51 protein-coding genes, 1 other RNA gene and 1 riboswitch are annotated in these 57,671 nt (G+C 37.2%); of the genes, 23 read left to right on the forward strand and 29 right to left on the reverse strand.

Annotated features, from left to right (window positions below; all coding sequences use genetic code 11):
* Positions 1 to 110: 110 nt before the first annotated feature.
* Positions 111 to 1,136 (forward strand): DNA polymerase III subunit delta, encoded by a 1,026-nt coding sequence (gene holA / locus AM305_RS06420; protein WP_005824255.1) that lies wholly within the window; start codon positions 111 to 113, stop codon positions 1,134 to 1,136.
* Positions 1,137 to 1,196: 60 nt separating this feature from the next.
* Here holA and msbA read toward each other — a convergent pair whose 3' ends face one another.
* Entirely contained in the window at positions 1,197 to 2,942 is a 1,746-nt protein-coding gene (gene msbA / locus AM305_RS06425) for a lipid A ABC transporter ATP-binding protein/permease MsbA (RefSeq protein ID WP_005824257.1), read from the reverse strand.
* A 211-nt stretch (positions 2,943 to 3,153) separates the two neighbouring features.
* On the opposite strand from msbA, the gene AM305_RS06430 reads away from it, so the two are divergent.
* Positions 3,154 to 4,671: a hypothetical protein gene (locus AM305_RS06430; protein WP_005824259.1), complete on the forward strand. Its 1,518-nt coding sequence runs from the start codon at positions 3,154 to 3,156 to the stop codon at positions 4,669 to 4,671.
* A 31-nt stretch (positions 4,672 to 4,702) separates the two neighbouring features.
* On the opposite strand, the gene AM305_RS06435 is transcribed toward AM305_RS06430, so the two are convergent.
* Both AM305_RS06435 and AM305_RS06440 read right to left on the reverse strand, forming a co-directional pair.
* Complete coding sequence (locus AM305_RS06435) at positions 4,703 to 5,098, reverse strand: hypothetical protein (RefSeq protein ID WP_005824261.1); 396 nt, start codon at positions 5,096 to 5,098, stop codon at positions 4,703 to 4,705.
* 186 nt (positions 5,099 to 5,284) lie between these two features.
* Positions 5,285 to 5,626, reverse strand: a complete 342-nt coding sequence (locus AM305_RS06440; protein ID WP_005824262.1) for a hypothetical protein — start codon at positions 5,624 to 5,626, stop codon at positions 5,285 to 5,287.
* A 525-nt stretch (positions 5,627 to 6,151) separates the two neighbouring features.
* On the opposite strand from AM305_RS06440, the gene AM305_RS11835 reads away from it, so the two are divergent.
* The gene (locus AM305_RS11835; RefSeq protein WP_005824266.1) at positions 6,152 to 7,336 is read left to right on the forward strand and encodes a transposase; all 1,185 of its coding nucleotides are present in this window, start codon (positions 6,152 to 6,154) and stop codon (positions 7,334 to 7,336) included.
* A gap of 83 nt (positions 7,337 to 7,419) precedes the next feature.
* Here AM305_RS11835 and AM305_RS06455 read toward each other — a convergent pair whose 3' ends face one another.
* The 4 genes from AM305_RS06455 to djlA form a co-directional block, all read right to left on the reverse strand.
* Entirely contained in the window at positions 7,420 to 9,903 is a 2,484-nt protein-coding gene (locus AM305_RS06455; RefSeq protein WP_005824268.1) for a TonB-dependent hemoglobin/transferrin/lactoferrin family receptor, read from the reverse strand.
* Positions 9,904 to 10,215: 312 nt separating this feature from the next.
* Complete coding sequence (locus tag AM305_RS06460) at positions 10,216 to 11,268, reverse strand: TIGR01620 family protein (protein WP_005824270.1); 1,053 nt, start codon at positions 11,266 to 11,268, stop codon at positions 10,216 to 10,218.
* A gap of 1 nt (position 11,269) precedes the next feature.
* Positions 11,270 to 12,229, reverse strand: coding sequence for a tRNA dihydrouridine(16) synthase DusC (gene dusC / locus AM305_RS06465; protein ID WP_005824272.1), 960 nt, complete (start codon positions 12,227 to 12,229; stop codon positions 11,270 to 11,272).
* A 43-nt stretch (positions 12,230 to 12,272) separates the two neighbouring features.
* Complete coding sequence (gene djlA, locus AM305_RS06470; protein ID WP_005824274.1) at positions 12,273 to 13,142, reverse strand: co-chaperone DjlA; 870 nt, start codon at positions 13,140 to 13,142, stop codon at positions 12,273 to 12,275.
* 247 nt (positions 13,143 to 13,389) lie between these two features.
* On the opposite strand from djlA, the gene metK reads away from it, so the two are divergent.
* Entirely contained in the window at positions 13,390 to 14,544 is a 1,155-nt protein-coding gene (metK, locus tag AM305_RS06475) for a methionine adenosyltransferase (RefSeq protein WP_005818524.1), read from the forward strand.
* 47 nt (positions 14,545 to 14,591) lie between these two features.
* On the opposite strand, the gene AM305_RS06480 is transcribed toward metK, so the two are convergent.
* Positions 14,592 to 15,590 (reverse strand): TrmH family RNA methyltransferase, encoded by a 999-nt coding sequence (locus AM305_RS06480; RefSeq protein WP_005824276.1) that lies wholly within the window; start codon positions 15,588 to 15,590, stop codon positions 14,592 to 14,594.
* A gap of 242 nt (positions 15,591 to 15,832) precedes the next feature.
* On the opposite strand from AM305_RS06480, the gene rpoE reads away from it, so the two are divergent.
* From rpoE to upp, 6 genes are all read left to right on the forward strand, one after another.
* Entirely contained in the window at positions 15,833 to 16,408 is a 576-nt protein-coding gene (gene rpoE, locus AM305_RS06485) for an RNA polymerase sigma factor RpoE (protein ID WP_005824278.1), read from the forward strand.
* 78 nt (positions 16,409 to 16,486) lie between these two features.
* Positions 16,487 to 17,071: a sigma-E factor negative regulatory protein gene (locus tag AM305_RS06490; protein WP_005824280.1), complete on the forward strand. Its 585-nt coding sequence runs from the start codon at positions 16,487 to 16,489 to the stop codon at positions 17,069 to 17,071.
* Between the two features lie 184 nt (positions 17,072 to 17,255).
* A complete protein-coding gene (locus AM305_RS06495; RefSeq protein ID WP_005824281.1) occupies positions 17,256 to 18,212 on the forward strand; it encodes a MucB/RseB C-terminal domain-containing protein in 957 nt (318 codons plus the stop codon).
* 8 nt (positions 18,213 to 18,220) lie between these two features.
* Positions 18,221 to 18,670, forward strand: a complete 450-nt coding sequence (locus AM305_RS06500) for a SoxR reducing system RseC family protein (RefSeq protein WP_005824282.1) — start codon at positions 18,221 to 18,223, stop codon at positions 18,668 to 18,670.
* Position 18,671: 1 nt separating this feature from the next.
* Positions 18,672 to 20,357, forward strand: coding sequence for a long-chain-fatty-acid--CoA ligase FadD (fadD, locus tag AM305_RS06505; protein WP_005824283.1), 1,686 nt, complete (start codon positions 18,672 to 18,674; stop codon positions 20,355 to 20,357).
* 21 nt (positions 20,358 to 20,378) lie between these two features.
* Positions 20,379 to 21,005, forward strand: a complete 627-nt coding sequence (gene upp, locus AM305_RS06510) for a uracil phosphoribosyltransferase (protein ID WP_005818509.1) — start codon at positions 20,379 to 20,381, stop codon at positions 21,003 to 21,005.
* Between the two features lie 115 nt (positions 21,006 to 21,120).
* Here the strand turns inward: upp and AM305_RS06515 are convergent, their stop codons facing one another.
* The 3 genes from AM305_RS06515 to sstT form a co-directional block, all read right to left on the reverse strand.
* On the reverse strand, positions 21,121 to 22,080 hold the full coding sequence (locus tag AM305_RS06515; RefSeq protein ID WP_005824284.1) for an ABC transporter substrate-binding protein: 960 nt from the start codon (positions 22,078 to 22,080) through the stop codon (positions 21,121 to 21,123).
* Positions 22,081 to 22,201: 121 nt separating this feature from the next.
* The gene (gene mnmC, locus AM305_RS06520) at positions 22,202 to 24,205 is read right to left on the reverse strand and encodes a bifunctional tRNA (5-methylaminomethyl-2-thiouridine)(34)-methyltransferase MnmC2/FAD-dependent 5-carboxymethylaminomethyl-2-thiouridine(34) oxidoreductase MnmC1 (protein WP_005824285.1); all 2,004 of its coding nucleotides are present in this window, start codon (positions 24,203 to 24,205) and stop codon (positions 22,202 to 22,204) included.
* A 254-nt stretch (positions 24,206 to 24,459) separates the two neighbouring features.
* Positions 24,460 to 25,674 (reverse strand): serine/threonine transporter SstT, encoded by a 1,215-nt coding sequence (sstT, locus tag AM305_RS06525; RefSeq protein WP_005824286.1) that lies wholly within the window; start codon positions 25,672 to 25,674, stop codon positions 24,460 to 24,462.
* A gap of 246 nt (positions 25,675 to 25,920) precedes the next feature.
* On the opposite strand from sstT, the gene AM305_RS06530 reads away from it, so the two are divergent.
* The gene (locus AM305_RS06530; RefSeq protein WP_005824287.1) at positions 25,921 to 26,289 is read left to right on the forward strand and encodes a diacylglycerol kinase; all 369 of its coding nucleotides are present in this window, start codon (positions 25,921 to 25,923) and stop codon (positions 26,287 to 26,289) included.
* A 45-nt stretch (positions 26,290 to 26,334) separates the two neighbouring features.
* Entirely contained in the window at positions 26,335 to 27,978 is a 1,644-nt protein-coding gene (gene ushA / locus AM305_RS06535) for a bifunctional UDP-sugar hydrolase/5'-nucleotidase UshA (RefSeq protein ID WP_005824288.1), read from the forward strand.
* Positions 27,979 to 28,052: 74 nt separating this feature from the next.
* Here the strand turns inward: ushA and queF are convergent, their stop codons facing one another.
* The 5 genes from queF to AM305_RS06560 all read right to left on the reverse strand — a co-directional run bounded on the left by queF (position 28,053) and on the right by AM305_RS06560 (position 32,357).
* Positions 28,053 to 28,892 (reverse strand): NADPH-dependent 7-cyano-7-deazaguanine reductase QueF, encoded by an 840-nt coding sequence (queF, locus tag AM305_RS06540; RefSeq protein ID WP_005824289.1) that lies wholly within the window; start codon positions 28,890 to 28,892, stop codon positions 28,053 to 28,055.
* An 8-nt stretch (positions 28,893 to 28,900) separates the two neighbouring features.
* Positions 28,901 to 29,449 (reverse strand): D-glycero-beta-D-manno-heptose 1,7-bisphosphate 7-phosphatase, encoded by a 549-nt coding sequence (gene gmhB / locus AM305_RS06545; RefSeq protein ID WP_005824290.1) that lies wholly within the window; start codon positions 29,447 to 29,449, stop codon positions 28,901 to 28,903.
* Positions 29,449 to 29,919, reverse strand: coding sequence for a thioredoxin-dependent thiol peroxidase (gene bcp, locus AM305_RS06550; RefSeq protein ID WP_005824291.1), 471 nt, complete (start codon positions 29,917 to 29,919; stop codon positions 29,449 to 29,451). Before bcp ends, gmhB begins: the two co-directional genes overlap by 1 nt.
* Positions 29,920 to 29,993: 74 nt before the next feature.
* Complete coding sequence (gene hemW, locus AM305_RS06555) at positions 29,994 to 31,151, reverse strand: radical SAM family heme chaperone HemW (protein ID WP_005824292.1); 1,158 nt, start codon at positions 31,149 to 31,151, stop codon at positions 29,994 to 29,996.
* Positions 31,152 to 31,211: 60 nt separating this feature from the next.
* Positions 31,212 to 32,357 (reverse strand): 5-methyltetrahydropteroyltriglutamate--homocysteine S-methyltransferase, encoded by a 1,146-nt coding sequence (locus tag AM305_RS06560; protein ID WP_005824293.1) that lies wholly within the window; start codon positions 32,355 to 32,357, stop codon positions 31,212 to 31,214.
* 321 nt (positions 32,358 to 32,678) lie between these two features.
* Between AM305_RS06560 and AM305_RS06565 the strand changes: the two genes are divergently transcribed.
* From AM305_RS06565 to AM305_RS06580, 4 genes are all read left to right on the forward strand, one after another.
* Positions 32,679 to 34,277, forward strand: coding sequence for a lactate permease LctP family transporter (locus tag AM305_RS06565; protein ID WP_005824294.1), 1,599 nt, complete (start codon positions 32,679 to 32,681; stop codon positions 34,275 to 34,277).
* A 152-nt stretch (positions 34,278 to 34,429) separates the two neighbouring features.
* On the forward strand, positions 34,430 to 35,167 hold the full coding sequence (locus tag AM305_RS06570; protein ID WP_005824295.1) for a (Fe-S)-binding protein: 738 nt from the start codon (positions 34,430 to 34,432) through the stop codon (positions 35,165 to 35,167).
* Between the two features lies 1 nt (position 35,168).
* Positions 35,169 to 36,578: a LutB/LldF family L-lactate oxidation iron-sulfur protein gene (locus AM305_RS06575; RefSeq protein ID WP_005824296.1), complete on the forward strand. Its 1,410-nt coding sequence runs from the start codon at positions 35,169 to 35,171 to the stop codon at positions 36,576 to 36,578.
* Positions 36,579 to 36,627: 49 nt separating this feature from the next.
* Positions 36,628 to 37,326, forward strand: a complete 699-nt coding sequence (locus AM305_RS06580; protein WP_005824297.1) for a LutC/YkgG family protein — start codon at positions 36,628 to 36,630, stop codon at positions 37,324 to 37,326.
* A 441-nt stretch (positions 37,327 to 37,767) separates the two neighbouring features.
* Here AM305_RS06580 and dxs read toward each other — a convergent pair whose 3' ends face one another.
* From dxs to pckA, 4 genes are all read right to left on the reverse strand, one after another.
* Positions 37,768 to 39,621, reverse strand: a complete 1,854-nt coding sequence (gene dxs, locus AM305_RS06585) for a 1-deoxy-D-xylulose-5-phosphate synthase (protein WP_005824298.1) — start codon at positions 39,619 to 39,621, stop codon at positions 37,768 to 37,770.
* 86 nt (positions 39,622 to 39,707) lie between these two features.
* Complete coding sequence (suhB, locus tag AM305_RS06590) at positions 39,708 to 40,520, reverse strand: inositol-1-monophosphatase (protein ID WP_005824299.1); 813 nt, start codon at positions 40,518 to 40,520, stop codon at positions 39,708 to 39,710.
* A 145-nt stretch (positions 40,521 to 40,665) separates the two neighbouring features.
* Positions 40,666 to 41,553 (reverse strand): 4-hydroxy-tetrahydrodipicolinate synthase, encoded by an 888-nt coding sequence (gene dapA, locus AM305_RS06595; protein WP_005824300.1) that lies wholly within the window; start codon positions 41,551 to 41,553, stop codon positions 40,666 to 40,668.
* A gap of 214 nt (positions 41,554 to 41,767) precedes the next feature.
* Positions 41,768 to 43,378, reverse strand: coding sequence for a phosphoenolpyruvate carboxykinase (ATP) (pckA, locus tag AM305_RS06600; RefSeq protein ID WP_005824301.1), 1,611 nt, complete (start codon positions 43,376 to 43,378; stop codon positions 41,768 to 41,770).
* Positions 43,379 to 43,606: 228 nt separating this feature from the next.
* On the opposite strand from pckA, the gene ftsB reads away from it, so the two are divergent.
* From ftsB to ffs, 4 genes are all read left to right on the forward strand, one after another.
* The gene (gene ftsB, locus AM305_RS06605; protein WP_005824302.1) at positions 43,607 to 43,888 is read left to right on the forward strand and encodes a cell division protein FtsB; all 282 of its coding nucleotides are present in this window, start codon (positions 43,607 to 43,609) and stop codon (positions 43,886 to 43,888) included.
* A 9-nt stretch (positions 43,889 to 43,897) separates the two neighbouring features.
* The gene (ispD, locus tag AM305_RS06610; protein ID WP_005824303.1) at positions 43,898 to 44,575 is read left to right on the forward strand and encodes a 2-C-methyl-D-erythritol 4-phosphate cytidylyltransferase; all 678 of its coding nucleotides are present in this window, start codon (positions 43,898 to 43,900) and stop codon (positions 44,573 to 44,575) included.
* Between the two features lie 12 nt (positions 44,576 to 44,587).
* Entirely contained in the window at positions 44,588 to 45,064 is a 477-nt protein-coding gene (gene ispF, locus AM305_RS06615; RefSeq protein WP_005824304.1) for a 2-C-methyl-D-erythritol 2,4-cyclodiphosphate synthase, read from the forward strand.
* A 107-nt stretch (positions 45,065 to 45,171) separates the two neighbouring features.
* Positions 45,172 to 45,269, forward strand: an RNA gene (gene ffs / locus AM305_RS12020) — signal recognition particle sRNA small type.
* Between the two features lie 27 nt (positions 45,270 to 45,296).
* Here ffs and sodC read toward each other — a convergent pair.
* The 7 genes from sodC to AM305_RS06650 form a co-directional block, all read right to left on the reverse strand.
* Positions 45,297 to 45,836 (reverse strand): superoxide dismutase family protein, encoded by a 540-nt coding sequence (gene sodC / locus AM305_RS06620; protein ID WP_005824305.1) that lies wholly within the window; start codon positions 45,834 to 45,836, stop codon positions 45,297 to 45,299.
* A gap of 94 nt (positions 45,837 to 45,930) precedes the next feature.
* Positions 45,931 to 46,569, reverse strand: coding sequence for a cation diffusion facilitator family transporter (locus AM305_RS06625; protein WP_005824306.1), 639 nt, complete (start codon positions 46,567 to 46,569; stop codon positions 45,931 to 45,933).
* A gap of 102 nt (positions 46,570 to 46,671) precedes the next feature.
* A complete protein-coding gene (locus AM305_RS06630; protein WP_005824307.1) occupies positions 46,672 to 47,706 on the reverse strand; it encodes a peptide ABC transporter ATP-binding protein in 1,035 nt (344 codons plus the stop codon).
* 17 nt (positions 47,707 to 47,723) lie between these two features.
* Positions 47,724 to 48,623, reverse strand: a complete 900-nt coding sequence (locus AM305_RS06635; RefSeq protein WP_005824308.1) for an ABC transporter permease subunit — start codon at positions 48,621 to 48,623, stop codon at positions 47,724 to 47,726.
* The gene (locus AM305_RS06640; RefSeq protein ID WP_005824309.1) at positions 48,613 to 49,575 is read right to left on the reverse strand and encodes an ABC transporter permease; all 963 of its coding nucleotides are present in this window, start codon (positions 49,573 to 49,575) and stop codon (positions 48,613 to 48,615) included. The genes AM305_RS06635 and AM305_RS06640 overlap by 11 nt, the downstream gene beginning before the upstream one ends.
* Positions 49,576 to 49,582: 7 nt before the next feature.
* Entirely contained in the window at positions 49,583 to 51,265 is a 1,683-nt protein-coding gene (locus tag AM305_RS06645) for an ABC transporter substrate-binding protein (protein WP_005824310.1), read from the reverse strand.
* Between the two features lie 12 nt (positions 51,266 to 51,277).
* A complete protein-coding gene (locus tag AM305_RS06650) occupies positions 51,278 to 52,240 on the reverse strand; it encodes a sigma 54-interacting transcriptional regulator (RefSeq protein ID WP_005824311.1) in 963 nt (320 codons plus the stop codon).
* A 196-nt stretch (positions 52,241 to 52,436) separates the two neighbouring features.
* Between AM305_RS06650 and lpcA the strand changes: the two genes are divergently transcribed.
* Entirely contained in the window at positions 52,437 to 53,021 is a 585-nt protein-coding gene (gene lpcA, locus AM305_RS06655; protein WP_005824312.1) for a D-sedoheptulose 7-phosphate isomerase, read from the forward strand.
* 45 nt (positions 53,022 to 53,066) lie between these two features.
* Here lpcA and AM305_RS06660 read toward each other — a convergent pair whose 3' ends face one another.
* Both AM305_RS06660 and AM305_RS06665 read right to left on the reverse strand, forming a co-directional pair.
* Positions 53,067 to 54,038 carry a substrate-binding domain-containing protein gene (locus AM305_RS06660; RefSeq protein ID WP_005824313.1) on the reverse strand — a complete coding sequence of 324 codons (972 nt, stop codon included), beginning with the start codon at positions 54,036 to 54,038 and terminating at the stop codon, positions 53,067 to 53,069.
* Between the two features lie 172 nt (positions 54,039 to 54,210).
* Positions 54,211 to 55,746 (reverse strand): Na+/H+ antiporter NhaC family protein, encoded by a 1,536-nt coding sequence (locus tag AM305_RS06665; RefSeq protein ID WP_005824314.1) that lies wholly within the window; start codon positions 55,744 to 55,746, stop codon positions 54,211 to 54,213.
* Between the two features lie 127 nt (positions 55,747 to 55,873).
* Positions 55,874 to 56,069, reverse strand: a riboswitch (Lysine riboswitch).
* 193 nt (positions 56,070 to 56,262) lie between these two features.
* Between AM305_RS06665 and AM305_RS06670 the strand changes: the two genes are divergently transcribed.
* Positions 56,263 to 56,655: an H-NS family histone-like protein gene (locus AM305_RS06670; protein WP_005824315.1), complete on the forward strand. Its 393-nt coding sequence runs from the start codon at positions 56,263 to 56,265 to the stop codon at positions 56,653 to 56,655.
* A 64-nt stretch (positions 56,656 to 56,719) separates the two neighbouring features.
* Positions 56,720 to 57,556 (forward strand): formyltetrahydrofolate deformylase, encoded by an 837-nt coding sequence (purU, locus tag AM305_RS06675; RefSeq protein ID WP_005824316.1) that lies wholly within the window; start codon positions 56,720 to 56,722, stop codon positions 57,554 to 57,556.
* The last annotated feature ends 115 nt before the right edge of the window (positions 57,557 to 57,671 follow it).

The following is a 57,671-nucleotide window of genomic DNA, read 5'->3' on the forward strand; positions in this document are numbered from 1 at the left end:
TTATTTGGGGGTTGTCATCAGTCTAAGATAGAATCTATTTCTATCTCTTTTATATTCGTAAAATAAACTCGAAAATAGACCGCTTACTTCAAATAACTCGATAATCATTCATGCAAAAGATTTTCCCAGAAGCACTCACAAATTCACTAAATCAAACCCTCTCGCCTTTTTATCTCTTAACAGGCACAGATCTTCTTTTACTTGAAGAAAGCAAAGACCAAATCTTACAGGCAGCTCGTCTAAAAGAATTTGATGAAAAGACCGAGATTACCATTACGAATGAAACAAATTGGGATACCTTATTTGAAGCTGCTCAATCTATGGGGCTCTTTTTTAGTAAGCAAATGATGCTCCTTAATTTACCGGAAAGCCTCAACGCTAACCAAGTAAAACAATTAGCCACATTATGCCGGCTAAGCCATTCTGATCTTTTACTTGTTTTCTGCCTCCCTAAGTTCACAAAAGCGGTGGAAAAACAAGAATGGTTTACACAAATTGAAACTCAACTCATACAAGTCAATTGCCAAACACCAGATGTTGCAAAACTCCCTAATTGGCTTGCGCACCGAGCCAAACTCATGGGGCTTCAAATTGAACCTGAAGCAGCACAATTACTTTGTTACAGCTACGAAGGTAATCTGCTGGCATTAAAGCAGGCGCTCCAATTTCTACAACTTCGTTTTACTGACGGAAAAATTACCCTCACACGAGCGAAAGAGATAGTCGAACAATCCGCGCAATTTACACCTTTTCAGTGGGTTGATGCTCTGTTAGAAGGGAAAATTGGGCGAGCAGAACGCATCTTAAATTACCTAAAAAATGAGGATGTTCAACCGGTTGTTTTACTGCGTATTATTCAAAAAGAGCTATTTATTTTATTAGAAATAAGCCGCTTACCTACCCCACTTTATCATTATGATCAACCACTTCTGACGAACCAAATTCGAGCAGAATTTGACCGCTTAAAAATTTGGCAAAATAAACGCCCTTTTTACGTACAAGCGTGCCAGCGTTTAACTTATCAGAAATTATTTATCCTCATTCAGCAATTAGCTGTCTTAGAAAAACAACTCAAGCAAGAATTTAGCGAACAAATTTGGCTTGAACTGGGACGTTATTCCACTTTATTTAAGTAAAGTAGATTTGAAATAAATAAGCCTCACGGCTGAATTTCTGTGAGGCTTATTTATTATGCATTAACTAAATTGCAAACTATGAAGTTGCTTATAAGCACCATTTAGAGCAAGTAATTCATGATGAGTACCTCGTTCGATAATCTGCCCATGATCAACCACCAGAATTTCATCCGCTTTTTCAATGGTCGATAAACGGTGTGCAATCACAAGAACGGTTTTATCCTTCTGCAATTCGGCTAATGCCGCTTGAATCGCTCTTTCTGATTCCGTATCTAAAGCAGAGGTTGCCTCATCAAGCACCAATACAGGCGAGTTACGCAGTAATGCCCTTGCTATGGCTAAACGCTGTCGTTGTCCGCCGGATAAACTCGCACCATTTTCACCAATGACCGTGTCTAGCCCATCTTCTAGCTTATCAATAAACTCCATCGCATGCGCTGCTTTTGCTGCTGCAATAATTTGTTCACGGCTATATTTATCTGTTGCAGCATAAGCGATATTATTCGCAATCGTATCGTTAAAAAGATGGACTTGTTGTGAAACAATAGAACACTGCTCACGCAAATTCGCCAGCTGATAATCTTGAATATTGATGCCATCTAGCGTAATCCGTCCTTCGTCAATATCATAAAAACGTGTCAATAAATTGGCAATAGTCGATTTTCCTGAGCCAGAACGACCTACTAACGCCACCGTTTTACCTTGAGGAAGGCTAAAAGAGATATGATTAAGTGCTTTTTCCTCTTTGCCGTCATAGCTAAAAGACACATCATCAAAGCAAATTTCGCCTTTTGCTCTTTCGACTTTTACCGTCCCATTATCTTTCTCAATCGGTAAATCTAAAAATTCAAACAGCGTTTGGCAAGCTGCCATACCACGTTGGAATTGTGAATTCACATTCGTTAAAGATTTAAGTGGACGAAGCATCGCCATCATCGATGAGAAAACAACGGTAAACGAACCCGCGGTAAGATCTTCAATCTGTAAACCTTCCACCGTAGCTAAATAAAGGACGACAGATAAGGCAAAAGAGGCAATTAATTGCACTAAACCATCTGAAATCCCATCAGCAGAAACAATTTTCATCCCTTTACGGCGCATATCATTACTTACGCGATCAAAACGCTCTTTTTCAATTTGTTGCCCGCCAAACGATAAAACGACTTTATGCCCTTTTAACATTTGTTCTGTCGTCACAGTTAATTCGCCCATTGAACTTTGAATATTACGGCTCAATTTACGGAAGCGTTTTGAAACAATCCCGATTAATGTTCCGATAATTGGCGCCATAAAAAATAAAACCAAAGAAAGCTGCCAGCTTGTATAAAGCATTACAACAAACAGAGAAATTAAATATGCACCTTCTCTGACAATCGTTACCAAAGCGTGAGAAGAAGACGTTGCAACCATTTCCGTGTCATAGGTCACACGAGAAAGCGAGCGCCCCACCGGATTTTGATCAAAATAGCTTACCGGCATATACATTAAATGCTGGAAAATATTGCGGCGCATCGACATAACTACATTTCCGGACACCCATGCCAAGCAATAGCCAGCAATGTAGTTCGTAATCCCCCGAACTAAAATAAATACGACAACGAGAACTGCCATCAACTTTAAAAAGCCATGATCGGCATGCCCAAAACCATCATCAAGTAGCGGCTTTAATAAATAAATTAGTCCTGAATCCACTAAAGCGTTCAACACTAATGCGATAGCACCAACAACCAATCCCCATTTATAAGGCGCAATTGTCGGGAATAAACGTTTAAAGGTTTTAAACGTTGAAAGATCTTTTTCTTGCATAATACTTTGTCTTAATACGAAAATCTGACGTATTGTACCCTGATTTCAATGATTCTCCAAACGCCCCCATAACTATGTAGGAAAAGCACAAATCCTCTTTTTTTACTTCATTTAAAGTAAATCAATAAGCAAAATAACATCTCTTTTTTAGTATCATTTCCATTTTTTTCTTACAATCTAATTATAAGTTTCAAATCTAAAAAGTAAGAAAATGAAAATATCAGAACTTAGTCAAATAGATCTACAAAACATCAGTAATATTGAAACCATTAACTCAGCAGAAAATTTATTATATGAGCTTTCTTTAAATGAAAGTGAGCCAATTAGAAATATTGCCAATAGAAAACTAGCTCAGTTAGCAAATAATCCAACTTATCAACAAATAATACAGGAAAGATTAAATAATAATGATGTAAAAGATGTAAAACAAACTACAAAAGAAGAAAAAATAGAACATCAGGTTTACCAAAGAAATGTTAATGCTGGAACTAAGATGGAAGAAAGGAAAAAAGAAGTTAGTAAAAATGAAGAGATAGAAAAAGCCTTTGAGAAATTAACACTTAATCAACAAAAAGAAATTTTACATTTTGAAAGTTTATTTAAAGCAGAATTACAACATCAGCTTAGAGAATTCATTTTTTCAAAAGGTTCAGTAGAAGAGAAAACTGAACAATGGCAAAGTATCTTACAAAAAGAACTTAATAATAATTTAAAGATTGAGAAAAAGACAGCTGCTGATGGTTCTTCCTATTCTTCTTTTTCAAAAGAAAATAAAGAAGAAGATTTAAGAAAAGTATCGCATCTTTCAGATGAAGGGCAAAAAGTCAGTTTAAAAAATGGTAATATAGATGGAGCATCAGCCCAAACCATTACTGCTAATGCTGCTGATGCAACTCTTGCCCAACAAAAAGCAACTAAAGAAATTGAGCATACAGAAAATAGGTTTAGTTTTTTAGATAGTTTAAATAAACAAGCTAATACAGAAAATCAGCAGAAACAACTTGACTATCAAAAAAACATTGAAAAAATAAAGATTTTTATTGATGCTAATAAGTCTGAATTATTAGAAAATTTAACTAAAAGAATAACTAGAATTGAAAATTCTCCAAATATTTCAGAAGAGAAGAAAGAAAAATCAATACAGAAAACAATTCATAATTTATCAGCAGATATAAAAAATAAAATGAAACAGGAAGGAATTGATTTTTCTCAACTTTCTGAGGAAGAAAGAATAAAATTATTAAGAGATAAAAAATTAACTGACAAAGAACAAGCATTATTATTTGCCAATTTTGACATTCCAAAAGAAAAATACCAACCTTTGTTAGAAAAAGAGCAACAAGAGCAAAACAAGAAAGAAACAAACTCAAAATTATCGGAAGAAGAGCAATTTAAGAAAATTCAAAAAGGAATGGGAAATTTATATGAAAAACAATCTGATGCTGAAAAGAAAGATGTATTTAACTATCTTCATAAAGCAGAAGACTATACTTTAAGTCAGAAAAAATATGAGGAATTATTAGCTAAGGAAAATAAAAAAGAAAATACAGAAAATTATAATGGAAAAAATCCTAAAGAGGATGTTGATAAAGTAACAGAAAATGGAAACTTATCTGCTACAATAGAAAAATATCCAAATGTGGGTGAAAAAGTGAAAATACAAGACAATATAGAAATTGATAAAAATAATGTGGCTATTGTGGATCTGAATAACGGTAGTAAACATTAAAACTAAAACCACCTTTTAGGTGGTTTTAGTTTTACAAATCAAGTCTAAGTTCTATTGTAACAATATCAGTCATATCTATATTTTCTTTATAACCAGAACCTATAAATTTATAAAGAAGATCAGATAAATATTTATGCTCTTCTTTGGTTAATTTATTTTCTGTTGCTTTGGCAGTTATTTCATCAAGATGAGAATATTTTTCCATTCTCAACACTTCTCTTCCCATCTCAGCATTAACTAAATCTACTAACTGAGGCAAAGAAGTTTCCTTATCTTTAAAAATCTTTTCAGCAATTTTTCTTGCCTCTGGCTTTTTAAATAAATTAATGGCATTTTTAGCATTATATTCAAAATTATCAGTAGAAAAACTAGCAACTGAAAATAAAGAGAAGAATAAACCAGTTAATATAATGATGTATTTTTTCATTTTAATTTCCTTTTATTTTTTATTTATACTACCGTAGTAAATAAAGAATGTCCGCAAAAATTTTAATTAAATTTAAAGGGAAATTTTACTTTATTTGGAGTGAAATTCTGCCTTTGTGCTTTTGCTACATAGTTATGTGGGGATGATTCTATTTTCTATATAATGAAGTTAATTTAGTATTTTTTATTACTTTGAATCATTTGGTTCTTCTATATCTTTTGCTTTAGTATTTTCGTTATTCTCAGGAATATTGGATGAGGCAAAATACATCAGCAATGTTACAATGATACCTTTAAAGAATGAATATATATCAAAAAAATTTGTATTTGCAGTAATAATTGGGCTTGTGATATTTAATATCATTAAACAGGTATTTGTAAAATCAAGAGATGCAATAGAACCAACTACGCAAGAAGCGAAAAACAAATATAATTTATAATTCTTCTTTTTCTTAAAACTAAAAGCCAAAAAAAACATAGTGCATAAGAAAATGAAAATACCAATTACAGCCAAAATATAGAAATTCATATGATATCCTTATAAATTTATCTAAAAAACTTCCCTATTGTAAAAAAAAAAAAAAAAAATCAATCCCTGCGGAAAACTTTTTACGCACAAAATTGTCTATAACATATCCGATTTTTCTTTCCCACAAGGCAGGTAAAACGCTGAGATTTCCTTTTGAATAGGCGACTATTCGAGAATAGATTGCAGCAGGATCTTGATCGATCAAAGGATCACGAGAGACTGAAGGTAAGCGGTCAACTTCAACCAATGTTTTACGTTTTTTGTTTTTACTTTTTTATTCTTTATTTAGTACATAAATTTTATTTGCCATATAAATCATTTGTAGGGACGCCACGCTTGGCGTCCATAACTAAATTACGCTCCGTTTTTACAATGGACGCCAAGCGTGGCGTCCCTACAGAACATTAAAAAATAAAATGTGGCGGTATAAATAAAATTTTATGGTATTAAACATCATTAAATAAAAAAAGTAACAACATTAAACCTTATTTAACCTGTTGATCACGCTAAATAAAGGAAATTATTATGTGTACTGCTTATTCTTCTGAAAACGGTTTTTGCTGTTTATCTGTTGCGCCACAATTTCGTTCTTCTTCTCATCTTTCGGCTGAAAAAATTTGTCGTCTTTCTGATCAAGAAATCTTTTCGTTAATGGTGGAAATGCGTTGGGGGCCAGCGGAAAAAATCTGCTGCCCACATTGCCAACGTACTCAACCTTATTTTATTAAAAGCCGTCAAAAATGGCGTTGCCGTGGTTGCAAACGGGAATTTAGCCTGACTTCCGGCACGCTGTTTGCCAGCCATAAATTGCCGTTGCGCACCTATTTATTGGCGTTGGTGTTTTATATCAATGCCAAACAAGGCATTACTTCAAAACGCTTGGCACGAGAATTGGCGGTGAATTATCGCACGGCGTTTATGTTGAGCCATAAAATTCGTGAGAGTTTAAAGCCCGATTTAGACGCGCAAAAAATTAGCGGAGAAGTGCATATTGATACTTGCGAAGTGAATGTTTTGGTGGAGTCTGAAACCTTGCAAGCAAAAAAAGCAGACAAGGTCAATAATCAAGATCGTGCCTTTTATTTAGCCGAAATTCCGCCCAATATGCAGCAAAATGTGCAGAAAAAGCAGGAAAAATGGCAAATAAAACATCAACAAGACGAGCAAAAACGCCGAGGAAATTATGCTCGATATGGAAGAACCTTAGACTATCGCGCCAAATCTTTTGTGAAAGAAAAGCGTAAGTTGTTGGTTATGACCAATAATGAACGACAACAAACCTTGGTTTTTCCGATTTATGCTGAAAATAAGGCAACGATTTCTTATTTGGTAAGAAAATATGTGGTGCAAGGTAGCACCATTTGCACCGATGGCGCACGCGCCTATAAACATTTAGCCGCTTTGGGCTATGAACACGAAAGTGCGGTACATTCTAAGAAGATTTTTAAAAATTCGAAGGGTTATCATAATAACTGGGCGGAAAACTTTTTTAGCCGCACCAGAAGTTTGTGGGTTCAGCTTGCGCAGGTAAAAAATGTGCATTTGTGGGCATATGCAAATGAAATGGCGTTCCGTTTGGATCATTGCGTAATGCCTTCGGGGTCAATGTTTTTAACTTTGTTGCAAAAAACATTGCAAACAACAGTACAAGACTTTTGGAAAGGTTATGGGAAAACAGGTTATACGGTGAGAGATGAGATGGTGTTTTAGGGAGGGGAACACAACAAAATAAGTTGCTAATATTTAAAGAAAATAAATACTAGCAACAATTTTGTCTACTATCTATTATGCCTTTAGAAACGAATTTCTACAGAAGCAGAGTAATTACGCCCTGGTGCATAAAAACGTTCTAATCCTTGTCCTTTCTCCCAATCAATACTATTCACAGTCGCACGACGATTTAATCCTCGCAAACTATCCCAAGTATGATATTTACGATTCAATAAATTATAAATACCAGCCCTTAAAGTAATATTTTTTGTTGGTTTATAATAACCAAACAAATCGAATACAAATGCTTTCGCATTTAACCAACGATAAGACTCTGTTTTTAAGTAACTTTCTGTTTTTTTGCACACTTGATCCCCAACCCAATAATCAAATTCAGATAGAACGCAACGTTCTGTAAGTTCTGAGACTTGTGCATCTTTTGGTTTTTTATTTCCTAGATATGTTAAACGAGAAAATATCCCCCATGTCTCACTTGGATGCTCATAATCTAGCCCTATGACTACTTTTAATGGTTGAATAGAAAGTAAACTATCTGATGTGGATAACTTACCTTTACTATAACCCAAAGCTCCATGCAATTTAAATCCTTTCGAAAATCCTATAAATTGATGAAGATCAAGATTACCTTTTATTTCAATACCATTAATACGCGCTCTATCCAAATTAACCATCTGTTGATAATAATCCGTTCTTTCTCCCGTGCACCCTGTATAATATGCAGCATACCAATCACAAGTTGGATCATTACGAGTAATCGATGTTTCTTGTTCAAAGAGAAAATCCCGATAACGAGTCTGATAAAGCGTCAAATCCAAGCTACCATATTTACCCTTACCTTGCAGAAAAATACTATGGTTAGAGCTTTTTTCTGAATCTAGGTGGGGATTCGCAGCCCAATTCCCATAAGCACTTTCAAATGTAAAATACATTTCTGATGCCGTAGGTGTTCGATATCCCGTACTCCATTGATACCCAATCATCCAATTAGGATCTAAATGAGCATCTAATCCTAGAAGCCCATTCCAATTTTTAAATGATTTCCCATGCATATCAACACTTGCGCATAACCGCCCAAAATTGCTACTTTTTCCACAAGGGACTTGAGGATTTAAATGCTGAGGTTTTACCTTCTCATAATGATAACCAAAACCTATATGAGCAGAAAAAATATCATTAAAAGTGATATCATTTTTTAGATCTACGCCATATAGTTGAGTTCTCATCGGATATTGAATCGTATAAGTTTCTTTCCCCTTCACGCGCCCATCTATATCGATAATCTCATCATTATTGATATTCTCAAAATCCCTACGTGCAGCAAAAGCCTTTAAGCGTAATAGGTGTTCAGTTCCGAATATTTGCAAAGGTTGGCTATCTAAGCGTGTTGAAATTCGATAGAATTCCGTTTTATTATTTCGGTGATCCCTGTTCTGTAAAGCGCCTTTTTCATACAAAAATCCTTCACGCCAGTTACCGCCTGTTCTATCAAAGCTTCCTTTATAATTTAAGGCTGAATTTTCTGTTTTTTGATAATCTATATCTGTTCGAATAAGTGATAATAAAGTAGACTCTGGCGCAAATTCATAATGAGCATTAGCATTTAAACGTTTTTGCTCATCATCAGCTTCTCTCCAATAAGTTGTTAATGAGTATGATTTTTCATCAATGTAATTACTATTATTTTGCCCGCTTACAGAGATACCTAAGCGATGCCCAGGTATAATGTTCCAGCCTAATTTTGCTAAATAACTATGATTTTTATGTGTTGAAGGATCTGGAGTAATTCTAGCTGCTCCAATTTCAGCTCTTCGCGCAATATCTCTTGGAGTATCGTAATATCCTTCACTTTGTACATGACCATTTCCGCCAGCACTTTTTATTTCATGCCCATAACGCTGAGAATAAACAAATATTGTATCAATGACTTCATTAGCATAAGCTAAACCAACAGTATTGGTCCATTCACGATTTTTACTGCTGTACCCAGAACGGAATAAACCACCAAAATGTTTATTTTCTTCGATTAGATCATAAGCTTCTAGAGTATGATAATTAACATTCCCACCTAAAGAACCGCTACCAAAATTTAGAGAATTAGAGCCTCTTACAATATCAATATTTCGTACTAATTCAGAATCAATAGCTAGACGCGAATTATTAAAATTGCCATAACGAGCATATAAAGAATTTTCTTCAGAATCAGGCAATGAAACAGAATCTATACTAATCCCGACCCTATTACCTTCTACCCCCCTTATTGCAAATCCTTTTAATCGCTGTCCATTATCACTAATACCGATATCCGTTGTATAACGAACAAGATCGCGCGTATCTCTGATAAGCTCTGTTTGGATATTTTTCACATTTTTTTTAATAATATTAGGTGTATTGCTCGTTCGGCTATCTAAATTCTCACTAATATTAATCGTATCTAAAGATGTTGTATTCTGTTCTGCTAAAGATGGGAGATTTAGAGTAAATAAAGTCAGCGCAATAGTTGAATACTTGAATGTAGGAATATTAGTTTTCTTTGAATATCTAAGCATAATGTCTCCTTTTATAATTGTAACAATAATGTTAATTATAAAAAGATACACTAATCAAATCAAATGATAATCATTTTTATTTTGTTATCTTGTGATCTATATCACAAAAAAGCTCACATATGTGAGCTCAGATTACTGACAAAGGTTATATTTGAGCAATAACCTAGCACGAGCCGTGCTAGGTTCATTAAGCCCAGCCCCGCTGGGGCTGAAAAAAGAGCCGCAGAGCGGGCTCAGATTAAGTAACCCTATACGGCTCGTATAGGGTTTGTCAACGGTCTGAGCTCACATATGTGAGCTTTTTCATCTGTATTATTTTATTTTTTCTGTTTCCATTGATTTACCAAAAACCGTTGATTTTAGCTTGCCTAACATTTCTTGGCGAATATGCGCTATTTTTGGTTTTTCATTCGCTTGAAAGGCTAAAGGGCGGCAAAACTCCATAGCTTTAATCCCTAATCTTGCCGTGAGTAACCCTACACCAATGCCCTGCGCTGCTCGTAAAGATAATTTTGCTGTTAAGTTTTGTGAGAAAAATTCCGCACCTACATCGGTAGCGATTTCCGTTGCGCCGGCAAAAACCATATTAGTCAAAACCATTTTAAACAGTTTTAGACGACTAAAATAGCCTAACTCCATGCCATAAATACGTGTAATTTTATTCACTAATGCGATATTTCGCCACGCCACCATCAAAACATCAACTAATGCCAAAGGACTTACTGCCACAATAATCGCATTCTCCGTTGCACTTTTTGAAATTAATTGCTTAGCTTGCTTATCAAGTGGTGATAATACATTTTCACTAAACAAATAAGCCACTTCTTTACCATTGTAGCTATCATCTAATTGACTAATCCAACGTTGCTGATATTGCTCAATGTTCGGGATATGCTCTAAATTTGCCAATACTTGATTGCAAAATGCTTTCGTTTTTTCACCACTTGCAGAAGAAGGTTCTTCTAGCCAAAATTGTTGGCTAAGCTGCTGATTTTGCTGATGTTTACGTAAAAAGACAAGCTTTCGCCATTCATTAAAAATTGCACCAACGCCTGTTAGACTGACTAAGAAAAATACAATAGCAAAGGCGAAATCGATCCATTGATGTGCTTGAAAACTGTCATATAACCATTGAATACTTTGGGCAATCACCGCTACAGTAAATAACACCAGCGCCGCTAACAGTACTCGAACCCAAAATCGGGAAGGTTTTAAGCTTTCTTCAATAATCAATTCTGCGGTTGCAGACTGATACTCGCTCTCTAAATTATCTTCTTCAATGACAACTTCTTCTTCCGTAAACTCTTGTTTTGCTTGAAAAGAAGTAGGTTGAATATCTTGTTCACTAAAAATCTGTTTTTGCATTTTATTGTCCTTTTTCGACCGCTTGCTCAATATGTCTTTTTAAGCCTGCATAACCGTGTTCTGTCTTTAGAATTTGGAATAAGGCAATCGCTTCCGGATACTCTTTATCCAAATAATGCAACCATTGTTTAATCCGTGCCACGTGATAAAAACCGGAGTCGTGTTCGTTTTCCATATTCACATATTGGAATAGCAATTTAAGCACCTCACACCACGCCAATTTCGGCTGATTAAATTTCACTACCCGACTTAAATTAGGCGTATTTAACGCACCTCGCCCAATCATTAACGCTTGGCAAGCGGTAATTTCTTGGCATTTTTTTGCAGATTCAAAATCCCATATTTCACCATTGGCAATAACCGGAATTGTCAATCTTTTTTGAATGTCGCCAATCGCTTGCCAGTTTATCCGTTCTGCTCGATAGCCATCAGTTTTGGTACGACCGTGAACGGTAATTTCATTTGCTCCGCCCTGTTGCACTGCATCAGCAATTTCAAAACATTGCTCAGCAGAATCCCAACCTAGACGCACCTTAACCGAAACCACCTGATCTTGCGGCACAGCTTGTCGAATTGCTTGGGTTGCTCGATAAATCAGCTCCGGATCTTTCAAGAGCGATGCACCGCCATTACTGCCATTAACCGTTTTGGACGGACAACCGCAATTTAGATCCACACCGTGTGAACCTAACTCAATCGCTAGCTCGGCATTTTCAGCTAACCACTGCGGATACTGCCCTAAAAGTTGCACTCGTACAGGCGTCCCTGAATCGGTTTTGCTGCCTTGATAAAGCTCCGGACAAAGACGGTAAAACGTTTTACGTGGGAGTTTCTGATCAACCACGCGTACAAATTCTGAAATGCAGAGATCGTAATCATTTACCGTAGTCAAAAGTTTACGAAGAAAAGGATCTAATACCCCCTGCATTGGGGCTAAAATTACTTTAGGTGTCATCATCATAAAAAATAACGGATAACGTTGCGTTATCCGTTGCAAAAGTGAGTTATTTCCAACCTTTATGTTTACAAATTAAATCATAGGCAGCTTGAATTTGTTGAGCCTTTTCTTTGGCTAATTCCATCATCTCATCGGGTAAGCCTTTGGCTGCGAGCTTGTCCGGGTGATGTTCGTTCATCAATTTGCGGTAAGCCCGTTTTACAGTGTTCTGATCATCAGAAGCACTCACGCCCAATACATTATACGCCGCCTCAATACTTGGCGCACTGTTTGCTTGGCGGTACCCACCATAAGAGCCTTGTTGCGATTGTTGAGAACCGTTTTGTTGATAATGGTACTCTTGATAAAAATTCCCCGAACGGAATTGTTGCGCAGCCATAACCATTGCAATCATTCGTTCAAATTGGAAACGGCTCATACCTAATGTTTCAGCAATCGTAAACAAAATTTGCTGTTCATTGCTATCTAGTTCGCCATCTTGTACAGCGGCTTGCATTTGTACTTCCACGAAAAAACGTAGTAAATCCGCACGCTGTCCACAGGCTTCTCTAAATTCTTGAATGACTTGACGAAGTGGGAAATCAGCCTCTTTACCTAAAGTGAAAGCTTGTTGGGCTAATTGTTGATTTACCGCATCCAATTTCAGGCGAGCCATTAATTGACGGGCAAGATGAATATCATCTTCAGTTACACGCCCTTTTGCTTTGGCAATATGACCTAATACCGCAAAAGTAGTTTGAGTAAACAGAGATTGACGCGTTAAATTTTTGCCAAAAATCGTAGAGCGAACACTACCTAACTCGTAAAGCTTTTTATCGGCAAGGTGTCCTAGAAAAGCACCAAAAAGCGCACCAAAAAAGCTATGAAAAATTTGATAACCTAAAAAGAAACCGACAATTTTTCCAATAAATTGCATTCTGTTTTTTCCTATAATTTTATTGAATTTATAAATAATAAGGGCGTTTTCCGATAAGACAAGGTTTATTAAAAAAAGTTTGCCTTAAATGTTCAAAAAATGTATTATGGACGTCTAGACGGAAAAACGGCTAATTAGTTTATTAAACAACATAAGATACAAGCGGTTAAATTTTGCAAAAAATTAGCAAAATTGACCGCTTGTGTTATTCCCCATTCAGTAAAAAACAAATATCAAAGGATATAAAATGGCTATCAATCTATTTACATCAGAATCGGTATCTGAAGGTCACCCAGATAAAATCGCAGACCAAATTTCAGATGCAGTATTAGACGAAATTCTTAAACAAGACCCGAAAGCACGTGTGGCATGTGAAACCTACGTAAAAACAGGTATGGCGCTTGTGGGCGGTGAAATTACCACTTCTGCTTGGGTGGATATTGAAAACTTAACTCGCCAAGTGATTTGCGACATCGGCTATACCCATTCAGATATGGGCTTTGATGCGCACTCTTGTGCCGTATTAAATGCTATTGGTAAACAATCGCCAGACATCAATCAAGGTGTGGATCGTGCTAACCCGTTAGAGCAAGGGGCAGGCGACCAAGGGATTATGTTCGGTTATGCGACAAATGAAACAGAAGTGTTAATGCCAGCACCGATTACTTACGCTCATCGTTTAATGGAACAACAAGCGAAAGTGCGTAAATCAGGTAAATTAGACTGGTTACGTCCAGATGCGAAAAGCCAATTAACCTTTATTTACGAAGATAACAAAATTAAAGGTATTGATGCCGTGGTGCTTTCAACTCAACACGCTGAACACGTTGATCAGAAAACCGTGTTTGAAGGTGTGATGGAAGAGATCATTAAGCCAGTATTACCAAGCGAATGGTTAAGCCAAAATACTAAATACTTTATCAACCCGACAGGTCGTTTCGTAATCGGCGGTCCAATGGGTGACTGTGGTTTAACAGGGCGTAAAATTATCGTTGATACCTACGGCGGTGCAGCACGCCACGGCGGCGGTGCATTCTCAGGTAAAGATCCATCAAAAGTGGACAGATCAGCCGCTTACGCAGCCCGTTATGTAGCGAAAAATATTGTGGCAGCAGGCTTGGCAGATCGTTGTGAAATTCAGCTTTCTTATGCTATCGGTATCGCAGAGCCGACATCAATTATGGTGGAAACTTTTGGCACAGGCAAAGTGAGCAATGAAGTGTTAGTACGTTTAGTGCGTGAACATTTCGATTTACGTCCATACGGCTTAATCAAAATGTTAGATTTAATCCGTCCGATTTATCGTGAAACCGCCGCTTACGGACACTTTGGTCGTGAGCATTTCCCTTGGGAAAAAACGGATAAAGCGGAAGCATTGAGAGCGGATGCGGGCTTAAAATAACTTTTTCTTCAACAAAAATGCGGACATGGTGTCCGCATTTTTTATGATTAAAGTACCTTTTCTTGATACCACTGATTCAACAATATTCCAGCATTAACTGCAACATTTAAGCTACTCGAGAGTGGATTTGTTACCGAAAGCTGAACGGTAATGTCTTCGCTAAATTCAATTTCATTTGAAACAATTTCACTTAATACAAAAACAACTTTCTCTGCAAGTGCAATTTTGGTCAGCGTAGGGGCTTGCTTTTGACGTGTTAAATGAATGATCTGATAGCCTGCATTTCTTAATTGTTGTAAAGCAATTTGTTTATGTTTTGTTTCCAATGCATGAACAAATTCTAATCCTCCTTCAGCCACTCGAGCTGCCGCACTTGAATTTAAGCGATCATTACTTTCCGTGATAATACCTTTTACACCATAGAATGCACAGGTGCGAATAATCCCTCCGACATTCTGAGCATTATTGACATTATCAAGTAATACTAAGCAATCACGCGCACGAGCAATTTGTAAATAGCCCTCTAAAGAAAATACAGGTGCTTTTTTGATGAGCAAACAAACATCACCATGATGTTCTGTTCCTGTTACTTTCTCCATTTCTTCACGAGAAACAACGTGATAAGCTTTTTTATGTTCAGCCAAGTAACTTAACATGTCGCCTAATTTTTTTGCCCCTTCAACCGTTGCCCATAAACGCACGATAGATTCTGGTCGCTGTTGGAATACAGCTAAACAACTGTTCTCCCCATATACTTTCATCTCTTCTGCACGGTTTTTCTTAATTTTTTCAGGTGCTCTTGGCGAAAGCGGTCCTGTTTTTTTCTCTTTTTGCAAATTAGAACTACCTTTAACCTGAATTTTAACACTACCTTGGCCGCTTGCTTTTTTTGCTTCGGTTGGGTAAATCGTTTCCGTTCGGTTTAATGTAAGCTTTCTTGCTTTATGAGTAGATTCTTCTTTTGGACGACTATTCTTATCTCTTGTATTACGTTTATTTTCAATAGTTTGAAATCGAGGTTTATTTTCATTAAATGTTGGTTTCATTATTAGGCTCTCATAAGAAAAATATTGTTTTATTATACCCTGTTTTCAGTGATTACTCTTTGGATCTTTAGAGAAAATCAAGTAAAATCCGCTACTTTATTGTTTTTTATACATAAAAGCCCTTCTTTTATAGAGAATTATAGAGAAATGTAAATTTTTTACTTTTCTTGGAACTATTTAGGCAAATAGCACACTAAGGTAGTGTGCGAGGAAGAAAAAATTGAGATTTAGGAGTCCGCAAATTGAGCGAACAAATCACCGACCAAGAATTAGTCGAAAAAGCACAACAAGGTGATAAAAAGGCATTTAACTTATTGGTAGTTCGTTACCAGAACCGCGTAGCAGGTTTATTAACTCGTTATGTCGCACGCGATGATATTCCTGACATTGTGCAAGAATCATTTATTAAAGCTTATCGTTCTTTAGAGTCTTTCCGTGGTGAAAGTGCTTTTTATACGTGGCTTTATCGTATTGCAGTCAATACTGCAAAGAATCATTTAACTTCCTTAGGTCGGCGTCCACCTAAGGAAGATATTTTAGCTGAAGATGCTGAAAGTTACGATGTTGGTACTCAATTAAGAGAAGCTGACACCCCTGAAAACTTAGTATTATCTAATGAATTAAAACGTATTGTATTTGAAACAATTGAAAACTTACCAGAAGAGTTAAAAGCAGCAATTACATTACGTGAAATTGAAGGACTGAGTTACGAAGAAATTGCTGAAGCGATGAATTGCCCTGTAGGGACTGTTCGTTCACGTATATTCCGCGCTCGTGAAGCGATTGATGCAAGAATCAACCCTTTAATGCAAGGCTAGGTTTATTACAACCAAAATTAATTTTTTTACTTTGCTAAATTAAAAAGTACCATATTCTCAAGTTAATTGGAGTAAATTATGCAACAAAAAGAAACCCTATCAGCTTATATGGATGGGCAAAAAACTGAGTCGGGTTTTGCAGAAACCCTAGCGAATAGCCCTGAATTAAAACAAAAATGGGCAAACTATCACACTATCCGCAGTGTAATGCAAGGAGAAGAAATTCTACTTGGTCAAGATTTTTCAGCAAAAATGGAAGCATTAATTGAAAACGAATCTTTCGAAAAACAAGCTGAAAAACCGCGTGGTTTACTCGTGAAATTAAAACGTTGGAGTACTCCAATTATGCAAGCAGGTATTGCAGCATCTGTTTGCTTAGTGGCTGTTTTAGGTGTAAATATGGTTAACAGTAACAATGAAGTGGCTCAAACCGAACCCACATTACAAACCGTGCCATTTAGCAATGCTGTTCAAGCTGTAAGCTATAACGCACCAGCAAAAGATATTGCAACATCTGATAAACTCGAGCAACAACAACGTCGTCTTGATACATTATTACAAAATCATGAGTTGCAACGTCGTACAAATACGGCTGTTTTGACTGAAGAGGAAAAAGCCAAAGCTCAAACGTCTTCAACTCACTCGGAAGCATCTTCAAAATAATCAAAATATTGATTTATTTAGCCACTCGCCGCTTTTTCAGCTGAGTGGCTTTCTTTTATCTCAACTGGGTATTAAATAACACATTAAGCGGTAAAATTTTTCGAAAAATTCGTAAATTTTTGGTACACTTGTACCGCTTTAATTTTGAATACCCCAATAGACAAAAAGTGGAGATAAAACAATAATGAAAAAAATAAATACGTTTTATTTAGCTTTGCTATGGTGCTTTTCGTCCATATCATGGGCAACGTCAACGTCCCCTATTCAATTATTACAAAATATGGTTTCTGCACATAAAAATACCAATTATGAACTACGCTATATTTTGCAACAAAACAATGACATTGAGTCATTTCAATATCGCCACACAACACAATCATATAAAGAGTTTGCACAATTACTGCGTCTAGATAATTCTCGAGAAGAAATTATTTTACGTGATAATACCGTAAGTTATTTAGGATTAACATTCAAACCTTTTAGCCTCAAAAGTTCTCATATTTTAGATAACTTACCTGCTATTCTTTATACTGATTTTTCGAAACTAAAAGATTACCAATTTACCCTTTTAGGAAAATCTCGTGTTGCGGATCGCATTGCGAATATCGTAAAAATAGCGCCGTCTGATAATTCCCGATATCAATACACGCTTTGGATTGATGATGAAAACTCTCTTCTGTTAAAAAGCCATCTACAAGATCATGAAGGACAAATATTAGAACAATTTAAAGTGATTAGCCAATATGTGGGTAATGAACTTCTTTATGTGACACCATATTTAGAATCACTAAAATTACCCCCTGTTATTGATACTAGTCTGAGCGAGCAAAATATCAAACAAGACATAAACTGGAAGTTAAATTGGCTACCTAGTGGTTTTTATTTAGTTAAAGGATTAAAACAAGGCTTTATTACAGATACAGAAAAAATAACAAAGTTAGAAAGCCAATTATATAGTGATGGTATATTCTCTTTTACGGTATATGTCTTCCCCACAGAAGAACTTAGTTTTAATGAACAGTTCTTTAAACAAGGCAATTTGACTATTTTTAGTCATACCGTAGAAGATAAAAATATCGTCCTTATCGGTGATATTCCAACCGAAAGTGCAAAAAAAATTGTATTTAATATCACTTTTTAGGAGTAATAATGATTATAGAAAATGCTATGGTGCTCTCTTATCAAGATGGTATTGCTCAAGTGCAATGTTACGCTAAACAAGCCTGTGGAGGCTGTGCTGCGCAAAAAAATTGTGGAAGTAAAGCGCTATCAGGATTAGCAGGAGAAAAACTTGCGCAAGTATTAGAAATTAAAGTTAATGAAGATTTAAGTGCTGGTGAGATGATTCAATTAGGTATCCCTGAAATGACCTTATTAAAAAGTGTATTTTGGGTTTATTGTATCCCTCTTATGATACTGATATTATCCGCCGTTGTGTTATCTCAATTTATAATAAACGAATTATGGCTTGCATTCGGCATGATTTTTTTCACCGCTTGTAGCTTTCTTATGGTAAAAAAAATTATTGCTCATCAGCAATTAACCGAATTAACGCCAATTTTCTTAGGAAAAGTCCGCGAAAATAGGCTCGGAGAATAATATGGAAAAGATCTGGTTTGATAACTACCCACCGGGTGCTGAAAAAACCATTAATGTAAAACAATACGAATCACTGGTTGAGATGTTTGAATCAGCCGTTAAACGCCACCCCGATATTCCTGCTTATATCAATATGGGGCAAGTTTTAACCTTTCGTAAATTAGAAGAACGAAGCCGTGCTTTTGCTGCATATTTACAAAATGAGCTACGTTTAGAAAAAGGGGATCGTATTGCCCTTATGATGCCAAATCTATTGCAATATCCCATTGCTTTATTTGGTGCTTTACGTGCAGGCTTAGTTGTCGTCAATGTAAATCCACTTTATACGCCTCGAGAATTAGAACACCAATTAAATGATAGCGGTGCCAAAGCGATCGTAATTGTTTCTAATTTTGCTGCAACTCTTGAGAAAGTGGTTTTTAATACGAATGTCGAGCACGTTATTTTAACCCGCATGGGAGATCAACTCTCATTTGGTAAAAGAACGCTTGTTAATTTTGTGGTTAAATATATTAAAAAATTGGTACCAAAGTACAAACTCCCTCATGCCGTGAGTTTTCGTGAGGCGTTAAGTATTGGTAAACAACGCCAATATGTAAGACCTAATATTGAATGTGATGATCTTGCTTTTTTACAATATACCGGTGGTACAACCGGTGTTGCTAAAGGCGCAATGCTAACTCACGCCAATATCGTAGCAAATATCTTCCAAGCAAAATGGATTGCTGAACCGTTATTACGAAATAGCAAATCGAAAATTGGAGTTATCCCTCTTCCGCTATACCATGTGTTTGCGCTTTCCGTAAACTGCCTTCTCTTTATTGAACTCGGCATGACGGGCTTGCTCATTACGAACCCTCGTGATATTCCAGGTTTTATTAAAGAATTGAAAAAATATCGTTTTGTTGCCTTAACGGGGGTGAACACGTTATTTAATGCATTATTAAATAACGACCAACTAAAAGAAGTGGATTTCTCAGCACTAAAACTTAGTGTTGGCGGCGGTGCCTCTATTCAAAGCGCAATCGCTCAACGTTGGTATGAAGCAACCGGTAGCCATATTATCGAAGGCTATGGTATGACAGAATGTTCTCCACTCATTGCTGCTTCTCGTTGGGACTCAACGGAACACAATGGTTCTATCGGTGTTCCGGTTCCAAATACCGATATTCGTATCGTTGATGATGAAGGGAATGATGTTGCACTAGGAGAGCGTGGTGAATTATGGGTTAAAGGCCCACAAGTTATGCGAGGTTATTGGAATCGCCCTAAAGATACTGCTGATGTTTTAAAAGATGGTTGGATGGCAACAGGAGATATTGTGGTAATGGGCGAAGACTTGAATTTACGTATCGTTGATCGTAAGAAAGACATGATCATCGTTTCAGGTTTTAATGTTTACCCAAATGAAATTGAAGATGTCATTGCACACAATCCGAAAGTCAATGAAGTTGTCGCAATTGGCGTCCCCCACCCTGTTTCCGGTGAAACCATTAAAATTTTTGTCACGAAAAAAGATGAAAGTTTAACAAGAGAAGAACTGCGTAATTATTGTCGCCAGTATTTAACCGGTTATAAAATTCCAAAAGATATTGAATTCAGAGATGAATTGCCAAAAACCAATGTAGGTAAAATTCTTCGCCGTGTATTACGTGATGAAGAAATTGCCAAATTAGAAACTAAATAGCTAAATCATAAAGGAGCCAACATGAAAATTGTTGAAGTAAAACACCCGCTTGTACGTCATAAATTAGGCTTAATGCGCGCAGCGGATATTAGTACCAAAGATTTCCGTGAATTAGCCACTGAAGTCGGTAGCCTATTAACTTATGAAGCAACAAAAGATCTTGAAACAGAATTAGTTGAAATTGATGGTTGGTGCGGTAAAGTCGAAGTTGATCGTATTAAAGGGAAAAAAGTTACTGTTGTACCGATTTTACGCGCAGGTTTAGGGATGATGGATGGCGTTTTAGAGCATATTCCAAGTGCAAGAATCAGCGTTGTCGGTATTTATCGTGATGAAGAAACATTACAGCCGGTGCCTTACTTCAAAAAACTGGCTAACGATGTAGAAGAACGCTTAGCGATTGTTGTCGATCCAATGCTTGCTACGGGTGGCTCTATGATTGCCACGCTTGACCTATTAAAAGCATCAGGTTGCAAAAACATTAAAGTACTCGTACTTGTTGCTGCTCCGGAAGGAATCGAAGCATTAAAAGCAAGTCATCCTGATATTGAACTTTATACCGCATCGATTGATAGCCACTTAAATGAACACGGCTATATCGTGCCAGGGTTAGGCGATGCCGGCGATAAAATTTTTGGAACTAAATAGAAAGTTATTGCTAAAAATTGACTTAAAGCCTTACAATGTAGGGCTTTAAGTCCTCTTTAACTCCTAATATTTAAAGAAAATAAACATTCGCAACAATTATATTTTCATAATAGCACTATTCAAAAACTTCTTTCACTTCTGCTTTTAATGAATCCGAAATAATAACCCCAAATTCTTTAGCCGTTTTTGAGTTAAGAGAAAGAGACATTTTACTCACTTCATGGGTTGGAATACTTCCTGCTTTTTCCCCTTTTAGGATACGAGAAGCCACTTTCCCTGTTTCAATACCAATATCATATTGGTTCACTGCATAAGCAGCCAAAGCGCCACGTTTTACTGTATCGCTATCAGACGCAATCACGGGAACTTTAATCTCCAACGCTGCTTTATGTAAAGCTTCATAAGCAGATACCACGGCATTATCTTCTGAAATATAGATAGCTTGTACTTTGCCATTTAAACTTCGAGCCGCTGTCCCAATATCAGCACTACGTTGTACTGCAACTGGCACAACTTTTATCCCAGCCTTCGTTGCTACCTCTTTTAATTCTTCTAAGACAATCGCAGAATTTACTTCCCCTGCGCTATATACATAGCCAATTGATTGTAAGTTAGGCACTAATTTTTGCGCTAATTCTAACTGCGGTTGCATCGGTTTATGATCTGATACACCTGTCACATTGGTACCACTCGGTTCCCAAGATTTCACTAATTTAGCGGCAACAGGATCGGTGACCGCTGAATAGACAATAGGGATCGTTTTCGTTGCTGCCACAACAGGCTGTGCTGAAGGCGTTGAAATCGGAATAATGACCGTAGCTTTATCACCAACAAACTTACGAGCAATCTGTGCTGCCGTTGCCGTACTGCCTTGTGCTGATTGGAAATTGATCTTGACCGTTTTTCCATCCACAAAGCCTTCTTTTTCTAACTGATCAATAACCCCTTTACGAATTGTATCTAATGCTGGATGCTCAACAATCGCAGTAATAGCAACATTTGGTAATTCTTGAGCTATACTATTTAAACTAAAAAGGGCTAACGCTGATACAAGTAATGTTTTGCATGTTTTCATTTTGAACCTCAGAAACAACGAACTAGTAAACTAGTACAAAAGTAATCTATCTTCAAAGAGATCGCAAGCAAAAAATACACAAAAATAGCAAACACGATGTTGATTGTTTGTTTTTTAAACGCTAATCTACTCTACTTCCTTTTAATAACTTCCTCATCCAACTCCGATTTGGGTTTAAGATCTGCCAAATATCTTCACTGATAGGGAGCGGTTCGTGCGTAATTAAACTTGCCAGAAGCTCCCCTAGTAATGGAGCTGAAGTTAATCCCCGAGACGCTAATCCATTGACGAGATAAAGTTGCGGAAAAGAAGCTGCAAGTTCAACTTTCTCTTTACGGCGAAGTGCATTATATAAATTTTGATACTGCACTTTTTGAACTTCAAAATTTGGCACAGAGCCAACTATTGGGCTACGATCACGTAGAGCCGCTCGAATCCCAACTTTTGCTTGATTTTCTGAAGCATCAATCTGTTGCGTCCATTCACAAGCGGTCAAATTTTTCTGGAGTTTTGCAATATTTTCATGATGTTCATGCAAACTAAAATGCGTTTCCGCACTATCTCTAAGATGGCTAGCACCAATACAATGACGTCCGGTCTGAGAAATAGGGGTAATATAGCCATCATAACAAACCACACATTTTAACTGTGCTAATTGCTTATTACTTGGCACAGAACTAACCTGCCCACGTACAGGATACAAAGGAATACTTTTAGTCTGCGCAAAATCTTTTAAAGTATGCCCATTTGCTAAAACTAGCACTTCATGTTTAAACGTTTTGCCCTCATGCTGCCACGTCCATTTCCCTTCTTTAAAATCCGGTTGGGTAACTTCGTGGTTTAACACAATTCGTACACCTTTTGATTGTAAATAGGCAAAAGTATTTTGAACAAATTGTATTGGCGACAACCAGCCTCCAGATGGAATAAAAGCTCCACCGTGCACCACTTTTAAACCTATTTTCTCACTGAGTTCCTCTGCACTACATAGTTTAAAGAGCGTTTCATCATCTGTCTGCGTTGCCATTTTTTCTAATTTTTGAGCAACTTTTTCGTGATAAGCATATAGCGCAACCCCTGTTAATCCATGCTCAAATGAAATTTCTGCTTTAAGTTGTTTCAGTCGCTGTAATGCATAATCGAAGGCATGAATATAAAAGCGAACATTTCTTTCATCGTCATCACTTAATTGTGGGTAAATCGCCCCCTGTAAATTGCCCGAGGCATTTTGAGCAAGCTTTTCATCTTTACAGTAAAGAGTAACCTGTTTTCCTTTTTCCAATAGAGACAATGCGAGAAAAAGGCTCGCAACGCCACCACCTACAATCGCAATATCTTGGTAATCTTGCGCGGATTGTTGATAAAAATAAGGAAATTTCACATCTTGTTCTATCGAACTTGATGTTTTTTGTCCCCACAACATCTCACGTTTTTTACCAAAACCTTTGCGTTTTTTTACCTCAAATCCAACCGCTTGTAATCCTTTCCTAACATGGCTTGCTGCGGTAAAGGTTGCAAAAGTCCCTTCTTTTTGCGTGGTTTGGAACATGTGTTGATACACGGCTTCATTCCACATTTCCGGATTTTTATCTGGCGAAAAACCGTCTAAGAACCAAGCATCAACCATTTCATGATAATAATCTCCCCATTGCTCGGCATTTTCGGCAATATCCCCAAACCATAGATCTAAATAGACATCCTCAAAATGATAACGTTGACATCCCACTTGGCGAGGATTCCAACAAGCGGTTAAATTCTCTAATAATGTTGCAAATTGTGGGTAATGTTGATGTATCTCACTTAATTGTGTTGAAGTTAATGGGTATTTCTCAAAAGATAAAAAATAGAGGCGTTTTAATCTATGTTCTGGAAATTGTTGACGAAATTGTTGAAATTTTTCAGCTACAGCTAAAAAATTTAACCCCGTTCCAAACCCTGTTTCAGCAATGATAAAACTTGAACGTGTATGAGATTGCCATCTTTCCCAAAGCTGGTTACCTTCTTGAAAAACATAATAGCTTTCTGCTAAACCATCTTGAGTTGAAAAATAAATATCATCAAATTGCTCAGAAACAGGGGTATGATTAACATTAAAAGTCAGTTGAGAAAAAGTGAGTTTGCGCATGAGTCACCCATTACTATAAAACGAGAATAATTTACCCAAGAAAGGAGAAAAAGAAAAGGTGCGTTTCCGCACCTATGTATTAGAAAATAAAATATGCGAAAGTACAGATCATTGCAAGCGTTGCAACCACTGTCATCATTGCATAACCAAATGTACCCATATAATCCTCCTTTGATTAGAATCAATGCTATTTTAATATGAAGTTTACATTTTGTATTCAAAAATAATCCCTGAAATACAGGGATTATTCATTATTATGCTGTTTTCTGATCTTCAGCCATACTAACAGCTGCTGTAAAGAGCACATCTGTTGATGAATTTAATGCTGTTTCAGCAGAGTCTTGAATCACCCCAATGATAAAACCAACACCGATAACTTGAGCAGCAATATCATTTGGAATGTTAAATAAACTACATGCTAATGGGATTAATAATAATGAACCACCGGCAACCCCTGAAGCACCACATGCACAAATTGAAGCCACAATACTTAATAATAATGCAGACCAGAAATCTGGCACAATACCTTGCGTATAAGCAGCCGCTAACGTTAATACCGTTACCGTAATTGCCGCACCAGCCATGTTGATATTCGCACCAAGTGGAATAGAAAGAGAATAAATCTCTTCACGTAAACCTAAACGTTTTGATAACCCCATATTCACCGGAATATTTGCTGCTGAACTACGTGTAAAGAATGCAGTCACACCACTTTCACGCAAGCAGATAAATGTGAGTGGGAATGGATTACGGCGAATTTTCCACCAAACAATTAATGGATTTAAAATAAATGCCACGATTGCCATTGCGCCAAGTAAAACCGCTAATAAACGTGCATATCCTACAAACGCATCCGCGCCATTTGTTGCAAAAGTATCTGCCACTAAACCAAAGATACCAATAGGTGCAAGTGCAATAACTACTTTAACTACCGCAGAAACAGCCTCAGCAAAATCACTTAAAAACGTTTTAGTGGTTGGTGCTGAATGACGTAATGCAGTCCCTAAACCAATTGACCATGCTAAAATACCAATAAAGTTTGCATTCGCTAAAGCCTGTAAAGGGTTATCCACTAAGTTAAACACAACAGTTTTAATAATTTGCCCAATACCTTCCGGTGGAGCTAAATTATCTGGGCTTGCTACTAATTCTAAAGTGGTTGGAAACATAAAACTCAATACCACCGCTGTTAGTGCAGCCACAAATGTCCCTAACACATAAAGCACTAAAATCGGTTTGATTTTACTGTCTGAACCAATCTCTTTATTCGCAATGGTAGACATTACCAACACAAAAATTAAAATTGGCGCAATCGCACGAAGTGATTTTACGAAAAATTGACCTAAAACTCCGACATTTTTCGCCCACTCAGGACTGACTAATGCCAGAAGAACCCCTAAGACTAACCCGATGAAAATACGCAATACCAGATTGCCACCGAGTAATTTTGAAGAAAATGAATTGCTCATAATACTTAACTTTAATAAAACCTTATTTAGATAAATGCAAGCATTTATCCCCCAAAAAAGAAGAACTATGAGATTAGCCGAAAAATACGCTTTATGGAATAGGCAAACGATTAGAACTTATACTTTTTTTACAAATTTATTCTTTTTTAAGTTTTTTTTACAAAAATAAGTAACATATTCTTTCCGTTCTCACCTCCTTTAAGCTAAAATATAGCCCGTTTTTATTTACTACTCTTTTAAAACATTATGAAACCTGCAAACAAAGCTGATTTTGCTCGTATTGTTCGAGCCGCTGGTTACTCCATAAAAGGTTTAAAAGCTGCATATATTCATGAAGCAGCCTTCCGCCAAGAAATTTGGTGTTCAATTATTCTTATTCCCTTAGCATTTTTGTTAGGTAATGGCGTTATTGAGAAGCTTCTTTTAGTCGGTAGCTTATTTTTAGTTCTCATAGCAGAATTACTTAATAGCGCAGTTGAATCGGTTGTCGATCGTATTGGCTCTGATTATCACGAGCTTTCAGGTAGAGCGAAAGATATTGGTTCCGCCGCCGTATTTATGGCTATGGCTATGGTACTCCTTGTCATTACTTGGCTACTCATTTTACTTTTCTAATCTTCTTCTCCTTGTTATTTTTTTCTTTCAACCAAAAGGTACATTATGAAATTTAGAAAAACACTCCTTGCATTAGCATTAACAGCATCAACCTCTGCAATGGCATATCAAGCAGATAAGACTTATCACTTTACTGTCTTACACACAAACGATATTCACGGTCATTTCTGGAATAATGACAAAGGTGAATACGGTTTAGCTCCACAAAAAACGGTTATTGATCAAATCCGTAAAGACGTAGTAGCTCAAGGTGGCGAAGTAATCGTTTTAAATGCTGGTGATATTAACACGGGTGTGCCAGAATCAGATATGCAAAATGCACGTCCTGATATCGAAGGTTTAAATGCGATTGGCTACGATGCTATGACCTTAGGTAACCACGAGTTTGATGTACCATTACAAATTTTAGATATGCAAGAAAAATGGGCAAAATTCCCATTACTTTCAGCTAACGTATATAACAAACGTACAAATAAACCGCTTGTTACACCATACATTACGTTAAATCGCGGTGATTTAAAATTTGCTATCGTAGGTTTAACCACAGAAGATACGGCAAAATTGGGGAATCCAGATGTAACTGGCAATGTTATTTTTAAGAACCCTATTGAAACCGCTCAAAATGTCTTAAAAAATCTTAACAAGAAAGAAAAACCAGATGTACGTATTGCCTTAACGCATATGGGATGGTACTTAGATGGTAAACATGGTACAAATGCGCCAGGCGATGTTACAATGGCTCGTACACTAAAACCAGCAGCATTTGATATGATTATCGGTGGCCATACTCATGACACTGTTTGTTTTGATGAAAAAGGGCAATTTATTGAAAAATATAAACCTACAATGGCATGTAAACCTGATTACCAAAACGGCTCTTGGATTATGCAAGCCGGCGAATGGGGTAAATATGTTGGTCGTGCCGACTTTGAATTCAAAAACGGTAAAACCACGTTGGTTAAATATGAGTTAATTCCGATTAACTTAAAACAAACTATCAAAAAAGAAGATGGTACAAAAGAATACAAACTTTACGCAAATGAAATTAAAGCTGACGAAGCGCTCTACACTCAATTGAAAAAATATCAAGACGAAGGCGATAAAACATTAGGCATTAAAGTTGGTAATACAGAAGGTTTCTTTGACGGTAAACGTGAATCTGTACGCTTTGTACAAACAAACCTTGGTCGTTTAATTGCACAATCTCAAATGGAACGTGTAAAAGCAGATATTGGTATCATGAATGGTGGTGGTATCCGAGCATCTTTACCGGAAGGCGAAGTTACCTATAAAAATATTTTAACGGTTCAACCATTTGGTAATATGATTTCAACGTTAGACTTAAAAGGTCAAGAGTTAGTTGATTTCTTAACTACAGTTGCCTTAAAAGAAACAGATACTGGTGGTTACCCTCAATTTGCGAATATCTCAATGGTTGTAGATCGTGCAGCAAAAACAATTTCTGATGTAAAAATTGGTGGTCAGCCATTAGATATGAATAAGGCTTATAAAATCTCAATTCCTGATTACTTAACAGCAGGTGGAGATGGATATCCAATCATGAAAACTCACCCAACCTATGTAAACACAGGTTTCATTGATGCTGAAATGCTTAAAAAATTCTTTGAAGAGAAAAAGGTCTTAAAAGCATCAGATTATGATCCGAAAAATGATGTGATTTTCAAATAAGCAGCCTCATATAAGCAAAAAGAGTTAATTTCAAATCGAAATTAACTCTTTTCTTTTATTTGTGATATCTGCCTTTACTGACGCGCCATTCTTAAGTTCTTCGGTAAAGGCTCAAAATTAGAACGGAACGGGTTGATATCCAAACCGCCTCTGCGTGTATAACGAGCATAGACAGTTAATTTTTCTGGTTGAGCAAACTGCACTAAATCAGTAAAAATTCGCTCAACACACTGTTCGTGGAATTCGTTGTGTTCACGGAACGAAATAAGATAACGTAGCAATTTTTCACGATTTAACTTCTTGCCTACATAATGAATTTGTACACTTCCCCAATCCGGCTGTGAGGTAATCAAACAGTTCGATTTTAGTAAATGACTTACTAAGGTTTCATCAACCACTTCACCTTCGGCAATTCCTGTCAAATGTTGATTAGAAAATTGATAGCTTTCGATTTTTAAATCTTGTTCATCAATACATTCGCCCTCAAAATCTACGATAGGCTGTTGGGTGTATTCTGATAATTTGCGAACTTTTACAGAAACTTGACCGCTTGCACAGAGGCTTAAATCTCTTGCTAACACTTGCTCGACTTGCTCTACTGAGGCAAATTTACTTTGGTTAAAGCTGTTTAAATAAAGCTTAAAACTTTTCGACTCAATCAAATTTTCACTTTGAAAATCCACCGCAACATCAGCTATCGCTACTTGTGGCAGACCATTGAGGTTAAGCCAAGAAAGCTCATAGCAAGTCCAAATATCCGCCCCTTGGTTAAATAGCTGAACATCGGTAATACCTAATCCATCACGATTTAATTTGCGAGGTACCGGCTGTAATAAACTAGGATCATATTCGCTTTTATATTCGGTTTTCTGCCCAAGTTTTAAAGCAGAAAGTGATTTATCATTATAGTTCATGGCTCTCTCTATTTAACATATCTCACTAAATCCACTAGGCTGTCTAATACAAGATCCGCTTTTGCCTTTCCTTCTTCGGTAACCGTTTTTCCTGTATGAACGAGTACTTTGGTTTTCACACCAGCAGCTTCTGCTGCCAATAAATCTTCTAACTTATCGCCAACCATATAAGATTTTGCCGGATCGATATTTAAATCTTTCATCGCTTGTAAAAACATACCGGCATTTGGCTTACGACAATCGCATACCTCTCGATATTCACCTTTTCCTTCCGGATGATGAGGGCAATAATAAATGCCATCTAATACCACACCGTAATCTTCATCAAGCGACCAGTCCATCCATTCCGTTAATTGATGAAATTGCTCTTCAGAAAAATAGCCTCGAGCGATCCCTGATTGGTTTGTTACAATTACTAACAAATAGCCCTTATCTTGCAACTGTTTTAACGCTTTTCCCACGCCTTCAATAAACTGGAAATCATCAATTTTATGCACATAGCCGTGATCAATATTGATCGTGCCATCACGATCCAAAAAAATCGCTTTATTTGCCATTATTTTAGCCCCTTCACAAAATCTACTACCATTTGATGATGTTCCGATGTTTTGAATTTATCAAATACCGCTTCAATAACACCCGCTTCGCTAATGAGAAAGCTAATACGATGAATACCATCATAGGTTCTGCCCATAAATTTCTTCTCTCCCCAAACGCCAAAAGCCTCTGCAACTTGATGTTCAGGATCGGAAAGAAGGGTAAAGTTTAACGCTTTTTTCTCTTCAAATTGGGCTAATTTTTTCGGTAAATCAGGGCTAATACCTAATACCACCACATTAAGTTCATCTAGCTCACTTTTACTGTCTCGCAAACCACAAGCCTGTGTTGTGCAGCCTGGTGTTAATGCTTTAGGATAAAAGTAAACCAACACTTTTTTCCCCGTAAACTGATTTAATGAAACGGAATTTTCATGTTGATCTAATAAGGTAAATTGAGGAGCTGTATCGCCAACTTTTAATGTATGCATATTTATCTCTCAAATAAAAATAACCGCTTGTATATTACTACACAAGCGGTCGTTTTCTTATGTTTTTTTACAATTTAAACCAAGAAACCCTCTAATAATTCATTAAGAAAGAGTTTGCCATGTTGCGTAATTTGCCAATGTTGTTCCGTTTCTATAATGTAATTTTTCTCAAGTGCTTGAGTGATTATCGGCTCAATAGATTTAAGTGTAAGCCCTGTAAGTTGTTCAAAATCCGTTTTAGGTGTTGCTTCTAGTAAGCGAAAACGGTTCATAAAGAACTCAAAAGGACGATCCTCTAAAGCAATTAACTCTTGAGAATAGCGATATTCTCCTTGCATATATCCTTTAGGGTGCTTCGTCTTGCTGAAACGATAAATTTCACCGGTCGGATAAGTAATTTTCCCGTGCGCCCCACAGCCAATGGCAAGGTAATCGCCAAATCGCCAATAATTTAAATTATGCTGGCATTGGTAGCCTTTTTTCGCATAGGCTGATGTTTCATACTGTTCATAACCTGCCGAAGTTAAAAGCTGATGACCTTGCTCAAAAATATCCCACAGCTCATCATCGTCCGGCAAGGTGGGCTGACGATAATAAAACATCGTATTAGGTTCAATTGTGAGTTGATACCACGAAAGGTGCGGTGGATTTAGCGCTATTGCCTGTTTTAAATCAGAGAGTGCTTGCGAAACCGATTGATTGGGCAAACCGTGCATCAAATCTAAATTAAAACTCCGTAGTCCCAAACTTGCAGCATTTTTAGCAAATTCGACCGCTTGTATTGCTTCTTCTCGATTGTGAATTCGTCCTAATTTCAGTAATTTCTCTGGTTCAAAACTTTGAATACCCATTGAAATACGATTAACACCGCCTTGAACATAACCTAAAAAGCGTTCGGCTTCGGCTGTTCCTGGGTTAGCTTCTAACGTGATTTCAATTTGATCTTCAAAAGCAATTCTCTTTTGAATTTCTGCTAATAAGTATTGAATACCCTCTGCGGAAAAAAGGCTTGGAGTACCACCGCCAATAAAAATAGAATGGATTTTTCTTTCACCAATTGCTGTTTTGTAAGCGGTTAAATCTTGCGATAAATCTGCAAGTAAGTGCTGAATATACGCCTTTTCAGGAATAACACCTTTTTGGGCGTGCGAGTTGAAATCACAATAGGGGCATTTTTGAACACACCAAGGAATGTGAATATATAAACTGAGTGGAGGGAGAGCTAAATTCATTCCATACCTTTTCTAAAAATGGAAAGACGCACAAACTGTGCGTCTTAAAGTAAAGTGAGGTTATTTTCCCCAAACTTCTTCAACAATATCACGAATAAATGCCAGTTTCGCCCATTGTTGTTCTTCCGTCAAGATATTCCCTTCTTCCGTTGAGGCAAAACCACATTGAGGACTTAAACAAAGCTGGTTAATATCCACATATTGAGCAGCTTCTTTAATGCGCTCAATGATTTCATTGCGATCTTCTAATTCACCGCTTTTCGAGGTAATTAACCCTAAGACAACTTGCTGATCTTTGATAAAACGAAGTGGTTTAAAGTCGCCCGAACGATCCGTATCGTATTCTAAGAAAAAGCCATCTACTCGGCATTGCCCAAATAAAATTTCAGCAACCGGTTCATAACCCCCTGATGAAAACCAAGTCGAACGGAAATTTCCACGACAAATATGCATTGTAATCGCTAAATCTGCCGGCTTCGCCTCTACGATCTTATTGACCATATATACATAATCTTTTGCGATCTGATCTAAATCGAAACCTCGTGCTTGATAAGCTGTACGTTTATCTTCTGCACAAAATTCGCCCCAACTTGTATCATCTAACTGGAGGTTACGACAACCAAGGGCATAAAATGCTTGCATTGCCTTAATATAAGCTTCAGCAATATCATCAAGCAACAACGCATTATTATTTTCATAACGTGGAATAGGTTGATAATCTGTTGCTCGTACATTTGTAATCAAATGTAACATTGAAGGCGAAGGGATCGTAAACTTAACCGCTGTATTCCCTGCGATTTTCTGTAGCGAACGATAGTGGTCGATAAAAGGATGGTTTTCTGAAAAGCCAATTTTATCAACAATTTTCAATGTTTTAGGGCGAACATTATGGTGTTTAAACTGTACAGAGAATTTCTCTGCTTCCACTTCCTCTACGCCATCTAATGTCGCTAAAAAATCCAAATGCCAAAAGGTACGACGAAATTCACCATCGGTTACCGCTTGTAAACCAACCGCTTTTTGTTGTGCGACTAATTTCTCAATTTCCTGCTCTTCAACTTGAGTAAGATCTTCACAAGATATATCGCCACAACTGCATTGCTGGCGGGCTTGTTTTAAATTTTCCGGACGTAAGAAACTTCCCACGATATCAAAGCGAAAAGGGGCGGTTGTACGTTGTGTTGCTTGAGGAAAAAGTTTAGACATAATGTATTCCTTTTATCTTATTAAATCCTTTTCATTCTAACAAAGCAATTTATTAAATTAAATAATACTTAAACAAAATAAAGTTGAATTTTATTCATGTTTAATTATCATTAAACTCATAATCAGGCTATATACTAACCTACCTATTTATAATTAAGTTACATTTTTTTAACTTAATTTTTAAACAATCTACCTATTTTTTCGTGATCTATATCACAATTCTTTAACATTGCGCTTTCTTTCTTTAATAACTTGTTTACAATTTGCGATGATTAGCTCCCGCTATCAAAGAAGTAATTTTAATTTTTAATGGTGAACCCTATGGCTCTCTTTCTTAGTATCTTTCCCATTGTTTTACTCATTTATTTAATGGTAAAACGCAACGCGCTACCATCTTATGTTGCTCTTCCTTGGATTGCAGCAGTGGTATTGATTATTCATTTATTATTCTTTGCAACAGACATTACTGTGATTAGTGCCAAAATCGCTTCTGCAGTCGTAGATGTATTAACGCCAATTACAGTTATCTTTGGTGCAATTTTATTTAACCGTTTCTCAGAAACCTCTGGTGTAACAAATACGCTACGTAAATGGCTAGGTACAATCAACCCAAATCCGGTTGCTCAATTAATGATTATCGGTTGGGCATTTGCCTTTATGATTGAAGGTGCGAGTGGCTTTGGTACGCCAGCGGCAATTGCTGCGCCAATTCTTGTTGGTTTAGGCTTTAATCCTATTAAAGTTGCAGTATTAGCCTTAATCATGAACTCAGTACCGGTTTCTTTCGGTGCCGTAGGTACACCAACTTGGTTCGGTTTTGGCCCGCTAAATTTAGGCGAAGATAAAATCCTTGAAATCGGCTCAATGACAGCAACCATTCACGCATTTGCGGCATTGGTTATTCCGGTAATCGCATTAAGTTTTGTGGTAACATGGAAAGAAATTCGTCAAAACATTGTGTTTATTTACCTAAGTATTTTTGCTTGTGTGGTGCCTTATTTCTTCCTTGCTCAAGTGAACTATGAATTCCCATCATTAGTCGGTGGTGCAATTGGTATGTTTATCTCTATTTTCTTGGCGAATAAAGGCGTTGGTTTGGCAAAAGTAGAAAACACTTTAGACAACTCTTCTGTTACAACTAAAGAAGTGGCGAAAGCATTATTACCAACCGGTTTACTCATTGCATTCTTAATTGTTACGCGTGTGCAACAGTTACCATTTAAAGCGATGATGAACAACGCAACAACTTGGGTATCAATGCAATTAGGCTCATTAGGTCAATTTGAAATCAGTGAAGGTTTAATCTTTAGCTTAAAAAACATTTTTGGCACAGGTATGAATGCGGGTTATAAATTGCTTTATGTACCAGCGTTAATTCCATTTGTTGTTACCGTTTTAATCGCTATTCCACTATTCTCTGTATCAGCAAGCAATGTAAAAGATATTTTTACCACAAGCTTCAAACAAATCCGCAACCCATTTATCGCCCTTATCGGTGCGTTAATCATGGTAAACTTAATGCTAGTGGGGGGCGATGGTTCAATGGTTAAAATCATTGGTAAGAGCTTTGCAGAAGCAACTGGCGAATATTGGACAATCTTTGCTTCTTATTTAGGTGCAGTAGGGGCGTTCTTCTCTGGTTCTAACACGGTATCTAACTTAACCTTTGGTAGTGTTCAATTATCTACCGCAGAACTTACCGGTATTTCAGCTACGCTTGTCTTAGCATTGCAATCTGTAGGTGGCGCAATGGGTAATATGGTGTGTATCAACAATATCGTGGCGGTGAACTCTGTATTGAATATTCAAAACCAAGAAGGTGCGATTATTAAGAAAACCGTTCTTCCAATGTTTATTTATGGTGTGATTGCGGCGATTGTTGCATTAACTATCATACCGATGTTCTTTAACCTTAATTAACAAATAGCTAATTGTATGAGATATGTTAAAATCTCTTATACAAGCGGTTAAAATTAAGACTTGTTATGTAAAAAGGAAGTATTTTGTACTTCCTTTTATACTATGTGATTAAATAAATACGATTTATTCTTATTTAGAGTGGGAATATGCAAATGAATGTAAATTTTTATGTAACCTGTATTGCTGACGTGGTAAAAGCCGGTGTCGCAAAAAACAGTGTTTTATTACTTGAAAAACTAGGCTGTAATGTTATTTTCCTTGAAAAACAAGGTTGCTGTGGCCAGCCCGCAATTAACAGTGGCTATACCAAACAAGCACTTGCAGGAATGAAAAGCCTTGTCGAAACCTTTGAGGTTAATGATTATCCTATCGTTGCGCCAGCAGGTTCTTGTGTGTACGCAATTAAAAATTACCCAGAATACTTTAACCGTTTTGGAGAAAGTGAATGGGCTAAACGTGCGGAAAAAGTGGCAGCAAGATTTTATGATTTAACCGATTTTATTGTGAATGTGCTTAAAATTACTAATGTGGGCGCACGTTTAAACGGTAAAGCAGTTTATCACCCTTCTTGTAGCTTGACCCGTAAATTAGGCGTTGTAAATGAGCCGCTTACACTTCTTCAAAATGTAAAAGGTTTGGAATTATTACCAATTCACAATCAACAAACCTGTTGTGGCTTCGGGGGAACATTCTCGGTCAAAATGGCAGAAATTTCTGGCGAAATGGTTACGGAAAAAGTCGTAAATATTAGCGAAGTGGAACCCGATTATTTAGTAGGTGCTGATGTAAGTTGTTTAATGAACATTGGTGGTCGTTTAAGCCGTGAAGGCAAAAATGTAAAAGTTATGCATATTGCGGAAGTTTTAATGCAAGAAGAAGGAGAAGCCTAATATGTCTCATTTACAAACCAGCACACTCCCCTTTAAACAACGTGTAGAACAACAAGTACACAACGAAGTTATGCGCAAAGCGGTGGTTAAAGCGCAAGAGACTATCGGTGCTAACCGTCAAAAAATGGTGGATGAATTAGGCAACTGGGAAGAGTGGCGAGATCTTTCAAAACAATTCCGTAACCACGTTTTAGCCAATTTAGATGCATATCTTTACCAATTAAGCGAAAAAGTTACCCAAAACGGTGGGCACGTCTTTTTTGCAGAAACAGCTGAAGAAGCAACCGCTTATATTCGTAAAGTAGCCCTTGAGAAGAAAGCTAAAACCATCGTGAAATCAAAATCCATGGTAACGGAAGAAATTGGTTTGAACCACGTGTTAGAAGCAGAAGGCATGAAAGTGGTTGAAACCGATTTAGGGGAATATCTCCTACAAATCGTAGGCGATAAACCTTCGCATATTGTTGTGCCTGCAATTCACAAAGATCGCCATCGTATCCGTAAAGAACTTCACGAAGTATTAGGCTATGAAGGTTCTGAACAGCCGGAAGAGATGAATGCTTTTATTCGCCAAGTATTACGTAAAGACTTCCTAGAAGCTGATATCGGTATTTCCGGCTGTAACTTTGCTGTGCCTGAAACCGGTTCTGTTTGTTTGGTAACCAATGAAGGAAACTTACGTTTAGCAACAACGGTGCCAAAAACCCATATCGCAGTAATGGGAATGGAGCGTTTAGCTCCAACATTTAAAGAAGTGGACGTATTGATCACAATGCTTTGTCGTAGTGCGGTAGGTGCAAAATTAACTGCTTACAATACTTGGCTAACCGGTCCTCGTTTAGAAGGCGAAGTTGATGGTCCTGAAGATTTCCATCTTGTTATTGTGGATAACGGTCGTTCCGCTATTTTAGAAAGTGAATTCCAAGAAGTTTTACGCTGTATTCGTTGTGGTGCTTGTTTAAATACCTGCCCTGCGTACCGTCAAATTGGTGGACACGGTTATGGTTCTATCTATCCGGGCCCGATTGGTGCGGTTATTTCGCCATTATTAGGTGGCTATGAGGAATTTAAAGAGTTACCTTATGCATGTTCATTATGTAATGCATGTAATAGCGTATGTCCGGTAAAAATTCCACTGGCTCAACTTATTCTCAAACATCGTGAGAAAATGGTTGAGCAAGGACTCACACCAAAACTTGAACAATTAGAAATTAAAGGCTTTACCTTTGCCAACTCACATCCTGCTGTATGGAATATGGGGGTAAAAGTTGGTGCTAAATTGATGGGTAAATTTATCAAAAACGGTAAAGCACCTGTTCAAATGGGCGCTTTAGGCGAATGGACAAAAGCACGTGATTTACCAACACCTGAAGGCGAAAGCTTCCGTGAGTGGTTTGCTAACCGTAAATAATTAAACATATTCTCCACCGTTTTGTGGAGAATAATAAAGGAATAAAAAAATGAACCTAGAAAATAGAGAAAATTTTTTAAATAAACTTGCGGCAAAAATGGGAAGACCTCGTCAGTTAGTTCCTGCGCCGATGGAAGCACCTGTGAATGACCATCCAACGACACGTTTGACGCATCTATCACAAAATGAGCTTTGCAATGAATTTATGAATTTTGCCAAAGTACTTTTAGTTGATATTGTTGAAACAAAAGAAGCCGATGTTGCCCAAGCTGTTGTCGAAGTTTGTGAGAAATATGGTGGAAGCAGCGTTGTATTAAATAATGATGCTCGCCTTGAAAATTTAGGAATTACTTCCGCTGTAACAGAAAAATTTGATAGCTATATTTGGGACTTCTCAAAAGGAGAAGAAAACATTGCGAAGTCTGCAGTGGCTAACATTGGTATCGTTTATGGCGAATATGGCTTAGCAGAATCTGGCGGTATCGTTTTGTTTGCAAGCAAAGATAACGGCCGTTCAACCAGTTTATTACCTGAAAAATCGATTGTTGTTGTTCGTAAAAGTACCGTGTTACCACGTGTAGCCCAGTTAGCTCAAATTCTGCATGAAAAAGCTCAGGCTGGAGAACGTATGCCATCTTGCATCAATATCATTTCTGGTCCAAGTGCAACGGCAGATATTGAATTGATTAAAGTGGTTGGAGTACACGGACCTGTTTCAAAAATTTATGTTGTGATTGATGATCTATAATCATTGACTCTAGAAATAAGAATATACTCTACATTAAGTAATCTCATTCAAGGACTAAGTTATGTATTTCATAGAACTTAGTCCTTTTAATTTTTAAATCCCCTTATCCTTGATAACAAAATTCAATTTATTGCTATTAAAAACAAAATATTAACTATAAAAAATATCGTAGATATAACAAAACCTCCCGATAGGGAGGCCAGATTGCTGACAAAGGTTATATTTGAGCAATAACCTAGCACGAGCCGTGCTAGGTTCATTAAGCCCAGCCCCGCTGGGGCTGAAAAAAGAGCCGCAGAGCGGGCTCAGATTAAGTAACCCTATACGGCTCGTATAGGGTTTGTCAACGGTCTAACCTCCCGATAGGGAGGCTTTCAATATCATGGCTCAAGTATGATAAAATGCTTGGCATTTCTGCTTGAAATTTTATCTACTACACTGTTATACAAACAACTTCTGAATTGCTTTTGCTATACCTGTTGAATTTAACCCTAGCATTTCATAAGCTTCTTGCTGAGTCGCTTGAGGGACAAAATAGTCTGGAATACCAAGTATCATAAGCGGTTTAATTTTGCCAATAGATTGCAAATATTCATTTACCGCACTTCCTGCGCCACCTTGAATTGCATTCTCTTCAAGCGTTACCAAATAATCATGACTCTCGGCTAATTCTGAAATTAAATGTTCATCTAGTGGTTTCACAAAACGCATATCCACTAAAGTATAGTCATATTGTTCCGCAACTATTTTAGCTTCATTTAATAATGCACCAAAATTCAGAATGGCAACCTTTTTGCCTTTACGTAAAATACGCCCTTTGCCAATTGTCAAAGGATTCATAGGTTGGAGCTCAACCCCTTGAGCATTTCCGCGAGGATAGCGAACTGCAACCGGTGTATTTAATGTATAGGCGGTATAAAGCATTTGGCGCATTTCATTCTCATCGGATGGCGTCATAATCGTCATATTTGGAATACAACGCATATAACTTAAGTCAAAAGCACCTTGGTGCGTTTGTCCATCTGCGCCTACAATCCCAGCTCTGTCTATCGCAAAAATCACAGGAAGATTTTGAATTGCGACATCATGAATAAGTTGATCATAAGCCCGTTGTAAAAAGCTTGAATAAATAGCAACAACCGGTTTATATCCTGCAATTGCAAGCCCTGCCGCAAAAGTCACCGCATGCTGTTCTGCAATCGCTACATCAAAATATTGCTCTGGAAAACGCTTAGAAAATTCAACCATACCAGAACCTTCACGCATAGCAGGCGTAATACCAATCAATTTGGCATCTTGAGCAGCCATTTCACACAGCCAATTACCAAAAATATCTGAATATGTAGGCACATTTTTCGATTTTGGCAGTTGCCCGCTTGCGGGGTCAAATTTTGGCACGCCATGAAAGCCTATCGGGTCATTTTCTGCCGGAGTATAACCTTTGCCTTTTTTCGTACGAATATGTAAGAACTGCGGGCCTTTTAGCTCTCGCATATTACTTAATGTTTTGACTAATTCTTCAATATTATGCCCATCGACAGGACCGATATAATTAAAGCCAAGCTCTTCAAAAAGTGTGCTTTCCGGAGAGAAAATAACACCTTTCATATGTTCTTCACTTTTCTTCATGAAGTTCTTGATCGTTGGTACTTTATCAAGGATTTTCTTGCTGCCATCACGCACAGTAGTATAAAGTGAACCCGAGAAAATCTGAGCTAAATGATTATTTAATGCACCTACATTCTCAGAGATAGACATCTCGTTATCATTTAAAATAACCAACATATCCGTATGCAATGCCCCTGCATGATTAAGTGCCTCAAACGCCATACCAGCGGTAATAGCACCATCGCCAATCACACAAACCGTTTTACGGCCTGCATTTTCTTTTTCGGCTGCAACAGCAATGCCTAAACCAGCACTAATTGAGGTTGAAGAATGCCCTACGCTTAATACGTCATAAATACTTTCTTCACGCCAAGGGAATGGATGAATACCATCTTTTTGACGAATCGTCTTAATTTGATCGCGACGTCCGGTCAAAATTTTATGCGGATACGCTTGATGTCCCACATCCCAAATCAGTTGATCAAAGGGAGTTTGATAAACATAATGTAAAGCGACCGTTAATTCAACAACGCCTAATCCTGAGGCTAAATGACCACTTGATTGGCTCACGCATTCAAGTAAGTAAGCACGAAGTTCATCTGCAAGCGGTTGTAATTGTTCTTTATTTAGCAAACGCAAATCTTCAGGCGAGTTGATTTTGCTTAGCAAAGGGTATGTATTTTGCATAAGTATTAAAATCCATAAAAGAGTCGCAATACATCTATAACTAAAGCCGTATTCTTACGGCTTATTGATTAAGGGGTATATGCTGATTAATTTTTTAGATCTTCAGTTAAGATTGGTTGGATCGTATTTAAAATTTCTTTAACAACACGAGCTTGACCAACAACAAGATTACCTGATTTTAAGTAATCAGTTCCACCGATAAAGTTAGTCACGATAGCGCCTGCTTCACGTGCAATTAGTTCACCAGCTGCGCAGTCCCAAGGTTTTAAACCAATCTCAAAGAAACCATCTACACGATTTGCTGCCACATAAGCTAAATCTAAAGCAGCAGAACCAGTACGGCGGAAATCTGCTACACCATTATTCATTAAGCCTTCAAGCATATTTAAATGCGCTGGGCGATGTTTAGGATTTTTGAAAGGGAAACCCGTTGCAAGCACTGTACCGGATAAATCACGGCGAGAAGCATCTACACGTAAACGGAATTCGTTTAATTTAGCACCTTCTCCACGAACAGCGGTAAAGAGTTCATTACGAATAGGATCATAAACGACCCCTACTGTTGTACGATTATTTTCACGAATCGCAATCGACACACAGAAGTGAGGTAAACGTTTAACGAAGTTTGTTGTGCCATCTAATGGATCAATTACCCATTGTACACTGCTATTTTCGCCTTCAAGTAAACCAGATTCTTCCCCAATAATCACATGATCAGGGTATGATTTACGAATAACCTCGATAATTGCCGCTTCCGCCGCTTTATCAATTTCAGTTACATAATCATTTGTACCTTTACGAGCAACTTCCATATCTTGAGGCGCTTGCTCATAACCTTTTGCAATAATATTTCCTGCTTTTCGTGCAGCACGAATAGCAATGTTTAACATTGGATTCATATATTTCCACCAGATTTTAAAGAACAGAAAGAGCGAGAATTATAATCAAAATAAACCAATAAAGAAACTGTAAGCGGGTATTTTTCCATAAAAATTTACAAAAATAGGCACAATGATGTGCCTATTTAAGCCTCAATTTGAAGGTTTAAAGTAATCCAGCTTGTTTTAATGCCGCTAATACTTTTGGTTGAGCTTCTTCTGAAAGCGTTGTAAGCGGTAAGCGTAAAGTTGGTTCACTAATTAAACCTAGTTTATAAGCTGCCCATTTCACAGGGATCGGATTTGCTTCTACAAATAAATCATGGTGTAATGCCATTAAGCGTTGGTTAATCACTTCAGCTTCATCAAATTTACCGGCTAAAGCTAATTCACACATTTTTGCCATATCAGCTGTAGCAACGTTATTTGTTACCGAAATCACGCCTTGTCCACCTAATTTCATGGATTCTAGCCCTGTTGCATCATCGCCACTTAAGAAAATAAAGTCATCGCCGGCAAGTTGTTTAATGAGTGGCAAACGGCTTAAATCGCCTGTGGCTTCTTTAACACCTACAATATTTTCAATTTTAGCTAAACGACCAATTGTTTCAGGCTTTAAATCGCTTCCTGTTCTACCTGGTACATTATATAAAATTTGAGGTAAATCCGTTGATTCAGCAATCGCTTTATAATGTAAATACATCCCCTCTTGGGTTGGCTTATTGTAATAAGGTACAACACTTAAACAGCCAGCCACACCACTATTTGCAAGTAATTTCGTCATTGTAACCGCTTCACTGGTTGCATTCGAACCGGTTCCTGCGATAACAGGAATTCGACCATCTGCAAATTCAACCGTTTTCTTAATGACTTTTACATTTTCATCAATACTTAAGGTAGTTGATTCACCCGTTGTTCCCACTGAAACAATGGCGTGAGTCCCCGCTTTAACATGATGTTCAACTAAATTTTTAAGTTCTGCATAATTCACTTCCCCGTGTGTCATTGGGGTAATGAGGGCTACGATACTACCGTGAAATAAAGGCATTGCCATAATCTACTCCTGTGCTCTTATTCTTATGTGCATACTGCTGATAGATTGCAAAATTACATAAAAATATGCAAGTACTTTTTTTATAAAAAGTGAAAAAGAAAAAGGTGTTATTAGATAAAATTTATTTTTTTGATAAAAAATCTGCATCGTATTCACTAGACAAGTCTAATGCGTGAGATGCAGATTTTACCTTTTCTCTTAGGTTAGAATTTACTTAGAGTTTTGGGCCTGCGGCAATAAGCGCTTTACCTTCCTCATTAGTTGCATATTGCACAAAGTTTTTCACAAAGCGACCAGCTAAATCTTCTGCTTTTGCTTGCCATTGTGCTTTATCTGCGTAGGTATCACGAGGGTCTAAAATTGCAGGATCTACGCCCGGTAATGCTTTTGGAATTGCCAAATCAAAAATTGGTAGCGACCCCATTTCTGCTTTTTCGATTGAGCCATCTAAGATAGCATCAATAATGCCACGTGTATCTTTGATTGAAATACGTTTACCAGTGCCGTTCCAACCTGTATTCACAAGATAAGCTTCCGCACCAGATGCTTCCATACGTTTAACCAATACTTCTGCATATCTGGTTGGGTGTAGCGATAAGAACGCTTTACCAAAACAAGCTGAGAATGTTGGTGTTGGCTCAGTAACACCACGCTCCGTACCGGCTAATTTTGCCGTAAAGCCGGATAAGAAATAATATTTCGTTTGTTCAGGTGTTAATTTCGATACTGGAGGTAATACCCCGAAAGCATCAGCGGTCAAGAAAATCACTTTTTTCGCGTGCCCCGCTTTTGAAACCGGTTCAACAATGTTATCAATATGGTAAATCGGATAAGATACACGCGTATTTTCTGTTTTAGATTTATCATCAAAGTCAATAGAACCATCATCACGTACAACCACGTTTTCTAATAACGCATCACGGCGAATTGCTCGGTAAATGTCTGGCTCATTTTCTTCTGATAGATTGATTGTTTTCGCATAGCAACCACCTTCATAGTTGAATACGCCTTCATCGTCCCAACCGTGTTCATCATCACCAATTAATTTACGTTTTGGATCTGTTGAAAGTGTTGTTTTACCTGTTCCTGATAAACCAAAGAACACCGCAACATCGCCATCTTCGCCTACGTTAGCTGAACAGTGCATTGAAGCAATATCTTTAAATGGTAAAAGGAAGTTCATCATTGAGAACATACCTTTTTTCATTTCGCCACCGTACCAAGTACCGCCGATAAGTTGAATCGCTTCGGTTAAGTTGAAGGCAACAAAGTTTTCAGAATTTAAACCTTGCTCTTTCCAATTTGGGTTAGTAACTTTAGAACCATTCATAACCACAAAATCTGGTTGGAAATCTTTTAGCTCTTCTTCGGTCGGGCGAATAAACATATTTTTCACAAAATGTGCTTGCCACGCAACTTCAGTAATAATACGAACGGCTAAACGATGACGAGGGCTTGCGCCACAAAATGCATCAATCACAAACAAACGTTTATTCGATAATTGATGGGTCACGAGATCTTTTAAACTTTGCCATGTGGTTTGTGTCATCGGTTTATTATCATTTTTTACTTCATCTGATGTCCACCAAACATGATCTTTTGTTGTTTCATCGTAAACGATGTATTTATCTTTTGGAGAGCGTCCCGTAAAAATCCCCGTATCCACAGCAACCGCACCGGAAGTCGTTAAACGACCTTTCTCAAACCCTTCTAAATTAGGGTTCATCTCCTCTTCAAATAATTGTTCGTAACTCGGATTGCGGACAATCTCTTTTACATTTGTAATTCCTAATTGTGCAAGTTCTTGCTCAAGACGGCTTAACATAGCATCACCTCATTTGAATAAAAATTAAGATTTAACAACTGAGGCGATTGTAACCACTTTTCTCATAAAAAAATGCCAACTACTTCACATTTTTAGAAAGTGGAGTAATTATTTTTATTTAACTGTACGATAAAACAACACTCCAAACACTTGAAAGTTTTTCTTTTTTTGCAAAATAACGGTAAAATTCAACCGCTTATATTCTTTAAATACGTAACAGGACATAGAATGCGTTTATTAATTGTATTTTTAATCGGCTTATTGAGTTTTTTTCAATATAGTTTTTGGTTTGGCAAAAATGGTTGGACTGATTATCAAGAAGCCACAGCAGAAGTTGCTCAGCTAAAAAAAGAACATGAGAAACTAACTGCTCGTAACGAACTGATTGAAGCTGAAATCCACGATTTAAAAACAGGCGTAAATGCATTAGAAGAAAGAGCTCGACTTGAACGAGAAATGGTTAAATCTGATGAAATCTTTTATCGCATCGTACCTCGTTCCGGGCAATAAGGAGAGAATATGAGTCGTCAAATTGTTGCAGTAATTCCTGCTTCAGGCATTGGTAGCAGAATGAATGCTGCACTGCCCAAACAGTACTTACCTTTATTAGGCAAAACGATTTTAGAGCATACTGTTTCTCTGTTTTTGGAACATCATCAAATAGATAAAATTATTATCGCAGTTTCAGCTGAAGATACCTATTACCAAGCATTAGACTTGTTACATTCAACTAAAATTCAATTCGTTTTAGGGGGAGAAACACGAGCTCATTCGGTATTTAATGCGCTACAAACCATTGATGAAAATGCTTGGGTTTTAGTGCATGATGCAGCTCGCCCTTGTCTCAAGCGGTCTGATTTAGATAAACTTTTACAAATTACGAATGAGCAAGGTGCAATTCTCGCGACCCCTGCTATTGATACCATGAAACGAGCCGAGAATGGCGTAATTTCTCATACAGAAGATCGATCTACGCTTTGGCATGCACTCACGCCACAGTTTTTCCCTGTAAAACAATTAAAACATGCGCTACATCATGCTTTTGAGAAAGGGGAATCGGTCACAGATGAAGCTTCTGCAATGGAATTGATGGGATATCATCCCTTACTTATTAATGGCAGAAGCGATAATTTAAAAATTACTCGCCCAGAAGATCTGGCTCTCGCTGAGTTCTACTTAACGCATTCAACTGAATAAGAGGATAATAACATGATTAGAATTGGTCACGGTTTTGATGTTCACGCATTTGGGCAAGATCGTCCGCTCATGATTTGTGGCGTAGAAGTGCCATATCATACAGGGTTTATCGCACACAGTGATGGCGATGTTGCGTTACACGCCTTAACCGATGCACTCCTTGGGGCAGTTGCATTAGGCGATATTGGCAAGTTATTTCCAGACACCGATATGCAATATAAAAATGCTGATAGCCGTAAATTATTAATTGAAGCCTACCGTCAAGTTCGAGAACAAGGCTACAAGGTTGGTAATGTTGATATTACGATTATTGCCCAAGCACCTAAAATGCGCCCTTATATCGATCAAATGCGTCAAACGATTGCAGAAGATTTGCAATGTGATGTGATGCAAGTAAATGTAAAAGCAACAACAACCGAAAAACTAGGCTTTACTGGCAGAGGCGAAGGCATTGCTTGTGAAGCTGTTGCCCTATTGGTAAAAAAATAAGAATGCTTATTTTATCAGCATTCTTATTGTAAGGGCTTGCCTTATCCTAAAATTTCACTATAATTGCAAGCCTTACGTTTATATTTAAGCGTAATCCTATGGGGGTGTTATTGGTTCCTCGCAACGGTGTTCAGCTTACTTGGTCAGGTTCGGAAGAAAGCAGCCAGAGTTGAAATTTCTGTGTGCCGAGGGGTGCTGGTAACACCCCCACCTTTTTGATTTATGGCATTACTTATTTAATCACACCACAAGCCATTCTTGCGCCGCCACCGCCTAATGGAGCAGGATGATCCGAATGATTATCTCCACCAGCATGAATCATTAAAGCTTTACCTTTAATTTCATTTAGTGATTTTAAGCGAGGTGCTAATACTGGGTTGATTGAATTCCCATCATGATCAACATATAACGCTGGCAAGTCACCTAAATGAGCCTCATCAGACCATGGAGCACCATGCCCTGTTGCTTTATTTGGATTCCAATGCCCACCAGCAGCAAGACCCGCTGTTAATTTCCCATCTTTTTCTTTAGGTTCACAGCTTGGATTTTCATGGATATGAAAACCATGTAAGCCTGCTGTTAAGCCTTTAAGCGAAGGAGTAAAAACTAAACCATATTTCGATTCTGTAATAGATACGGTTCCGACCGCTGTATTCCCTTTTACAGGATCTAATAATTCAATATTTACCGTTAATGGTTCTGCAACTTTTTCTTGAGCAGATAAAGGTAATACAGCAAATGCCAAACTTAATGTAATCAATGTTTTTTTCATAGATGCATCCTTATTTTATCTTGCCAACATGGCTTATTGATTATGCAATGAAAAAAGTCATTCGACAATCCCCTGCAATATTCTTATTTTAATTTTATTGCCCAAGAGCTTTTATAGCTCCTTTGGTTACCTGCCAACCACTGCGTAAAATAATCACACTTAATAATAAACTTGCCACCGCATCCACCCATTGCCATTCGAGAAAATAAGCGAATAACCCTGAAATAATCGCAACAACAGAGCCCATTAAATCTGCCATCACATGTAAATATGCGGAACGAACATTTAGATTCTCATGATCAGCTTTTAGCATAATACGAGCTACAATGATATTCACAATTAATCCTATCGTAGCAACAGCAACCATAGGTAATGCGTCCATTCTTTGTGGTGTTTGTTGTAATCGCTCAATCGCTTCCCAAATAATATAGATAGCAATCAATAACAATGAGCTACCATTTAATACAGCCAACCACTGAGAAATTTTGGGTGATCTAGATGCCAGCCACAATGCTACAATTGCAAGACCAAGCGATAAACTATCATTTGCCATATGACCAGCATCCGCAATTAATGCAAGGCTGTTAAAGACATATCCACCAATAAACTCAACAACCATAAATAAGCTAATAATGCCGAAACTTAATACCAAGATTTTACGATCTTGTGGAATATGTGAATGTTGATGTTCTGAATGTTCATGATCATCATGATGAGTATGCAAATTGGACATAATAACCTCTTAAAGAATGAATATTAAAAGCATCATAATCATAAAGCCTGTAGTCACTACAAGGTCAAGATAAAATTTTGCAATATAAAAATAGATTTTAAACTACTCAATTTCGCTAACAACAACAGGTTCAAAATCGCTCTTCTTACTGATATTCACGTCTTTAAAATTAATCGGAAAATGACAAGCAAATTCACGCTGTTTATATTTTCTTAAACTTGGTTTTTGTACACATTTTTTTTGAGCAAAAGGACAACGTGGTCCAAGACGACATCCTATTGGCATCTCTTGTAACATAGGCACAGTCCCTTTTAACGTATTTAAACGACTTTTTACCACAAAAGGCTGTGAAAAATCAGGCATGCTATGGATTAAAGCTGATGTATAAGGATGAAATGGTCGTTCTAAAACATCTTCTTTATTCCCCATTTCAACGGTTTGTCCACAATATAGAATATTAAATGAGTCAACCCAACTACTCATATTTTTCATATCACTACTGACGAGTAAAATTGAAGTCCCCAAGTTTTTATTCATACTTGATAATAAGCGATAGATTTGTAGTTGTGTTGTTGCTTCCATTGTATTTGTGGGCTCATCCGCCACAAGTAGTCTTGGTTGATTTGCAATTGCCATTGCGATCATTACTTTCTGAGCTTCACCTTCTGTGACATCACTAGGGTAACTTTGCATAATATCTTTATGATCACGGATACCTACTCGGTGCAATAATTCAATAGCTTTTTTCTTTTTCCAACCAAACCACTGCCACCATTTTCCTTTAAATCGAATGCTCTGAATAAGCTGTTTACCAATACTTTTACTTGGATCTAAACTCATCAAAGCATCTTGGAATACCATCGAGATTTGTTCGCCAATTAATTTTCTTCGTTGATGTGGGGAAAGTTTTAGTAGCTCAATATCATTAAAACGAAATCGATCTGCTCGGATAATCCAATCATCTTTAACGACACCACAAATCACTTTCGCAATTAAACTTTTTCCCGAGCCGGATTCACCCACTAATCCGCAAATTTCGCCATCATCTAAGGTAAGATTGATATTATCAACCATCTTGACTCGACCATGAGGTGTATCAATTTCAATGCTAAGATGTCGGATATCTAAAAGTGCCATATCAATATAATTCCATCTTATAAGGAAACATTACGATATTTCGTAAGAACCCGAATAATGTTGTTGCTTAATAACGTAATAATTAAAATACTTAAGGTAATCGCTAATCCAGGGAGAATAATCGTCCACGGTGCAATATAAATCAGTTCCGCGGAATCTCTAATCATCGCCCCCCATTCCGGCGTACCACTTGCTGCGCCTAATGCAATAAAACTTAATGCACTAATATCCAAAATTGTAAACGCAAAATACATAGATAACTCCTTGGTCGCCACGTTCATGACATTTGGTAAAATAACCTCTTTGACCAAAGTTTTATGATTGGCACCATCTAAACGTAAAGTTACCACATACTCTCGCTTAAGCTCCGCTTGAGTGACCTGATAAATTCGATGGATAAAATGAGGAAGTAATGCCAAGAAAATCGCAAACATTGCATTAATTAAACTCGGTTCCATCAATGTTGCAATAATAATCGTGATCAATAGAGCCGGAATGAACAAAAACGTATCAAACAAATGGCTTAAAAAAGAAATTGATTTTCCTTCATTTAATCCAGCCCAAATACCAATAATCCCCCCTACTGTTGCAATGAGAAAACAAACCACGAGTGAAGATCCAACTGTATAATAGAACCCTGCAAGAATACGGCTAAAAATATCTCTTCCGAGATCATCTGTTCCCATAAAATGATTAATCTGTCCTTTAGCATCCCAAGAAGGCGGCATTAGTTCTTTTCCAACAAACTGTTGGTCGGCATGATAAGGTGCAATTAAATGACCAATTAATACTAAGATCAGTAAGGCAATAAAAAGATAAAGACTAATCAATGCCGCTTTATCGTTCCTAAAACTTGACCAAAAGCGACTTATTTGATTGATTTCTCTAAATTGTTCCGGTTCTCGATTATTTTGCATACCAATCCTTTTTCTGTGAAGGGTCTAAAAGGGTTTTGATTAAACTCGTTAAAAGGTCCACAAATAAAACAAAAGAGCCGATGACCACAACGCCGGCTGAGATCACATTATAATTTTGAATAGCTAATGCATTTACTAGCCAGCGTCCAATGCCTCCCCAGCTGAAAATATTTTCAATTAACATACCAAAAGCAAAAATAACCGTAAAATGTCGAGCGATAGTCGGAATTAATGCCGGCACAGTATTTCCTAAAACATGTGTTCGCCAAATATGAAAAGCGGAAAGCCCACGGGTTTGAGCGACTTTAATATAATTCTGCTTCAAAACATATTCTGCCCTTTCCTGCGTAAAACGCATGACTTCTAAGGTAGAAGGAATACCTAAGACTAAGGTTGGCAAAACCAAATGGTGTAATGCACTCTGTATCATTTTAAGTTTATATGGTGAATCCGTAGAAAAAATATCTAAAATCCGAAACCCTGTAAGCGGTTGAATTTCATAAATAGGATGCAATTCCCCCACGGAAGCAATTCCCCAGTGGTTTATTGAAGCATAATAAAGCAATAATAATGCTAACCAAAATACAGGAACGGCTAAACTTAGCGAACCTGCAACGGTTAAAAGTTTTCCGATGGTTGTTTTACGAATATAGGCAACAAAGAATCCTAACGGAATCCCCAGCAAGAGGGAAAGCAACAATGCCGATAAACACAATGTAATTGTCGCCGGAAATACGCTTAATACTTGAGCTGTAAGCGGTTCACCATTGCTATAACTGATCCCTAAATCAGCATGCAACAGTCCTTCAACATATTTAAAATAGCCTAATATAATTGAGTCATTACCTAAAGAATTCAGTGGATCTCGTAAAAGAATACTGTAACTGATTAAAGAAAGGATGCTCAATGTAATTAGCGTTAAGAAACATTTACGACATAAAGCTAATAACATAATGAAATTAATTTTGTTTATTTATTTTTAACCGAAGATCAGCCAAACGAACTTGTCCATAAGGGCTTACTTCAACATTATCCACGCGATCATTAACCAATAACAACCGCTTTGTATTAACAATCGGGATGATTGGTACTTCAGAAGCAATTTTACTTTGCATGAGCTGATACATTGTATCTCTAACCTTCACATTTTTGCTTAATTTTGCAATGTTTAGCCAGAAATCAAATATAGGACGACACCAATTCGCCAAGTTAGTCATATCATATTGTGATGCACAAGAAAGAATTGGTGCGAGAAAGCCATTTGGATCAGAATTATTCGCTAGCCACCCTGTTAAAATTAAATCATAATCTGCATTACCGATATCATTTTGTTGAATCACATAAGCCCGACTAACTGCTTTTAATTGAACCTCAATACCTTGCTGTGCTAACGCACTTTTTATCATTTCAGCCATTTTCATCGGATGCAAATTAAATACTCTTTTCTCATCAACGACCCAGAAAACGAGAGGCTTTTGCACTCTTTGAGGTTTAAATGAAACATCAAAATTACCTTTAGAGTAAGCCTGTTGCCACAATGTTTTAGGCAAAATCTGTTCTGCAACACTCGCACTCCCGAAAAAAAGTTTATCTGCAATACGTTTACGATCAATCGCCTTTGAAATTTGCTGGCGTAATGCGAGATCTTGCACCGCTGGGCGCTGCATATTAAATGCAATAAATGCCAAATTAGCACCATCATTCTCAACAATTTGTGAAGGTTTTACTTGTGTAAGTTGGCTAGGTTCTGGAAATGCCACGATATCGCATTCTTTATTCAAAAATTTAGCCATTCTCCCTGTCCCATCGGAAGAAAAATCCACAACGATATTCCCCACCTTAGCCTTTTTTCCCCAATAATGAGGATTAGGCTGCAAACGAATATAATCATTTTGCGTATAGCTCACTAGTTGATATACCCCCGTTCCTACGGGTAACGTATCAAGCTGAGATAAGTTTTCGTCTGCATTTAATTGCAAAGCATATTCTTTCGATAAAATAACTGCATATTGGCTTGCTAAGTGTGAAAGTAATGCATGATCAGGCTCTGCCAATTCAATTTTAACAGTCATATTGTTTACTGCCGAAACACGCGCAATTTTTTTCTTTAATGCAATACTTTCAAAATAAGGAAAATGAACTAAATTCGCTTTATTTCTGTACGCTCTTTCTTGAGTTTGATGGAAAGCGCTTCCGTCATCGCTCACTCGGTTTAACGCGGGTAAATCACCGACAAGCCCCATCATCCGATTTAAAGAGAAAATCACATCTTCGGCATTTAATTTTCGAGTCGGAGTGAACCATTTTGTAGAATGAAATGCGACATTTTTACGAAGATATAAGGTAATTACCTTCCCATCATCGCTAATACTATATCTTTCCGCTAAAGCCGGTTTTAACTTATTTGAAGATGGCTCTAGCTCAAATAATTTATCGTAAATTTGGTCTGTCACCACATTCATATTTGCCCCCATATCCGCTGTTTGCGGATTGAAAGAAAAGCCAAACCCATTCGTACAATAAATAAGGCTTTGGTTATATAACTCACTTGGAATACGGGGGGCGGCAAAAATTTTAATACTCAAACAAATACATGTAAAAAAAACGAAAAATTTAATCGCTTGTCGATGAAAACTATACATTCTTTTCTTACTCTATTCTGGTTTACCAATCCCATAAGCACGTAATTTATTGGCTACTGCCGTATGAGAAATCCCTAGTCTTTGCGCCAATTTACGTGTACTTGGATATTCTGCATAAAACTTACGTAACAATGCGGCTTCATATTCAGCCATAAGTTCATCTAATGTCCCCGTTTCAGGTAACGAAACAACCGAAGAGCCCGAAGATTGACTTGGTAAATTGAGATCTTTAGGCGAAAGGCGGTAACTATGCGATAAAGTACAAGCTCGATAAATCGTATTATAAAGTTCACGTAAATTGCCAGCCCAATGATAATGACGCAACGCATCTAAAAAGTCTTGATCATATTCAAGTTTACTAATCCCTAATTGTTTACAACTTTCTTCGATAAAATGTTCCGCTAACAAAGGCAGATCAACCAATCTTTCTCGTAAAGGTGGTAATGTTAATGTCAAAACATTTAAGCGATAATAAAGATCTTCTCTTACACGACCTTCTGCCACGAGCTGTTCTAGCGGTTTTTGACTTGTACAAATCACACGAACATTCACTGAAATTTCTTGATCTGCGCCCACTCGGCGAAAAGAGCCATCATTCAGAAAGCGTAATAACTTTGCTTGCATTTCAAGTGATAGTTCCGCAATGCCATCAAGTAAAACCGTACCACCATTGGCATATTCAAAGAAGCCTATACTTTCTTTACCGCCACCATGATGACCAAACATCTCTGTTTCCGCCTCATCTTCTGGCAATCCAGCACAATTTACTGCAATAAATTTTTGATCACGGCGTTGGCTAAATTGATGACAAGCCTTTGCCATTAAATCTTTCCCGGTTCCTGTTTCACCTTGAATTAATAAAGGGGCATTTAAAGGCGCAAATTTTTTTGCCTGCTCAATGACCGCTAACATTTCCGGCGATTGCGTTAAAACTTGATCAAATGGCTGATTAAAAATTGATTGCTGCGTACTCATATCAAAATGTCCATAATATAGTCATGCCTAAATCATACTCTTAAAACATCTAGTTGGAAAGTTTTGTTTACAGATTTACATAAACATTTCCTGATAAATTTCTATTTACAATAAGCTTTTGATCTTCTAGACTTTATCCGCTTTAACAAGCGGTCATTTTCTCTGACTTTTTTACAAAAATTTTAAGGAATATGCTATGTACTTAGATCAAATCAAAGCAGAATTACAAGAAGCAGCTGATGTATTAGACAAATTTATGCACGATGAAAAAAATATTCAGCTGATTCAAGATGCAGCTTTACTTATTGCGAATAGCTTTAAACAAGGTGGTAAAGTGCTTTCTTGTGGTAACGGCGGCTCTCACTGCGATGCGATGCATTTTGCTGAAGAATTAACAGGTCGTTATCGTGAAAACCGTCCTGGCTACCCAGCTATTGCGATTTCAGACGTAAGCCACTTAAGCTGTGTAAGTAACGATTTTGGCTATGAGTATGTTTTCTCTCGCTATATTGAAGCCGTTGGTCAAAAAGGCGATGTACTCTTTGGTTTATCTACCTCTGGTAACTCTAAAAATGTACTAAATGCCATTAAAGCAGCAAAAGAAAAAGGCATGAAAGTTATCGCCATGACAGGTAAAGATGGTGGTCAAATGGCTGGATTAGCGGATGTTGAAATTCGCGTGCCTCATTTCCGCTATGCCGATCGCACTCAAGAAATTCACATTAAAGTGATTCATATTTTAATGATGCTCATTGAATTTGAAATGGCAAAAGTAGCATAATGCAAAAACCTCTCCAAATGGAGAGGTTTTGTCTACTATACTTTTTTAGTTCAAATCTTTTTTCTCTACGCTAATGTAAGGAATCCGTAAAACACGGTTTTTTAATTTCCATGCAGTTCCAGCATCAGCTGGTTTGCCATTAGCTAAATTCTCAGCAAAAGCCATAATCGCTTGACTTTGTGCCATCCAATCATTTCTTACCGTTCCGGCAAGTTTTCCTTGTTGAATTAAGGTAAGCGCTTCAGGTGTTGCATCTACACCATAAATAGGTAATGTTTTACCTTGTTCAAGCGTTGCTTCAACCGCTCCAATTGCCATTGCATCGTTATTCGCGATAATGACTTCAATACGGTTGCGATCTGTTTTAAGCCATGCAGCTACTTTTTCTTTCGCAATGTGTTTTCGCCAATATGCTGGCTCTAATGCTAATTGTTCTGCGGTAACCCCTAACTTTTTAAATTCATCTATCACCGCTTTTGTCCGAATTTCAGCATCGGGATGAAAATCTTCCCCTTTTAGCAAAGCATATTGAATTTTGCCATCGTGATTTAAATCATAATGTGGGTTCTTTTTCCATTGTTTTGCGATCATTTGAGCCTGCAATCTTCCTGCTTCTTCCGGTAAAGCCCCCACATAATAGGCTTTATTATAGCTGGCTATTGCTTTTTCCCCAGGATCTCGATTAAAGAAAATAACGGGAACATTTTTTTCTTTTGCTTTACCTAATACGGTATCCCATGCGTGAGGATAAACGAGATTTACCGCTAAAACATTTATTCTCTGTTTGAGTAATCCTTCTACTTGATTATTTTGAACAAATTGAGAATTCTGAGAATCATTAAACAATAATTGAAGATGATGAGAAATTGCTTTATTTGACATTTCCTTTTTCATCAATTGTATAAAGTCATCGCCATGATGATAAAAGGTTATGCCGACACGAGACTCTGCATATCCAGACACTGAAAAACCTAATCCCATCGCCACAACTAAAGGTTTGAAATAACTTGTTTTCATTTTAATTCTCCTAATCCTACACAAGTTTTGTAGAATGGGATCATAGTACTCCTCTTGGAGTAAAAATGATGTGAGCTTGTTCACATTTCTCAATATTTTTAAAATAAAAAGCGGTAAATACTTAACTTTGCAAAATAAAGAAAAATATTTACCGCTTGATCAAACGACAACTTTAATCTGTTTTTCTCGCTTTAAATACGAAAATTAAAATCGCCATGACAATTGCCGTTGTTACAAAACCAAATAGACCGGATTCCGTAAAACCGAGAACTAAGTAGCCAGCAATAGATGCACATGCCACTAGTAATGCATACGGGAGTTGCGATATAACGTGATCCATATGATTACACTGCGCACCAGTTGAAGATAAAATCGTGGTATCTGATACAGGAGAGCAGTGATCTCCACAAACGGCTCCCGCCATTACCGCAGATAAACATGGAATAATTAAATTAGGATCTGAGTTTACTGCCATTGAAGCGCCAATCGGTAACATAATACCAAATGTTCCCCAGCTTGTTCCCGTTGAAAATGCCATAACAGAAGCTAAAACAAATAAAATTGCAGGTAAAAAGGCGGGATTGATATTGCCTGCAACAAGGCTAGATAAATACTTCCCTGTTTGCATGTCGCTCACCACACCATTGATAGTCCAAGCGAAGAGAAGAATCAAAATCGCACCAGACATCATTTTAGCGCCTAAGCCATAAGATTTAACGTATTCAGCGACAGATAAACTACGATTTGATGTCAAGCAAATTGTTAATACAATTAAGCTTAATACGCTACCTGTTACAAGAGAAATCCCTACGGTTGTATTTTCAAAAGCACCTAATACACTAAATTCCGTACCATTTGCAGCTAAAGCATCTCCGCCTGTTTTTAGCATCATTGTGACAGTACCAATAATCAACGCAATAATAGGTAAAATCAGATGAGAAACTTTCCCTTTACTTTCAATAATCTCATCTTCAACTTCTTCTTGATGAGCTGCATGACGCTCAAAGCGAGCCATTGAACCAATATCAAAACTAAAATAAGCAACGAAAAATACCATGACAATAGAAAAAATGGCGTAGAAGTTCATTGAACTCATGGTAATAAATGCGCCTAATGGCGTATATCCGGCAATAGCGTGGGTTGTTAATAAACCCGATACAAGCGTAATGATATATGCTCCCCAACTTGAAATCGGCATCATGACACACATAGGTGCTGCGGTAGAATCTAAAATATAAGCCAATTTTGCTCGTGAAACTTTAAATTTATCTGTTACCGGGCGAGCAATTGCACCAACTGCTAAGCTATGGAAATAATCATCAATAAACGTTACGAAAACCAAACAAGCAGCAACTAATTTTGCGCCACGTTTACCTTTTATTTTAGTTTGAGCCCAATTTGCAAAGGCTTGATTAGCGCCAGATGCACTAAGCAATGAAGTTAATACGCCAAGTAAAACTAAAAAGAGAATAATACTGATATTATTCGCATTAAATCCCTCATCACCACCTTTATAAATCAGAGAAATAACACTATTTTTTAAGTAAATAAGCGCATCAATAACATCTCCACCTGAAAGCATTAATGCCCCAACTAAAATACCAACGCTTAATGAAATCAGTACACGGCGAGTCATAATGGCAAGCATGAGAGCCAATAACGCTGGTACAACAGACCAAAATGATGCTGAATAATCGACAAGATTCATAAAACCTCTAAAGTTATTTTTGATAAAAATATAGTAAAAATAAGATCTACTGAAATGATTCACGCAAAGAGGTAAATTACAAGGAAGGGAATTGGATAAAGAAGATGCCTAAACGAACCCTAACCTAACTTACAGTAGCACTCCGCAATCTTATTCAAACATTTTTCATTTAAATAAGTATTACGACAGTGTCGTCCCTTTCGATAACGACCCCAACCAACTAAGATGACGCTTAATTGATTTCGGCAGATACGCCTTTCTCTTTTCCTCATCGTTTTCCACTCAGAAAAAGTACTTATCGGACCTGCGCCTCTACAATTTGTAGGATTGGGGCTAGAGTACCTGAAATCAACGACTTAAACAAGAGTATTTTTTATAAAATAGCCTTTTACCTTAAATCATTTTTGATTTTTATTATTTACCCTCTAAATATATTAGGGTAATATAATAGGCATTGTTTAATATAAAAAACAAAAGCTAAATATTTGTTACTTATTTTTTATAGAGGAACTAAAGATGTCTGACGCATTAAAAACATTATCTAATATTCGTAGTTTACGTGTTATTGCACGCGAAACATCTCTAGAACAATTAGAAAGTTTGCAAGAAAAGCTTGCTATTGTTATTGAAGAAAAACGCGAAGAGTTAAAGAACCAAGAATTAGAACAAGCTAAATTCCTAGAAGGCTTAAATAAATATAAAGAAATGCTTGCTCAAGATGGCATTTCAGCGGAAGAACTTGTTGCGTTACTAGGTGGACAAGTTGAGAAAAAAGCACGCAAATCCATTGCTCCTCGTCCAGCAAAATACAAATTCATTGATGCGAACGGAAATGAAAAAACTTGGACTGGTCAAGGTCGCACGCCTCGTGAATTAGTAGGTAAAAATCTCGCTGATTTTGAAATCTAATTATAATAAAGCATAAAGAGAACCTTTATTGGTTCTCTTTTTCTATTTTTTGGGAAGTGTAATCATGCTCGAAACAAAAATTTTATTAACTGAATGCCCTGATAGTACAGGGCTTGTCGCTAAAATTACAAATATTTGTTACAAACATCAACTTAATATTTTAAAAAATAGTGAATTTGTTGAAAACGAAACCAAGCGTTTTTTTATGCGTACTGAATTAGAAGGTATTTTTAATGATCAAACTTTATTAGCCGATCTTCAATTTACCTTACCTGAAGGCTCTTCTTATCAACTAAAACCTAAAGCGCGTAAACGTATTGTTATTCTTGTTACAAAAGAAGCTCACTGTTTGGGCGATATTCTCATGAAAACATATTATGGTGGTTTAGATGTCGAAATTGCTGCCGTAGTGGGGAATCATGATTCTTTACGCCAACTCACAGAGCGTTTTGATGTTCCATTCCATTTAGTCAGTCATGAAGGTTTAACGCGTGTTGAGCACGATAAACTTTTAGCAGAAAAAATTGATCAATATAATCCTGATTATATTGTGCTCGCAAAATATATGCGTGTATTAAATCCGGAATTTGTGGCTCGCTATCCTAACCGTGTTGTTAATATTCATCATTCATTTTTACCCGCATTTATTGGTGCAAAACCTTATCAAAGAGCTTATGAGCGAGGCGTGAAAATTATCGGAGCCACTGCACATTTTATCAATAATGAACTGGATGAAGGTCCTATCATTATGCAAAATGTTATAAATGTGGATCATACTTATACCGCAGATGCGATGATGCGAGCAGGGCGTGATGTCGAAAAAACCGTTCTGACACGAGCTCTTGAGTTAGTTTTTGATGAACGTGTTTTTGTTTACCAAAATAAAACCATTATTCTATAAAAAGCCAAAAGTCCACACAATTGTGGACTCAGGCCATTGACAAACCCTATACGAGCCGTATAGGGTTACTTAATCTGAGCCGCTCTGCGGCTCTTCCTTTCAGCCCCAGCGGGGC

This window comes from Actinobacillus minor NM305 (assembly GCF_000175195.1).
Classification (GTDB): Bacteria; Pseudomonadota; Gammaproteobacteria; order Enterobacterales; family Pasteurellaceae; genus Haemophilus_A; species Haemophilus_A minor.

What these genes read in the sequence shown, in the direction of transcription:
- dusC (WP_005824272.1), bottom strand. Translation starts at nt 12,229, where the DNA reads ATGATGATGACACCTAAAGTAATTTTAGCCCCAATGCAGGGGGTATTA.
- upp (WP_005818509.1), top strand. Translation starts at nt 20,379, where the DNA reads ATGAAAATTGTTGAAGTAAAACACCCGCTTGTACGTCATAAATTAGGC.
- suhB (WP_005824299.1), bottom strand. Translation starts at nt 40,520, where the DNA reads ATGAATCCAATGTTAAACATTGCTATTCGTGCTGCACGAAAAGCAGGA.
- AM305_RS06630 (WP_005824307.1), bottom strand. Translation starts at nt 47,706, where the DNA reads ATGGCACTTTTAGATATCCGACATCTTAGCATTGAAATTGATACACCT.
- AM305_RS06645 (WP_005824310.1), bottom strand. Translation starts at nt 51,265, where the DNA reads ATGTATAGTTTTCATCGACAAGCGATTAAATTTTTCGTTTTTTTTACA.
- ispF (WP_005824304.1), top strand. Translation starts at nt 44,588, where the DNA reads ATGATTAGAATTGGTCACGGTTTTGATGTTCACGCATTTGGGCAAGAT.
- hemW (WP_005824292.1), bottom strand. Translation starts at nt 31,151, where the DNA reads ATGAATTTAGCTCTCCCTCCACTCAGTTTATATATTCACATTCCTTGG.
- AM305_RS06460 (WP_005824270.1), bottom strand. Translation starts at nt 11,268, where the DNA reads ATGCAAAAACAGATTTTTAGTGAACAAGATATTCAACCTACTTCTTTT.
- AM305_RS06430 (WP_005824259.1), top strand. Translation starts at nt 3,154, where the DNA reads ATGAAAATATCAGAACTTAGTCAAATAGATCTACAAAACATCAGTAAT.
- AM305_RS06435 (WP_005824261.1), bottom strand. Translation starts at nt 5,098, where the DNA reads ATGAAAAAATACATCATTATATTAACTGGTTTATTCTTCTCTTTATTT.
- AM305_RS06670 (WP_005824315.1), top strand. Translation starts at nt 56,263, where the DNA reads ATGTCTGACGCATTAAAAACATTATCTAATATTCGTAGTTTACGTGTT.
- gmhB (WP_005824290.1), bottom strand. Translation starts at nt 29,449, where the DNA reads ATGGCAAATAAAGCGATTTTTTTGGATCGTGATGGCACGATCAATATT.
- purU (WP_005824316.1), top strand. Translation starts at nt 56,720, where the DNA reads ATGCTCGAAACAAAAATTTTATTAACTGAATGCCCTGATAGTACAGGG.
- dxs (WP_005824298.1), bottom strand. Translation starts at nt 39,621, where the DNA reads ATGCAAAATACATACCCTTTGCTAAGCAAAATCAACTCGCCTGAAGAT.
- sodC (WP_005824305.1), bottom strand. Translation starts at nt 45,836, where the DNA reads ATGAAAAAAACATTGATTACATTAAGTTTGGCATTTGCTGTATTACCT.
- AM305_RS06640 (WP_005824309.1), bottom strand. Translation starts at nt 49,575, where the DNA reads ATGTTATTAGCTTTATGTCGTAAATGTTTCTTAACGCTAATTACATTG.
- AM305_RS06500 (WP_005824282.1), top strand. Translation starts at nt 18,221, where the DNA reads ATGATTATAGAAAATGCTATGGTGCTCTCTTATCAAGATGGTATTGCT.
- AM305_RS06625 (WP_005824306.1), bottom strand. Translation starts at nt 46,569, where the DNA reads ATGTCCAATTTGCATACTCATCATGATGATCATGAACATTCAGAACAT.
- AM305_RS06490 (WP_005824280.1), top strand. Translation starts at nt 16,487, where the DNA reads ATGCAACAAAAAGAAACCCTATCAGCTTATATGGATGGGCAAAAAACT.
- mnmC (WP_005824285.1), bottom strand. Translation starts at nt 24,205, where the DNA reads ATGCGCAAACTCACTTTTTCTCAACTGACTTTTAATGTTAATCATACC.
- AM305_RS06635 (WP_005824308.1), bottom strand. Translation starts at nt 48,623, where the DNA reads ATGCAAAATAATCGAGAACCGGAACAATTTAGAGAAATCAATCAAATA.
- AM305_RS06495 (WP_005824281.1), top strand. Translation starts at nt 17,256, where the DNA reads ATGAAAAAAATAAATACGTTTTATTTAGCTTTGCTATGGTGCTTTTCG.
- AM305_RS06570 (WP_005824295.1), top strand. Translation starts at nt 34,430, where the DNA reads ATGAATGTAAATTTTTATGTAACCTGTATTGCTGACGTGGTAAAAGCC.
- AM305_RS06560 (WP_005824293.1), bottom strand. Translation starts at nt 32,357, where the DNA reads ATGTCTAAACTTTTTCCTCAAGCAACACAACGTACAACCGCCCCTTTT.
- AM305_RS06575 (WP_005824296.1), top strand. Translation starts at nt 35,169, where the DNA reads ATGTCTCATTTACAAACCAGCACACTCCCCTTTAAACAACGTGTAGAA.
- bcp (WP_005824291.1), bottom strand. Translation starts at nt 29,919, where the DNA reads ATGCATACATTAAAAGTTGGCGATACAGCTCCTCAATTTACCTTATTA.
- AM305_RS06515 (WP_005824284.1), bottom strand. Translation starts at nt 22,080, where the DNA reads ATGAAAACATGCAAAACATTACTTGTATCAGCGTTAGCCCTTTTTAGT.
- sstT (WP_005824286.1), bottom strand. Translation starts at nt 25,674, where the DNA reads ATGAGCAATTCATTTTCTTCAAAATTACTCGGTGGCAATCTGGTATTG.
- msbA (WP_005824257.1), bottom strand. Translation starts at nt 2,942, where the DNA reads ATGCAAGAAAAAGATCTTTCAACGTTTAAAACCTTTAAACGTTTATTC.
- queF (WP_005824289.1), bottom strand. Translation starts at nt 28,892, where the DNA reads ATGAACTATAATGATAAATCACTTTCTGCTTTAAAACTTGGGCAGAAA.
- AM305_RS06440 (WP_005824262.1), bottom strand. Translation starts at nt 5,626, where the DNA reads ATGAATTTCTATATTTTGGCTGTAATTGGTATTTTCATTTTCTTATGC.
- ftsB (WP_005824302.1), top strand. Translation starts at nt 43,607, where the DNA reads ATGCGTTTATTAATTGTATTTTTAATCGGCTTATTGAGTTTTTTTCAA.
- AM305_RS06455 (WP_005824268.1), bottom strand. Translation starts at nt 9,903, where the DNA reads ATGCTTAGATATTCAAAGAAAACTAATATTCCTACATTCAAGTATTCA.
- ispD (WP_005824303.1), top strand. Translation starts at nt 43,898, where the DNA reads ATGAGTCGTCAAATTGTTGCAGTAATTCCTGCTTCAGGCATTGGTAGC.
- AM305_RS06650 (WP_005824311.1), bottom strand. Translation starts at nt 52,240, where the DNA reads ATGAGTACGCAGCAATCAATTTTTAATCAGCCATTTGATCAAGTTTTA.
- metK (WP_005818524.1), top strand. Translation starts at nt 13,390, where the DNA reads ATGGCTATCAATCTATTTACATCAGAATCGGTATCTGAAGGTCACCCA.
- dapA (WP_005824300.1), bottom strand. Translation starts at nt 41,553, where the DNA reads ATGGCAATGCCTTTATTTCACGGTAGTATCGTAGCCCTCATTACCCCA.
- AM305_RS06530 (WP_005824287.1), top strand. Translation starts at nt 25,921, where the DNA reads ATGAAACCTGCAAACAAAGCTGATTTTGCTCGTATTGTTCGAGCCGCT.
- AM305_RS11835 (WP_005824266.1), top strand. Translation starts at nt 6,152, where the DNA reads ATGTGTACTGCTTATTCTTCTGAAAACGGTTTTTGCTGTTTATCTGTT.
- fadD (WP_005824283.1), top strand. Translation starts at nt 18,672, where the DNA reads ATGGAAAAGATCTGGTTTGATAACTACCCACCGGGTGCTGAAAAAACC.
- djlA (WP_005824274.1), bottom strand. Translation starts at nt 13,142, where the DNA reads ATGCAATTTATTGGAAAAATTGTCGGTTTCTTTTTAGGTTATCAAATT.
- AM305_RS06665 (WP_005824314.1), bottom strand. Translation starts at nt 55,746, where the DNA reads ATGAATCTTGTCGATTATTCAGCATCATTTTGGTCTGTTGTACCAGCG.
- AM305_RS06565 (WP_005824294.1), top strand. Translation starts at nt 32,679, where the DNA reads ATGGCTCTCTTTCTTAGTATCTTTCCCATTGTTTTACTCATTTATTTA.
- ushA (WP_005824288.1), top strand. Translation starts at nt 26,335, where the DNA reads ATGAAATTTAGAAAAACACTCCTTGCATTAGCATTAACAGCATCAACC.
- AM305_RS06660 (WP_005824313.1), bottom strand. Translation starts at nt 54,038, where the DNA reads ATGAAAACAAGTTATTTCAAACCTTTAGTTGTGGCGATGGGATTAGGT.
- pckA (WP_005824301.1), bottom strand. Translation starts at nt 43,378, where the DNA reads ATGTTAAGCCGTCTTGAGCAAGAACTTGCACAATTAGGAATTACAAAT.
- AM305_RS06480 (WP_005824276.1), bottom strand. Translation starts at nt 15,590, where the DNA reads ATGAAACCAACATTTAATGAAAATAAACCTCGATTTCAAACTATTGAA.
- lpcA (WP_005824312.1), top strand. Translation starts at nt 52,437, where the DNA reads ATGTACTTAGATCAAATCAAAGCAGAATTACAAGAAGCAGCTGATGTA.
- AM305_RS06580 (WP_005824297.1), top strand. Translation starts at nt 36,628, where the DNA reads ATGAACCTAGAAAATAGAGAAAATTTTTTAAATAAACTTGCGGCAAAA.
- holA (WP_005824255.1), top strand. Translation starts at nt 111, where the DNA reads ATGCAAAAGATTTTCCCAGAAGCACTCACAAATTCACTAAATCAAACC.